This window comes from Diaphorobacter sp. B2A2W2 (assembly GCF_056730635.1).
On sequence record NZ_JBWZOR010000004.1, the window covers coordinates 112042 to 168567 of the forward strand.

Annotated in this window: 50 protein-coding genes (1 of these 50 only partly in view); 29 read left to right on the forward strand and 21 right to left on the reverse strand. The window is 67.7% G+C overall.

Features of this window, described 5'->3' with window-relative positions:
• Window positions 1-2184, reverse strand: partial view of an indolepyruvate ferredoxin oxidoreductase family protein gene (locus AC1PPL_RS09205; RefSeq protein ID WP_479973120.1) — the 5' portion only. The gene continues 1434 nt to the left of window position 1, outside the view; the window shows 2184 of its 3618 coding nt (coding positions 1-2184); it begins with the start codon at window positions 2182-2184; the stop codon falls past the left edge of the window.
• A gap of 176 nt (window positions 2185-2360) precedes the next feature.
• Between AC1PPL_RS09205 and AC1PPL_RS09210 the strand changes: the two genes are divergently transcribed.
• From AC1PPL_RS09210 to AC1PPL_RS09225, 4 genes are all read left to right on the forward strand, one after another.
• Window positions 2361-2867, forward strand: a complete 507-nt coding sequence (locus AC1PPL_RS09210; RefSeq protein ID WP_011807092.1) for an Lrp/AsnC family transcriptional regulator — start codon at window positions 2361-2363, stop codon at window positions 2865-2867.
• Window positions 2868-3167: 300 nt separating this feature from the next.
• Complete coding sequence (locus AC1PPL_RS09215) at window positions 3168-4025, forward strand: DUF6502 family protein (RefSeq protein ID WP_015914580.1); 858 nt, start codon at window positions 3168-3170, stop codon at window positions 4023-4025.
• A gap of 20 nt (window positions 4026-4045) precedes the next feature.
• Window positions 4046-5374, forward strand: coding sequence for a DUF5666 domain-containing protein (locus AC1PPL_RS09220; RefSeq protein WP_479973121.1), 1329 nt, complete (start codon window positions 4046-4048; stop codon window positions 5372-5374).
• 74 nt (window positions 5375-5448) lie between these two features.
• A complete protein-coding gene (locus tag AC1PPL_RS09225; protein WP_015914582.1) occupies window positions 5449-7158 on the forward strand; it encodes an MFS transporter in 1710 nt (569 codons plus the stop codon).
• A 104-nt stretch (window positions 7159-7262) separates the two neighbouring features.
• Here the strand turns inward: AC1PPL_RS09225 and mltA are convergent, their stop codons facing one another.
• Window positions 7263-8471, reverse strand: coding sequence for a murein transglycosylase A (gene mltA / locus AC1PPL_RS09230; RefSeq protein WP_011807096.1), 1209 nt, complete (start codon window positions 8469-8471; stop codon window positions 7263-7265).
• On the opposite strand from mltA, the gene AC1PPL_RS09235 reads away from it, so the two are divergent.
• Window positions 8404-8553: a hypothetical protein gene (locus tag AC1PPL_RS09235; RefSeq protein ID WP_187148588.1), complete on the forward strand. Its 150-nt coding sequence runs from the start codon at window positions 8404-8406 to the stop codon at window positions 8551-8553. The two genes, mltA and AC1PPL_RS09235, sit on opposite strands and share 68 nt — an antisense overlap.
• A 190-nt stretch (window positions 8554-8743) precedes the next feature.
• Window positions 8744-9394 (forward strand): YiaD family glycine zipper/OmpA-like lipoprotein, encoded by a 651-nt coding sequence (locus AC1PPL_RS09240; RefSeq protein WP_011807097.1) that lies wholly within the window; start codon window positions 8744-8746, stop codon window positions 9392-9394.
• A gap of 90 nt (window positions 9395-9484) precedes the next feature.
• Here AC1PPL_RS09240 and AC1PPL_RS09245 read toward each other — a convergent pair whose 3' ends face one another.
• From AC1PPL_RS09245 to AC1PPL_RS09260, 4 genes are read right to left on the reverse strand one after another with little or no spacing between them, the layout of a single operon-like run.
• On the reverse strand, window positions 9485-10135 hold the full coding sequence (locus tag AC1PPL_RS09245) for a response regulator transcription factor (RefSeq protein WP_011807098.1): 651 nt from the start codon (window positions 10133-10135) through the stop codon (window positions 9485-9487).
• Window positions 10135-12285 (reverse strand): two-component system sensor histidine kinase NtrB, encoded by a 2151-nt coding sequence (locus AC1PPL_RS09250; protein ID WP_479973122.1) that lies wholly within the window; start codon window positions 12283-12285, stop codon window positions 10135-10137. The genes AC1PPL_RS09245 and AC1PPL_RS09250 overlap by 1 nt, the downstream gene beginning before the upstream one ends.
• Window positions 12285-13100, reverse strand: coding sequence for a carbon-nitrogen hydrolase family protein (locus AC1PPL_RS09255; RefSeq protein WP_287927015.1), 816 nt, complete (start codon window positions 13098-13100; stop codon window positions 12285-12287). The genes AC1PPL_RS09250 and AC1PPL_RS09255 overlap by 1 nt, the downstream gene beginning before the upstream one ends.
• On the reverse strand, window positions 13097-17215 hold the full coding sequence (locus tag AC1PPL_RS09260) for a YhdP family protein (RefSeq protein WP_479973123.1): 4119 nt from the start codon (window positions 17213-17215) through the stop codon (window positions 13097-13099). Before AC1PPL_RS09260 ends, AC1PPL_RS09255 begins: the two co-directional genes overlap by 4 nt.
• A gap of 122 nt (window positions 17216-17337) precedes the next feature.
• Between AC1PPL_RS09260 and glnE the strand changes: the two genes are divergently transcribed.
• The 6 genes from glnE to AC1PPL_RS09290 all read left to right on the forward strand — a co-directional run bounded on the left by glnE (window position 17338) and on the right by AC1PPL_RS09290 (window position 27547).
• Window positions 17338-20076 (forward strand): bifunctional [glutamate--ammonia ligase]-adenylyl-L-tyrosine phosphorylase/[glutamate--ammonia-ligase] adenylyltransferase, encoded by a 2739-nt coding sequence (gene glnE, locus AC1PPL_RS09265; protein ID WP_424297154.1) that lies wholly within the window; start codon window positions 17338-17340, stop codon window positions 20074-20076.
• Window positions 20077-20234: 158 nt separating this feature from the next.
• Window positions 20235-21002, forward strand: coding sequence for a CerR family C-terminal domain-containing protein (locus tag AC1PPL_RS09270; protein WP_479973124.1), 768 nt, complete (start codon window positions 20235-20237; stop codon window positions 21000-21002).
• Window positions 20999-22453, forward strand: a complete 1455-nt coding sequence (locus AC1PPL_RS09275) for an efflux transporter outer membrane subunit (RefSeq protein ID WP_479973125.1) — start codon at window positions 20999-21001, stop codon at window positions 22451-22453. Before AC1PPL_RS09270 ends, AC1PPL_RS09275 begins: the two co-directional genes overlap by 4 nt.
• 16 nt (window positions 22454-22469) lie before the next feature.
• Window positions 22470-23642, forward strand: coding sequence for an efflux RND transporter periplasmic adaptor subunit (locus tag AC1PPL_RS09280; RefSeq protein WP_312792620.1), 1173 nt, complete (start codon window positions 22470-22472; stop codon window positions 23640-23642).
• 9 nt (window positions 23643-23651) lie between these two features.
• Window positions 23652-26747, forward strand: coding sequence for an efflux RND transporter permease subunit (locus AC1PPL_RS09285; RefSeq protein WP_479973126.1), 3096 nt, complete (start codon window positions 23652-23654; stop codon window positions 26745-26747).
• A gap of 212 nt (window positions 26748-26959) precedes the next feature.
• Window positions 26960-27547, forward strand: a complete 588-nt coding sequence (locus AC1PPL_RS09290; protein WP_041836126.1) for a glutathione peroxidase — start codon at window positions 26960-26962, stop codon at window positions 27545-27547.
• 293 nt (window positions 27548-27840) lie between these two features.
• Here the strand turns inward: AC1PPL_RS09290 and AC1PPL_RS09295 are convergent, their stop codons facing one another.
• Entirely contained in the window at window positions 27841-28455 is a 615-nt protein-coding gene (locus AC1PPL_RS09295; RefSeq protein ID WP_287965125.1) for a glutathione S-transferase family protein, read from the reverse strand.
• 117 nt (window positions 28456-28572) lie between these two features.
• Here AC1PPL_RS09295 and purB point away from each other — a divergent pair, with 117 nt between their 5' ends.
• Both purB and AC1PPL_RS09305 read left to right on the forward strand, forming a co-directional pair.
• Complete coding sequence (gene purB / locus AC1PPL_RS09300; protein WP_011807109.1) at window positions 28573-29952, forward strand: adenylosuccinate lyase; 1380 nt, start codon at window positions 28573-28575, stop codon at window positions 29950-29952.
• A gap of 76 nt (window positions 29953-30028) precedes the next feature.
• Window positions 30029-30589 carry a YaeQ family protein gene (locus tag AC1PPL_RS09305; protein ID WP_011807110.1) on the forward strand — a complete coding sequence of 187 codons (561 nt, stop codon included), beginning with the start codon at window positions 30029-30031 and terminating at the stop codon, window positions 30587-30589.
• Between the two features lie 72 nt (window positions 30590-30661).
• On the opposite strand, the gene AC1PPL_RS09310 is transcribed toward AC1PPL_RS09305, so the two are convergent.
• Window positions 30662-30967: a putative signal transducing protein gene (locus AC1PPL_RS09310; protein ID WP_011807111.1), complete on the reverse strand. Its 306-nt coding sequence runs from the start codon at window positions 30965-30967 to the stop codon at window positions 30662-30664.
• Between the two features lie 40 nt (window positions 30968-31007).
• A complete protein-coding gene (locus AC1PPL_RS09315) occupies window positions 31008-31451 on the reverse strand; it encodes a DUF3717 domain-containing protein (protein WP_287740334.1) in 444 nt (147 codons plus the stop codon).
• Between the two features lie 523 nt (window positions 31452-31974).
• Between AC1PPL_RS09315 and AC1PPL_RS09320 the strand changes: the two genes are divergently transcribed.
• The 3 genes from AC1PPL_RS09320 (at window position 31975) to AC1PPL_RS09330 (ending at window position 33728) form a co-directional block, all read left to right on the forward strand.
• On the forward strand, window positions 31975-32706 hold the full coding sequence (locus AC1PPL_RS09320; RefSeq protein ID WP_011807113.1) for a TerC family protein: 732 nt from the start codon (window positions 31975-31977) through the stop codon (window positions 32704-32706).
• 48 nt (window positions 32707-32754) lie between these two features.
• Window positions 32755-33228 carry a hypothetical protein gene (locus AC1PPL_RS09325; protein WP_287740335.1) on the forward strand — a complete coding sequence of 158 codons (474 nt, stop codon included), beginning with the start codon at window positions 32755-32757 and terminating at the stop codon, window positions 33226-33228.
• Window positions 33229-33371: 143 nt separating this feature from the next.
• Window positions 33372-33728, forward strand: coding sequence for a phage holin family protein (locus AC1PPL_RS09330; RefSeq protein WP_041836445.1), 357 nt, complete (start codon window positions 33372-33374; stop codon window positions 33726-33728).
• On the opposite strand, the gene AC1PPL_RS09335 is transcribed toward AC1PPL_RS09330, so the two are convergent.
• A complete protein-coding gene (locus tag AC1PPL_RS09335; protein ID WP_252101461.1) occupies window positions 33696-35261 on the reverse strand; it encodes a M48 family metalloprotease in 1566 nt (521 codons plus the stop codon). The genes AC1PPL_RS09330 and AC1PPL_RS09335 overlap by 33 nt on opposite strands.
• A 111-nt stretch (window positions 35262-35372) precedes the next feature.
• Between AC1PPL_RS09335 and moaC the strand changes: the two genes are divergently transcribed.
• Entirely contained in the window at window positions 35373-35858 is a 486-nt protein-coding gene (moaC, locus tag AC1PPL_RS09340; protein WP_479973127.1) for a cyclic pyranopterin monophosphate synthase MoaC, read from the forward strand.
• A 171-nt stretch (window positions 35859-36029) separates the two neighbouring features.
• Here moaC and AC1PPL_RS09345 read toward each other — a convergent pair whose 3' ends face one another.
• The 8 genes from AC1PPL_RS09345 to sucC all read right to left on the reverse strand — a co-directional run bounded on the left by AC1PPL_RS09345 (window position 36030) and on the right by sucC (window position 43213).
• The gene (locus tag AC1PPL_RS09345; protein WP_479973128.1) at window positions 36030-36821 is read right to left on the reverse strand and encodes a pilus assembly protein; all 792 of its coding nucleotides are present in this window, start codon (window positions 36819-36821) and stop codon (window positions 36030-36032) included.
• Between the two features lie 19 nt (window positions 36822-36840).
• Window positions 36841-37407: a pilin gene (locus AC1PPL_RS09350; protein WP_479973129.1), complete on the reverse strand. Its 567-nt coding sequence runs from the start codon at window positions 37405-37407 to the stop codon at window positions 36841-36843.
• Window positions 37408-37528: 121 nt separating this feature from the next.
• Window positions 37529-38119, reverse strand: a complete 591-nt coding sequence (locus AC1PPL_RS09355) for a pilin (protein ID WP_479973130.1) — start codon at window positions 38117-38119, stop codon at window positions 37529-37531.
• A gap of 343 nt (window positions 38120-38462) precedes the next feature.
• Window positions 38463-39098, reverse strand: coding sequence for an FHA domain-containing protein (locus tag AC1PPL_RS09360; RefSeq protein WP_287951835.1), 636 nt, complete (start codon window positions 39096-39098; stop codon window positions 38463-38465).
• A gap of 104 nt (window positions 39099-39202) precedes the next feature.
• Window positions 39203-40018: a Stp1/IreP family PP2C-type Ser/Thr phosphatase gene (locus AC1PPL_RS09365; protein WP_479973131.1), complete on the reverse strand. Its 816-nt coding sequence runs from the start codon at window positions 40016-40018 to the stop codon at window positions 39203-39205.
• Window positions 40019-40300: 282 nt separating this feature from the next.
• Window positions 40301-40984, reverse strand: a complete 684-nt coding sequence (locus AC1PPL_RS09370) for a TerC family protein (protein WP_312564301.1) — start codon at window positions 40982-40984, stop codon at window positions 40301-40303.
• Window positions 40985-41139: 155 nt separating this feature from the next.
• Entirely contained in the window at window positions 41140-42033 is an 894-nt protein-coding gene (sucD, locus tag AC1PPL_RS09375; protein ID WP_312564303.1) for a succinate--CoA ligase subunit alpha, read from the reverse strand.
• A gap of 19 nt (window positions 42034-42052) precedes the next feature.
• Window positions 42053-43213: an ADP-forming succinate--CoA ligase subunit beta gene (gene sucC / locus AC1PPL_RS09380; RefSeq protein ID WP_011807128.1), complete on the reverse strand. Its 1161-nt coding sequence runs from the start codon at window positions 43211-43213 to the stop codon at window positions 42053-42055.
• A 176-nt stretch (window positions 43214-43389) separates the two neighbouring features.
• On the opposite strand from sucC, the gene argC reads away from it, so the two are divergent.
• Window positions 43390-44322: an N-acetyl-gamma-glutamyl-phosphate reductase gene (gene argC, locus AC1PPL_RS09385; protein ID WP_479973132.1), complete on the forward strand. Its 933-nt coding sequence runs from the start codon at window positions 43390-43392 to the stop codon at window positions 44320-44322.
• A 210-nt stretch (window positions 44323-44532) separates the two neighbouring features.
• Here argC and dprA read toward each other — a convergent pair whose 3' ends face one another.
• Entirely contained in the window at window positions 44533-45693 is a 1161-nt protein-coding gene (dprA, locus tag AC1PPL_RS09390) for a DNA-processing protein DprA (RefSeq protein ID WP_479973133.1), read from the reverse strand.
• 52 nt (window positions 45694-45745) lie between these two features.
• Window positions 45746-47005: a LysM peptidoglycan-binding domain-containing protein gene (locus tag AC1PPL_RS09395; protein WP_479973134.1), complete on the reverse strand. Its 1260-nt coding sequence runs from the start codon at window positions 47003-47005 to the stop codon at window positions 45746-45748.
• 202 nt (window positions 47006-47207) lie between these two features.
• Between AC1PPL_RS09395 and def the strand changes: the two genes are divergently transcribed.
• The 6 genes from def (at window position 47208) to AC1PPL_RS09425 (ending at window position 51598) form a co-directional block, all read left to right on the forward strand.
• Window positions 47208-47720: a peptide deformylase gene (gene def, locus AC1PPL_RS09400; protein WP_011807132.1), complete on the forward strand. Its 513-nt coding sequence runs from the start codon at window positions 47208-47210 to the stop codon at window positions 47718-47720.
• On the forward strand, window positions 47717-48232 hold the full coding sequence (locus AC1PPL_RS09405) for a hypothetical protein (RefSeq protein WP_479973135.1): 516 nt from the start codon (window positions 47717-47719) through the stop codon (window positions 48230-48232). Before def ends, AC1PPL_RS09405 begins: the two co-directional genes overlap by 4 nt.
• A 33-nt stretch (window positions 48233-48265) precedes the next feature.
• The gene (gene fmt / locus AC1PPL_RS09410) at window positions 48266-49237 is read left to right on the forward strand and encodes a methionyl-tRNA formyltransferase (RefSeq protein WP_479973136.1); all 972 of its coding nucleotides are present in this window, start codon (window positions 48266-48268) and stop codon (window positions 49235-49237) included.
• Window positions 49234-49983, forward strand: coding sequence for an AzlC family ABC transporter permease (locus AC1PPL_RS09415; protein ID WP_172208969.1), 750 nt, complete (start codon window positions 49234-49236; stop codon window positions 49981-49983). Before fmt ends, AC1PPL_RS09415 begins: the two co-directional genes overlap by 4 nt.
• Complete coding sequence (locus tag AC1PPL_RS09420; protein ID WP_047349385.1) at window positions 49980-50315, forward strand: AzlD domain-containing protein; 336 nt, start codon at window positions 49980-49982, stop codon at window positions 50313-50315. Before AC1PPL_RS09415 ends, AC1PPL_RS09420 begins: the two co-directional genes overlap by 4 nt.
• Before the next feature lie 89 nt (window positions 50316-50404).
• Complete coding sequence (locus tag AC1PPL_RS09425; protein WP_479973137.1) at window positions 50405-51598, forward strand: phosphoglycerate kinase; 1194 nt, start codon at window positions 50405-50407, stop codon at window positions 51596-51598.
• 67 nt (window positions 51599-51665) lie between these two features.
• On the opposite strand, the gene AC1PPL_RS09430 is transcribed toward AC1PPL_RS09425, so the two are convergent.
• On the reverse strand, window positions 51666-52565 hold the full coding sequence (locus AC1PPL_RS09430; RefSeq protein ID WP_479973138.1) for a DMT family transporter: 900 nt from the start codon (window positions 52563-52565) through the stop codon (window positions 51666-51668).
• Between the two features lie 107 nt (window positions 52566-52672).
• On the opposite strand from AC1PPL_RS09430, the gene pyrF reads away from it, so the two are divergent.
• From pyrF to AC1PPL_RS09450, 4 genes are all read left to right on the forward strand, one after another.
• The gene (gene pyrF, locus AC1PPL_RS09435) at window positions 52673-53497 is read left to right on the forward strand and encodes an orotidine-5'-phosphate decarboxylase (protein ID WP_479973139.1); all 825 of its coding nucleotides are present in this window, start codon (window positions 52673-52675) and stop codon (window positions 53495-53497) included.
• A gap of 17 nt (window positions 53498-53514) precedes the next feature.
• The gene (locus tag AC1PPL_RS09440) at window positions 53515-54411 is read left to right on the forward strand and encodes a LysR family transcriptional regulator (RefSeq protein WP_088888065.1); all 897 of its coding nucleotides are present in this window, start codon (window positions 53515-53517) and stop codon (window positions 54409-54411) included.
• A 121-nt stretch (window positions 54412-54532) separates the two neighbouring features.
• On the forward strand, window positions 54533-55525 hold the full coding sequence (locus tag AC1PPL_RS09445; RefSeq protein ID WP_041836128.1) for a Bug family tripartite tricarboxylate transporter substrate binding protein: 993 nt from the start codon (window positions 54533-54535) through the stop codon (window positions 55523-55525).
• Window positions 55522-56496, forward strand: coding sequence for a M14 family metallopeptidase (locus AC1PPL_RS09450; RefSeq protein ID WP_479973140.1), 975 nt, complete (start codon window positions 55522-55524; stop codon window positions 56494-56496). The genes AC1PPL_RS09445 and AC1PPL_RS09450 overlap by 4 nt, the downstream gene beginning before the upstream one ends.
• Window positions 56497-56526: the final 30 nt, after the last annotated feature.

Consider the following 56526-nt stretch of genomic DNA (forward strand, 5'->3'; position numbering starts at 1 on the left):
CGGGCAGAAGCCCTTCACGCAGGAATAGTCCTTGTTGCAGGTGCTCTGGTTGATGCGGCGCTTGCGGCCGAACTCGGTCTCCACCGGCTCCACCGACAGGCAGTTGGACTGCACCGAGCAATCGCCGCAGCCCTCGCACACCAACTCGTTGATGACCACGGTCTTGGCGGGTGTGGCCAGCAGGCCGCGCTTCCTGCGGCGGCGCTTCTCGGTCGCGCAGGTCTGGTCATAGATGATGGCCGTGCAGCCTGCGATCTCGCGGAACTCACGCTGGATGCGGTCCAGCTCGTCGCGGTGGAAGACCTCAATGCCCGGCGGCAGGTCGTTGAGCAGCTCGGGGTGGCCGGCGCGCGCGGCGTTGGCCGGGTGCGTGCGGCCGTGGTACTTCTCGGGCTCGTCCGTCACCACCACCAGCCGGACCACGCCCTCGGCGCGCAGGCTGTGGGCGATCTGCGCCACCGAATGCCCCTCGGGGCGCTCGCCCACCTGCTGGCCGCCGGTCATGGCCACGGCGTCGTTGTAGAGGATCTTGTAGGTGATGTTTGCGCCCGAGGCGATGCTCTGGCGGATCGCCAGCAGGCCGCTGTGGAAGTAGGTGCCGTCGCCCAGGTTGGCGAACACGTGCTTGTCCTTGGTGAACGGCGCCTGACCCACCCAGGTCACGCCCTCGCCGCCCATCTGCGTGAAGGTGCTCGTGGCGCGGTCGGGCATCCAGTTGGCCATGTAGTGGCAACCAATGCCGGCCACGGCGCGCGAGCCCTCGGGCACGCGGGTGCTGGTGTTGTGCGGGCAGCCGCTGCAGAACCACGGCATGCGCTCGGTGTCGGTCTTCACCTCCAGCAGGCCGCGCTCGCGCGCCTCCACCACGGAGATGCGCGCGTCCATGCGCGCCACGATGTCCTCGGGCACGCCCAGCTTCTTCAGGCGTTTGGCGATCGCCTTGGCGATGATGGCCGGCGTCAGGTCGGCCTTGGGCCGCAGCAGCCAGTTCTGGCTGGGATTGGGCATGCTCCATTCGCCGCCGGAGTTGTCACCCTCGATCTCGTCGAACTTGCCCAGCACGTTGGGACGCACGTCGGCGCGCCAGTTGTAGAGCTCTTCCTTGATCTGGTATTCGATGACCTGGCGTTTTTCCTCCACCACCAGGATCTCCTGCAGGCCCTGGGCGAAGTCGCGCGTGATGGTGGCTTCGAGCGGCCACACCACGTTGACCTTGTGCACGCGGATGCCCAGCTGACGGCAGGTGTCGTCGTCCAGGCCCAGGTCCACCAGTGCCTGGCGCGTGTCGTTGTACGCCTTGCCGCTGGCGATGATGCCGAAGCGGTCCTGCGGGCCCTGGATCACGTTGTAGTTGAGCTTGTTGGCGCGGATGTACGCCAGTGCCGCGTACCACTTGTAGTCCATGAGGCGCGCCTCCTGCTCCAGCGGCGCATCGGGCCAGCGGATGTGCAGGCCGCCGGGCGGCATGGTGAAGTCCTCGGGCATGACGATCTTCACGCGGTCGGGGTCCACAGAGATGCTGCTGGACGACTCCACCACCTCCTGGATGGTCTTGAGTCCGGACCACAGGCCCGAGAAGCGGCTCAGGGCAAAGGCGTGCAGCCCCATGTCCAGAATGTCCTGCACGCTGCTGGGGAAGAACACCGGCAGGCCGCAGGCCTTGAAGATGTGGTCGCTCTGATGCGCCGCCGTGCTGCTCTTGCTGATGTGGTCGTCGCCCGCCACCGCGATCACGCCGCCATGCCGCGCCGTGCCGGCCATGTTGGCATGCTTGAACACGTCGGAGCAACGGTCCACGCCCGGGCCCTTGCCGTACCAGATGCCGAAGACACCGTCGTACTTCTTGGACTGGGGGTAGATGTCCAGTTGCTGCGTGCCCCAGACGGCGGTGGCGGCCAGCTCCTCGTTCACGCCGGGCTGGAAGACCACGTGGTGCTCCGCCAGGTGCTTGCGGGCGCCCCACAGGGCCTGGTCGTAGCCGCCCAGGGGCGAGCCACGGTAGCCGCTCACGAAGCCCGCGGTATTCAGGCCCACGGCTGCATCGCGCTGGCGCTGCAGCATGGGCAGGCGCACGAGGGCCTGCACCCCACTCATGAAGGCGCGGCCGTGGCCCAGTGTGTATTTGTCCTCAAGGGTGACCGTCTCCAGCGCGCGGCGGACGTGTTCGGGCAGCGGGGCATTCATGTCTTGTCTCCGTGGGTTCTGTGATCCGCCGCCTCTGTTGGGCGCGGCGTGCGGGACGGTGCCGTGTGGGCGCCACCCGATCTGCGCAGTGTATGCGCGAGACACCGATATGTGTTTGCTTTATTTGCCGCGTTTACCCTGATGCGCGAAAGCTTCTTTCTTAAAACAATCCAAAAATGGAAACCTTGGACAAATACGACATCGCCATCCTGCGCGAGCTGCAGGCCGAGGCGCGCCTGACCAACGCCGAGCTGGCGCAACGCGTAGGCCTGTCCGCTGCACCGTGCTGGCGGCGCGTACGCGCCCTGGAGGAAGCGGGCTACATCCGCGGCTATCACGCGGAAATCGACCGCCACAAGATCGGCCTGGGCGTGCTGGCGTTCGTGCGCCTGGACGCCGAGCGCAACACCGGCGACCTGACGCTGGCCATGGAGCAGGCCATCGCCCAGATCCCCGAGGTGGTCTCGTGCCACTACATCAGCGGCACCGGTACCTTCGAGCTGCAGGTGGTGGCGCGCGACCTGGACAGCTTCTCGCAGTTCGCACGCACCGTGCTGCTGAACCTGCCCAACGTGAAGGACATGCACACCAGCTTCTCGCTGGGCGAGGTCAAGGCAGGCGGCGCGCTGCCGTTGGCGCACCTGGGCCCGGTGCGGCCCGTGGTGCGTGGCGCCGCAGCGTAGGACCACTCCTAATTCGGTAGCTTGCACCGCTTTCCCCATAAGGGTTTGACCGCATTTTCATTGCAACTGCTGCCCGGGCGCCACGATGCCAGCAACCCGCTGAAGCGGCCGCGCATCGGGGCGGCTTCGTTCCAGCGAGGTCAAACTCCAGCGCGTTCAGGGAACATGACGCCAACGGCCATCGCGCCTGGCGGTCCTTCTCCTGGTGTCAGGCAGATGGCACACTCGCATTTTTTAGGCACCGCTGGCTGCATAAGCAGTCACACTTGAGCGACGAGCCTCTCGCCCTTTCACCTTCCCATGCAAGACCGCCTGAAATGGACGCAGTCCGCGCTGGTACGAATCCTTCGCCCCGCGGTCAGGCTGGCGTTGGCGATGGGACTGAAGCACGCCCAACTCGAAGAAATCCTGAGGGACCTGCTGCTGGAGGAAGCGCGCCATCTCTGGCGCAGCCAAGGCATTCCCGACCCCAACCTGAGCCAGATCTCGGTCACCACCGGTCTCAATCGCAAGGACGTGACCGCCAGAGTGCGCCAAGTACGCGATCCTTTGCCTGCCACCGAAGGGTCGTCGGCCGCCAAGGCTTTCACGGCCTGGTTGCAGCTTGCCGCCGAGGAGCCCAGCCGGCGCCGCCTTCCTATTGTGGACACCGGCCATGGCCCCTCCTTTGAACTGGTGGCGCGTCTCGCCACCCGCGGCGATGTGCACCACAGAACCCTGCTGGAGGAGCTTCAGCGCCTGAATCTGGTCAGGGGGCTGACGGGCGACGGCGAAGGCGAGGTGGAACTGGTGGGCGACGGCTTCATCCCGGCCACCAGCCTGCGGGACATGCTGGCCTTCACCGGGGACAATGTGCGGGACCATCTGCTGGCCGCCGTCAGCAATACCTTGGGGCAGCAGCCCCGGATGCTGGAACGCTCCGTCTATGCCTCGGGCTTGACCGTGTCGGAGTGCGAACGCATCCACCAGTTGGCACGGGAACATTGGGATTCCGTGCATTACCGCCTGGTACGGGAAATGACCCAAGCCCATGCCTCTGCGGCAGGCATGGGCACGGCACGCATGCGCGTAGGGGTGTATGTCTACCATGAGGACGAGCCGCCGGACGTGAAACCGACCACCCGTGCAGGCTCTGCAAAGCGCAGGAAGAAAACATGAGGACTGGGATATACGCGCTGATGACCACGCTGGGGCTGGTGCTCGCAGCCTGTGGAGGCGGCGACGGCGTGGGCTCGGGCGGCACCGGCATCGCCATGTCTTCCGTGGCCATTGGCAGCGTCGACAGCCTCGGCGAATCACCCAGCGGGTCGTACATGGTTGTGAACGGCGTGCGCTTCGATATCAGCCACGCCCAGGTGGAAGTGGAGGGCGTCTCGCAGGAAGACGCCAATGGTCAGCAAAGCCTGAAGAGCGGCCAGAGCAGCCTGAAACCTGGCATGACCGTGCAAGTGAACGGCACCCTCGATACCGGATTCAGCACGGGTACGGCCGCGCATGTACTGTCGATACCGGAGCTACGGGGGGCGGTGGATGCCGTGGACGCGGCGCTGGGGCGCATCGAGGTAATGGGTGCGCGGGTATATGTCGATGACGAGACCGTGCTCGACGGACTGTCCGGCTTGGCCGCCTTGCAAGTCGGCCAGATCGTGCAGGTACATGCGTTGCCCACCAGCAGTGGGCTGATGCGCGCGACCCGGCTGCAGCTGACCACCGCCACGCTCCCCTCGGTACAGCCCGTGCTGTGGGGCAGCGTGCAGGCCCTCGATACGGTGGCACGCCGGTTCCAGTTGGGCACGATGCAGATCCAGTATGCACAGGCTGCCTTTTTGAACGGTCTGGAGGCGGGCATGCTGGACAACGGCATGCCGCTGTATGTGCATGCAGCCCAGCCCCCGGCCGGCAACGTGCTCGTGGCCCGCGTGCTGCGGCCAGCGCACAGCCTCTCACGCCAGGCAGACGCGCCCGTCGTGCTGGAAGGTGTGGTGACGAACTTCGCCTCTGCACAATCCTTTGCGCTGCAAGGCACGGATATCGATGCCTCGGGCGCGCAAATAACCGGGGGGCGGGCTGATGACATCCGCAACGGCGCAACGCTGGAAGTGGCGGGCCGGATGTCTGCCAACGGCGTGCTGGTCGCGCAGCGGATACGCGTGCGGCAAAGGGCTGTAGTTGACCCTCCATCCGCGTTGCCTCCTCCCGCAAACACCAACGGCAACGGGAACGGGAACGCCGGAGGCAATGGCAACGGGAATGCCGGAGGCAATGGCAACGGGAATGCCGGAGGCAATGGCAACGGGAATGCCGGAGGCAATGGCAACGGGAATGCCGGAGGTAATGGCAATGGGAACGCCGGAGGCAACGGCAACGGGAACGCCGGAGGCAACGGCAACGGGAACGCCGGAGGCAACGGCAACGGGAACGTCGGAGGCAATGGCAACGGGAACGCCGGAGGCAATGGCAACGGGAACGCCGGAGGCAATGGCAACGGCAATTCCAACAGAGGCTGAACACCGTTTCGCACCCGCCGGGATTGCGGCCCCGGCGCAGCAAGCGCGCCGCATTCCCGTCACAATGGCCGCACATGCCGCCCCAGCCCCTCCATGACAGCGGACCGCTGAGTTCACCACCCACACCGCCAGGCCCCGACGCGGCCTCCGCCGCCGCCCACACCGCCGAGGCCGCCGCCACAGCCGAGTTGCAGCACAGCGCGGCGCAGCGTGCGCCGCAGTCGCCCTTCGCGCCGCTGTCGGTGCCGGTGTTCCGCATGCTGTGGCTCACCTGGCTGGCGGCCAACACCTGCATGTGGATGAACGACGTGGCCACGGCCTGGCTGATGACCACGCTGACCGATTCGCCTGCGCTGGTGGCGCTGGTGCAGACGGCCTCGACGCTGCCCGTGTTCCTGCTGGGCCTGCCCAGCGGCGCGCTGGCCGACATCCTGGACCGGCGGCGCTACTTCATGGTCACGCAGTTTTGGGTGGCGGCCGTGGCGGTGGTGCTGTGCGTGGCCATCCTCTGGGGTGGGCTCAACCCCTACCTGCTGCTGGCGCTGACCTTCGCCAACGGCATCGGGCTGGCGATGCGCTGGCCGGTGTTTGCGGCCATCGTGCCGGAACTGGTGAACCGCCAACAGTTGCCCGCGGCGCTGGCGCTCAATGGCGTGGCCATGAACGCCTCGCGCATCATCGGCCCGCTGGTGGCCGGTGCCATCATCGCCAGCGCGGGCAGCGCCTGGGTGTTCGTGCTGAATGCCGTGCTGTCGCTGGTGGCGGGTTTCACCATCATGCGCTGGCGGCGCCAGCCCATGCCCAACCCGCTGGGGCGCGAGCGCCTGACCAGTGCCATGCGCGTGGGTCTGCAGTTCGTGCGCGAGTCGCCCCCGATGCGCGCCGTGCTGTGGCGCATCTCCATCTTCTTCCTGCATGCCACGGCGCTGCTGGCGCTGCTGCCGTTGGTGGCGCGCGACCTGCAGGGCGGCGGCGCAGGCACCTTCACGCTGCTGCTGGCCTCCATGGGCGCGGGCGCCGTGAGCGCTGCCATGTTCCTGCCACGCCTGCGCCAGATGATGTCGCTGGACCAGCTGGTGGCGCGCGGCACGCTGCTGCAGGCGCTGGCCACGGCCGTGGTCGCCATTGCGCCCAACGTGTACGTGGCGGTGCCGGCCATGCTGGTGGGCGGGGCGGCGTGGATCACCACCGCCAATTCGCTCACGGTGGCCGCACAGCTGGCGCTGCCCAACTGGGTGCGCGCGCGCGGCATGTCCATCTACCAGATGTCCATCATGGGCGCCACGGCCGTGGGCGCGGCGCTGTGGGGGCAGGTCGCCGCACTCTCCAGCGTGCACATGAGCCTGGCATTGGCGGCACTCACCGGGGTGCTGGTGATGGCGCTGGTACAGCGCCTGGTGAGCAACCGCCATGGCGAGGAGGACCTGAGCGCCTCGCGCGCCTTCCAGGCACCGCGGGCCGACAGCCCGCCCGCCGCCGGCCTGCGGCTGGTGGTCAGCATCGAATACTTCATCAACCCCGCGCGGGCGGCAGAATTCCGCGCCGTGATGCAGGAAAGCCGCCGCGCGCGCCTGCGCCAGGGCGCCTTGAGCTGGGAGCTGCAGCACGACATCGCCGACCCGCGCCGCTACGTGGAGCGCGTGGTGGACGAATCCTGGACGGAGCACCTGCGGCGCTTTGACCGCGTCACCGCCTCCGACGTGGCGCTGCGCGACCGGCGCTTTGCCTTCCACGTGGGCGACGCGCCGCCCGTGGTGTCGCGCTACGTGGTCGAGGGCGAATGAATCACTACCATATTGATAGCTTGCAGCGCTTTCCTTACGGGCATTTCAGCATCAATTTATATTGAAACCGCCATAAATCAAGCGCGAATAGCTTCCAAATAGCACTACCGCGGCCACAACGCCCACAGGCGCAGGCCCTGCTTCAGGCGCCCGGCAATCTCGCCCGCCTCGGGGCCCCAGCCGGTGAAGTAATCCGCGCGCACCGCGCCCAGGATGGCGCTGCCCGTGTCCTGCGCCAGCACCAGGCGCGACAACTGCGCCGTAGGGCCGCTGGAGGCCAGCCACACCGGCGTTCCGTAGGGGATGCTCTGGCGGTCCACGGCGATCGAGCGCCCCGGCGTGAGCGGCACGCCCTGCGCGCCCTTGGGCCCGAAGGCGGCGTCCAGCGCGTCCAGCGGCTCCTCGCGGAAGAACACGTAGCGCGGGTTGGACCACAGCATCTCGTTCACGCGCTGCGGATTGGCCCGCACCCAGGCGGTGATGCCGGGCCAGGTGGCGTCGCGCACCAGGCCCTGGTCCAGCAGCCACTTGCCCACGCTCTTGTACGGCTGGTCGTTGGTGCCCGCGAAGGCCAGGCGCACCAGGCGCACGCTGCCGTCCGCCTCCTGCACGCGCAGCCGGCCCGAGCCCTGGATGTGCAGCACCATGGCTTCCACCGGGTCGCGCACCCAGGCGATGGCGCGGCCGGCCAGCGCCGCCTGGGCCTGCGGCAGGGTGTCGATCTGCTGGCGCGTGTACCAGGGCTTGCGCGCCGCCAGATCGGCCGGGGGTGCATACAAAGGCACGCTGAAGCCGTTGCCCGGTTGGCGCGCGGCGTCCAGATAAGGCTCAAAGTAGCCCGTGAGCAGGCCGTCGGCCGCTCCGTCCAGCGACTCGACGCGGTAGGGCTGCAGGCGCTGCATCATCCAGCCGCGCTGCTCCTCGGGCGACGCGATGCTCAGGCGGCGCACATCGCCGCACAGCGGCGCGAACGCCGGCGCGGGGCGCTCGCAGCTGCGCAGCCAGGCGTTCCAGGCCTCGTGCAGCGCATCGCCCTCAAAGCCCGGCAACTCGCCCCAGCCCACCGGCACCCAGCGGCTCTTGGACTGCGTGAGCGTGCCCGGCACAGGCACCGGTACAGTGGGCGCGGCGGGCGGCTGCACGGACGGCACGCTGGGCGCCACGGGCGCCGGAGGACGGGTGGAGCACGCGGCCAGCGTTCCTACAATCAGCGCCGATACCACCAGGCGCAGGAGACGAAGATTCATGGGGCTGATTTTGCTTGAAGCATTGCTTGCACTGGTGCTCCTCGTGGGCATTGTCTGGTGGACCATGTTCAGCGGCCGCAAGGGCGGCGAGCCGCCAGCGGCCCCCAGCGAGCCCCCCTCACGGGACGACGCCCCGCCCAACGGCTGAGGTCGTTCTCGGGTTGTGGCCTGGCATCTGCGCGGCCCATCGAACGCAGGCCGATCGGCCTCAGGCCGCGCACGCGCGTTGCGCCGCGTCCTACAGACGCGGCACCGCTGGATTGCTACGCTGCTCGCACTGGCCCAGCCGCCCGCTGGAGGGCTGCGAGCCGACCGAGCAACAACAAAGGAGTTCTCTCATGCGCAAACCTCTCCTCATCGGCAGTCTCGCGGTGGTCATGCTGGCCACGGGCTGTGCCAACATGACCGACACCCAGCGCCGCACCGCCACCGGCGCCGGCGTGGGTGCGCTGGGCGGCGCAGCCATCGGCGCCATGACGGGCGGCCATGCGGCGCAGGGCGCCGTGATCGGCGCGGGCGTGGGCGCCCTGGGCACCTACATCTGGTCCCAGCACATGGAGCGCCAAAAGCAGGACATGCAGGCTGCCACCCAGGGCACCGGTGTGACGGTGACGCAGACGCCGGACAACCAGCTCAAGCTGGACATCCCGAGCGATATCTCGTTCGCCACCAACCGCTCGGACATCCAGCCCAACTTCCGCCCCATTCTGGACCGCTTTGCCGAGGGCCTGCGCAACAATCCGAACACCGAGGTGCGCATCGTCGGCCACACCGACTCCACCGGCAGCGATGCGATCAACAACCCGCTGTCGCTGGACCGCGCCGAGAGCACGCGCAACTACCTTACGGCGCGTGGCGTGAACGGCAACCGCATCCACGTGGAAGGCCGTGGCTCGCGTGAACCTGTGGCCTCCAACGACACCTCCGACGGGCGCGCCCGCAACCGCCGCGTGGAGATCTATGTGGGTGAGCGCCAGGGCCGCGGCTGATCTGCGGCGGGCCGTCGGCGCGGCAATCCTGCCCGCGCCGACGATGTGAAGACGAAGACGACGCGTGTCCGCAAGGGCCCGCGTCTTTTTTTACGCTGGTGGCGCGGCGCGCAGCAGGTTGGCAAGCTCCACCGCCGACTTGACCTGCATCTTGTCGAACACGCGCGCGCGGTGCACCTCCACCGTGCGCACGCTGATGTCGAGCTGATCGGCGATGAGCTTGTTGGGCAGGCCTTCGACCACCAACCGCATCACATCGCGCTCGCGGTCGGTCAGGTCGGCCAGCCGGTCCTGCAGTTCGTGGCGCGCGCGGCAGGCCTCGATGTGCCGGGCCGACAGCTCCAGCGCTGCTTGTATGCGGTCCACGAGCTGATTGTCGGAAAACGGCTTCTCGCAGAAGTCGAACGCGCCACGCTTGACCGTGGCCACGGCGGTGGGCACGTCGGCGTGGCCCGTGAGGAAGATCACCGGCATGCCCGCGGTGTCGCCGCGCTCCACCATCTTGTCGAACAGCGCCAGGCCGCTCATGCCGCCCGGCATGCGGACGTCCAGCAGCAGGCAGCAGGGCTGGCGCTGCATGAGGCCGCTGGCGGTGCGCTCGGCCAGCATGGTCTCGAACGCTTCGGCGCTGGCGAACGCCTCGCTGAGCACACGGCGCGAGCGCAGCAGCCAAGCCAGCGCCTCGCGCACCTCGGCGTCGTCGTCCACGATGTACACAGTGGCGTTGGAGGCGGGTTCCATCAGGGGTCGGCTTTCTGAAATGCGGGCAGGGTGAAAGTGAATACCGTACCACGCGGCTCACGCGCCGCATGGTCCAGAAAGCCCCCATGCTGCTCCACCACGGTGCGGCACAGGCTCAGCCCCAGGCCCATGCCCTCGACGCGCGTGGTGTAGAACGGCGTGAACAGGCGCTCGGCCACGTCCTCCGGAATGCCCATGCCCATGTCGGCCACCGAGAACTCCAGCCAGCTGTTGGACGCATTGGAGGCCGCGCGCCGCACCCGCAGATCGAGGATGCGCGGATGGATCTGCGGGTCGTCCATGGACTGCATGGCGTTGCGCGTGAGGTTCAACAGCACCTGCTCGACCATGGTGCGGTCGCACAGCGCGGGCGGCAGGCCGTCCTCGATCGACAGCACCACGCGCACGCCCAGCTTGCGCGCCTGCAGCCGGATGATGGGCAGCACCGCATCGAACAGGTCCTGCGCGGTGACCGGCTCGCGGGTCTGGTCGCGGCGCCGCACGAAGTCGTGCACGCTCTTGATCACGCGGCCCGCGCGCTCGGCCTGCGCTGCAATGCGCTGCACGCCCACGCGCACGTCCTGCAGGTCCTGGGGCGACGGCAACTCGGCGCCCGGCGCCGGCTCCAGCAGGTTCAGCGAGCCGTTGGCATAGCTGGAGATGGCCGCCAGCGGCTGGTTCAGTTCATGGCTCAGCAGCGATGCCATCTCCCCCACGGTGGCCAGGCGTGCCGTGGCCTGCAGGCGCTCCTGCGAGGTGCGCGACAGCTCCTCCACGCGCCGCTGCTCGCTCACGTCGAGAAACGAGCCCATCCACCCCGTGTGCAGGCCCTGTGCGTTGATCAACGGCGCTTCGTAGATCATGACGGGAAAGCGCGTGCCGTCCCTGCGCATGAAGGTGGATTCGTACCCTTCGCGCGGCGGGTCGAGCCGGCCCGACATGCGCACCACCTGCCGCTCCGCATATTCCTGCGCATGCTCGGGCGGCCAGTAGGGCAGCGGCGACGTCTGGCCCACCAGCTCGGAAGCGGGAAAGCCCACCATGTCGCAGAACGCCGGGTTCACATAGGTGATGCGGCCGTTGAGATCCCGCGCGCGCAGGCCCGTGACCAGCGAATCCTCCATCGCCTTGCGAAAGGCCAGCGCGTCGCCCAGGTCGCGCTCGGCGCGCAGGCGGCGCCGGTTGTCGCGCACCAGCACCACCAGCACCGACACCAGCGCGATCGACATGGCCGTGACCAGAGCCGTGAGGACGTTGGGAAACACGCTGGGCGCGGCGTGCCAGCCGTCCATGCGCAGCACCAGGGTGTTGCCCGGCAGGTCGAACAGCTGCTGCGCCGTGAACATGCGCGAGCCGCGGCGCAGCGCGCCCACCAGCGCCAGCCGCGTGCCGTCGGCCTCGGTGAACGAAACCTCCTGCGTGCGCTGCAGGCTGGGCGCCACCAAATCCTGCAGCACGGTCTGCAGCGCGTAGGTCGCCACCAGGAAGCCGCGCACGCGTCCATCCTGGATCAACGGCAGGCAGACCTCCATCATCTCGGCGCCCATGCCGTCGGGCAGGGGCTGGAAATAGCTGCTGGAGTACGACGGGCCGGTGATGCGCCGGGCGTTGGTACAGGCCAGCATGGTCTCCGAATGCGTGCCGCTGCGCGTGGTGGCGTCCCACGGCAGAGGGCGATAGGGCGACTCCGCATGTGCGCGCAGCAGCAGCTGCGTGTCGCGCCATTCGATGCGCACCAGCTCGCGGCGCGTGCTCAGCAGCTCGGCCGCGCGCGCCTCCCACGCGGCCAGGTCGGGGTCGCCCGCCTGCAGCGCCTGCAGGTTCTGCAGGTTGTGCGCGAAGGCGTTGCGGATGTCGGCTACGGCGTCGGCGGTGTCGCGTTCCAGGCGGCTCTGCACCTGGCTGGCCTCGTAGCGGCCAGCCAGCCATACCTGGGTGACCAGCATGCCCGCCACCAGCGCCACCAGCAGCGTCCACAGGGACCAGCGCCGCCACGCACCCACCCAGCGGCGCCACCGGCGGGGTACCTTGTCCTGGGGCCCGCCTTCGGGCGCCGAAGGGGGCAGCAGCGACTGCGGGCCCTGCTGCCGGCCCGCAGCACCTCTGTCCCGTCCGCCCGCCGATCCGCCGTGCTCCACGGTGCCGCCCATCAGAGCACGCAATGCTCAAGCGCCGGCAGCTGGCGGCGTACCTGGCGCAGATGCGCCGCATCCAGCGTACCCAGGACCACGCCCGCGCCCTCGGGCTGCTGGTCCAGCACGCTGCCCCAGGGGTCCACCAGCATGCTGTGGCCCCAGGTGCGCCGGCCGTTCTCGTGCGTTCCGCCCTGCGCCGGCGCCAGCACATAGGCCAGGTTCTCCACGGCGCGCGCACGCAGCAGCACCTCCCAGTGGGCCCGGCCGGTGGTGTAGGTGAAGGCGCTGGGCACCAGCAGCAGGTCGGCACCCGCGCGCGCGTGCTGGCGGTACAGCTCGGGGAAGCGCAGGTCGTAGCACACCGACAACCCCACGCGCCACACGTTGCCATCCCGCGCCGGCAGGGCAAAGCGCACGCTCTCGCGCCCCGCCTGGATCACGCGCGCCTCATCGAAGCATTCAGTGCCATTGTCGAAGCGGAACAGGTGGATCTTGTCGTAACGCGCCACGCAGTCGCCCGCGGGCGAGAACACCAGCGTGGTGTTGTGCACGCGCTCTTCGCTGTCGCACACCAGCGGCAGCGTGCCGCCCACCACCCACAGGCCCAGCTCGCGCGCCGCTTGCGCCAGAAACCGCTGGACCACGCCGTCGCCCATGGTTTCGCGCAGCGCCAGCTTGTCCGCATCGGCCAGGCCCATGGCGCAGAAATACTCGGGCAGCACCGCCAGCTCCGCGCCCGCCTGCGCGGCCTGCTCCAGCAGATCGCGCGCCTGCGCCAGGTTGGCCTGCAGCGCGACGCCCGAGACCATTTGCAAGGCTGCGACTTTCATGGTTTGTCTCCTGATGCCGGTGGAACGGTAGGGCTCGCTGCGCCTTCCGGCGCAGCGCTCTTGCGGCGCTGGATGCGCTCCACACGCGGTTCTGACCAGGTGCCGTCAATGCGGAATTCCTGCGTGGCGGCCTGGATCAGCGGGCCGCGCAGGAAAACCTGCGCGAGGAAACTGCCCAGGCCGATAACGGGGTTGATCGCCGTGGCCACGAGGGAAGCCGTCATGGCGTTGATTTCGGGCACGACCACCACGTGCAGGTCCTGCGTCTCGCGTTCGATGTCGGCGCTGCCTTCCATGAGCACGGCGGCATTCACGCCCTTCATCTGCAGATTGTTGGTGGTGGCCACACCGTTTTCGATGCGCATGTCGCCACGCACGAAGTCGAATGCGAAGCCTTCGCTGAACACGTCGCGGAAGTCCAACGCGAAGCGCCGCGGCAGGGATTGCAGGCTCAACACGCTCAGCAGCTTGGCCAGTCCCGGGTCGGCCTGGAGGAACTGGCCTGCCTCCACGTTCACGTTCATCTGGCCGCTCATGGTGCGGTAGTCGGGTGACAACGGCGAGCCCAGCCAACCCACCTGGCCCCCGATGCGTCCCTTGCCGTGGCGCACCACGCCGTCCATGCCAAAGCGTGCCAGCAAGGCGCCGGAATCGCGGATGTCCAGCTCGAAGTCCATCACCGTGCGCCGTTGCGCCTGCGCCCCGCTGCCCACCAGCGCCCAGTGGCCCTGCGAGGTCAGCACGGCCTCGGGGGCGGTCAGATTGAACTTGGACAGGCGCCACTCGCGCTGGCCGCCCTCCGTGCCGCGGTTGCGCGCCTCGATCTCGATGCGCCCCAGGCGCCGTCCGCGCAACTCGAAATCCTCCACCACGATGTCCAGCGCCGGCAGCGTGCCCGGTTCGCGCGCATCGAGCAGCGCGTTGACCTGCGTCTCGGCCATCTGCGGAATGGCCAGCCGCGCCAGCCGGGCGTGCAGCAGCCCCTGGGCCGCATCAGCACGCGGCGCGGACGCGCCGGCAGGGCGGTACTCCAGGTACCCGTCCAGCTCATCGGCATCCACGTTGGCACGCCACACGGCGCCCTGCCGCGACGCCCCCACCACCACGTCGTGCAGCGTGCGCCCATGCAGCGTGAGCGTGGCGGCACGCACGGCCAGGCTGGTGGGCAGGTAATCGGTGGTCAGCGCCTCCCCGGAGGGCGCGGGTGTCGGCACTACTGCCTGTGCCTGTGCCGACGGTGCCGAGGGTTCCTGCAACAGCGCCGTCCACGCATCCACGTCCAGCGCACCCAACACGGCGTGTGCCGCGACACCCTGGGCGGGAGGCGCGGGCATCTGCGCCGGCGGCACGCCGATGGCGAGCGCGCCGCGCAGCACGCGCGCCTGCGGCCCGTCCAGTGCGCGCTGGTAGTTGAGCCTGCCCACGTCGCCCAACTCCAGCGTCAATTCGTCCTGCAAGGGTGCGGTATCCGAGGCTGCGGCCTCGGGCGTCAAGCGGTTCTCGAAGCGCACGGGTAACGGGGCCTGCGCTGCCTTGCCCAGCGGCGCGGGCGCCGTCAGCGAAAGACCGACGAGGTCGCTGGCCACCTGCAGTTCGGCCACTCCCCGCCGCACCCCCACGGCCACCGTGTAGGCGGCGCTGCCACTGGCGCCGCGCACCAGCCGCGACACCAGGCCCAGCTGCTGTGCATCGCGCAGACCCTCGGCAGTGGCTGTGCCGCGCGCACGCACGCGCACCGAGGACTCCCCTTCCCCCGCCTGCGCCGCATTCATGCCGCCTTCCAGCCGTACCTCGCCCCCCAGGGCGCGTCCCTGCACGCCGACCAGCGTGAAACCGCTCTGGCTGAACTGCACCACGCCCCGGGCCGCGCTCACCAGGGGCGCCTCGGGCACAAAGTGCACGTCGTTGCCCGCCAGGGTGACGCTGCCGCGCACGGTGGACTGGTCGATACGGCTGATGGGCAGCGTCAGGCCCAGCTGCAGTTCGGCCACGCCGGTGGCGGCGGCCCGGTCCAGCGCCCCCTGCGTAAGCCGGGAGATGGGCGAGGCGCTCACCAGCGCCAGCATGTCGGGCAGCGGGCCGCGCACGTCGGCCCCAACTATCACTTCGGTGTGCTGCAGGTCCGCGATCTTCGCGTTCACTTTCTGCACCCGCAGCGCGGGATACCCGGCAAAGCGCCCCGTGGCGTTGCGCACTTCCATGCCCGCGCGGTCAAACACCAGCTCCCCCGACAGCGCCGTGAGAGCCGGCCAGGGCCGGTCGCCCGCGTGCAGCAGCGCCGGTGGCACGTAGCCGTACGTCACGTCCTTGACACGCGCTGCGATGTGGAATTCGCCCTCGCGCGGAACATGGCCATAGGGAAAGTCGTGCAGGTTGCCCTTCACGCGGAACTGCACCTGGCTGGCGGTCCCCGCAAGAATGGCGTCGCGCACATAGTGCCGCGACTCCGCTGGCACGGTGAGCGGCAGGTAGCGATGCACGCGCGTGCCATCGGCCCGCGACAGCGTGCCCGAAAGGTCCAGCACTCCCGGAAAGCGCGCGCGCGCAGGCGACGCCGCAGGGTCGCCCGTGTGCCAGCTCAGCCGCGCCTCGCCCTGGGCGTCCGCATTGGCAAAGCGCAGCTGGCTGGTCTGGACCGCGATGCGCTCGCCCTCGATCTGCCAGCGCACCCCCGCTTCCAGCCGCTGCACGGGCACCACGGGCTCCTCAAACACGCCGGGCAGGCGCAGCGTCCCGTCGGCCATGGCCAACTCGGCCTGCCCACCCGCCTGGGTGAGATCGAAAGACACCTGCGCACCACTGAGGCCGGCGACGGTAGGCACGGCGTCGTCCGCCGCCAGCGCCAACCCTGCGACCTTGCCGCGAACCTGGTACTTCTGCGGCTGCGCCAGCGGCCCTTGCCATTCGGCCCGCAACTGCTCCACCAGACCGCGCGGCGCATAGTCGCGCACCGCGCCGTGCACGGTGTCGCCCAGGGGCAGCCGGCTCGCGATCTGCGCCAGGGCGGCAAGGTCCAGCCGGTCTGCCTGCAGTTCGCCACGCTCTCGGCCTGCCTGGCCCTGTCCGCTGTGGCGCAGCGCCAGATTGCCGCCGGGCCAGCGCAGGCCATCGTCGGCCACGAACTGCAGATTCTGGGTGGACAGCTCAAAACCGTCGTCCAGCCAGCGACCGCCCACCCGCCCCGTCACCGTGCGCAGCGCCAGTGGGCGCAGGTTCTTGCCCAGGGTAGCGTTGACCTCGTCGAGTGCCATGTCCACCGTGCCGCCGCCGATCTGGCCGCGCTGCACATCCACCCACGCGCGCACGGCGCCCCGGCCCTGCGCGACCTGCAGCCCCTCCAGATCGGCGTGCCGGTGCAGGCGCGACACGTCCACGCGCGGGAAGTGGGCGAACAGCTCACCGCTCCAGCGCTGCCAGTCGCCGCTGTGTGTGGACAGCAGCGGCTGGCGGAACTGGCCGCGCAAGGTAAATGGTGCGCCCCATTCGGCGGGCGGCGTGGCGTCCAGGCGCACCTGGTGGCGGCGCGCGCTGTTGCGCAGCACCACGCTCACCTCGGTGAGCGCCAGCGGCTCGGCGCTACGCTGCTCGTCGGTCCAGCGCAGCGTGCCGCCGCGGATCGCCACCTCGGCCTGGGAGAACAGCCAGTCGGCCGCCGCACTGTCGCCCTCGGCGCTGTCGCGGAAGGCCAGGCCCGCGATAACGATGCGCCCGTCGCGCTCACGGCGCATGTCCAGCTCGGGGCCTTCGATATAGATCTGCTCGAACCCAAAGCGCAGCAGCGAGCGCGGCGACAGCGCCACCACCACGCGCGGCAGGCGCAGCGCCTCGCGCCCCTGGGCGTCCAGCAGGGCCACGTCCTTCAGCTCCACCGAGGGGATCAGCCCTTCGCTGCGCGCGCTGATGGAATGGATGCGCACAGGTACCCCCAGTGCGCGTTGGGCCTGCTGTTCCAGCTGCGGACGGAAGTCGCCGATACGCGGCACAATCCAGCCATGCAGCCCCCCCCAGGCGGCCGCCAGCAGCAACCAGAAGGTCACCAAGGCGACCAATCCCCATCGCGCACAGCCCGCCACGAGTTTGAGAAGGCGGGAGGGATGGGGAGGAGACTCTGTCATGGCGGGCGAAACGATGGCAGGAATTATGACCCGCACATCCCCTGAGGGTTCAGCACCCCACGGTGTCGTTATGTACGGCCGCGCCCCGGCGTGGCCCGCGAGCGCACCGAGCAGCCCTTGCCATGCAGATGCCTTCGACTGATCCCGTGACCGCCGGCAGCCCGCCGTCGGAATACTCGCGCTTCCACCAGCGCCTGCACCGCCGCTACCAGGCCGAGCTGGCGCTGCTGCCCCCGGGCGTGCCCACCCGCGAGACCATGGCCCAGGCCTGCGACGCCCTGCTGGCGCGCGGCCACGACCTGGGCGCGGCGCTGCGCATCCTGCGCCAACTGGTGATGGAGCGGCTGATCACGCTGGACTGCGACCAGGCCGCACCGCTGTCCGACATCACCCTGGCCGTGACCCGGCTGGCAGAGTTGGCACTGGACCGTGCCTGCCGGCACGCCCGCGCCGAGCTGGACACCCGCCACGGCGCGCCGCTGGGGCCCCAGGGCCAGCCCGTGCAGCTGTGGATCGTAGGCATGGGCAAGCTCGGCGCGCGCGAGCTGAACGTCTCCAGCGACATCGACCTGATCTACGTCTACGAACACGAGGGCGAAACCGCCGGCCAGCCCGACGGGCGCGGCAAGCTCTCCAACCACGAATACTTTGCCCGCGCGGTCAAGGCCATCTACAGCCTGGTGGGCGACACCACCGAGCACGGATTCGTGTTCCGCGTGGACCTGGCCCTGCGCCCGCACGGCAACTCGGGGCCACCGGCCGTGTCGCTGGCGTCGCTGGAGGAATACCTGCTGGTGCATGGCCGCGAATGGGAACGCTTTGCCTGGCTCAAGAGCCGCGTGGTGGCGCCGCTGGACTGCCTGGGCATGCCGAACGTGCAGGCGCTGCGCGGCGTGGTGCTGCCCTTCGTCTTCCGCCGCTACCTGGACTACAGCGTGTTCGACGCACTGCGTTCGCTGCACCGCCAGATCCGCGACCATGCCGCCAAGCGCAGCGCCGGCCACCCCGAGCGCGCCAACGACGTGAAGCTTTCGCGCGGCGGCATCCGCGAGATCGAGTTCACCGTGCAACTGCTGCAGGTGGTGCGCGGCGGCCAGTTCCCCGAACTGCGCTGCCGTCCCACGCTGGAGGCCCTGGAACGCCTGGCGCGCGCCGGCCTCATGCCGCAGGAGACGGCCGAGCAGCTGGCGGCCGCCTATACCTTCCTGCGCCGCGTGGAGCACCGCATCCAGTACCTGGACGACCAGCAGACCCATGTGCTGCCCACGCGCGACGATGATCTGGCCTGGATCGCACGCACCCTGGGCCTGAACTGCTGCGACTTCCTGCGCGCGCTGGACGCGCACCGCGAACTGGTGGCCCAGGAGTTCGACATCCTGCTCGGCGGCACGGGCCACAAGCAATGCAGCAATGGCGGATGCGGCGGCCCGCGCGCCGCAGCGGCTGCGTCGCCCGCCCCCGACCTGGAGGCGCTGCTGGAGCAACTGCCCGCCAAGGTGCGCGAGCGCGTGGCCGAGTGGCGCACCCATCCGCGCGTGCAGGGCCTGCGCGATGAGGCGCGCGCGCGGCTGTTTCGCATCGTGCAACGCACCGGGCGCTGGCTGGCCGAGGGCCAGGTCAACGAGGACGCCGCCGTGCGCCTGGTGGGCTGGCTGGAGCCACTGCTGCGCCGCGAGAGCTACCTGGCGCTGCTGCTGGAGCGCCCCTCGGTGCACGAGCATCTGCTGCACCTGCTGGGCGCGGCCAGGTGGCCCGCGCGCTACATGCTGCAGCACCCCGGGGTGATCGACGAGCTGGCGGGCGACGCCCTGCTGTCCGAGCGCTTCGTGCCCGCCGACTTCGAACGCGAACTGGGGCTGCGCCTGGCCGCGCTGCAGTCCACGGGCGAAGACGACGACGAGAACCTGCTCGACCTGCTGCGCCGTGCCCACCATGCCGAGACCTTCCGCACGCTGGCGCGCGACGTGGAGCGGCGCATCACCGTGGAGCAGGTGGCGGACGACCTGTCCGCGCTGGCCGACAGCGTGCTGCGCGTCACGGCCGAGTGGTGCTGGGGCCGGCTGCGCAACCGCCACCGTGAGCAGCCGCAGTTCGCCGTCATTGGCTACGGCAAGCTGGGGGGCAAGGAACTGGGCTACGGCAGCGACCTGGACATCGTCTTCGTGTTCGACGACGACGACGAGCGTGCCCCCGAGGTCTACGCCGCCTTCGTGCGCAAGCTCATCAACTGGCTCACCGTGAAAACCGGCGAGGGCGACCTGTTCGAGATCGACACCGCCCTGCGGCCCAACGGCAATTCGGGCCTGCTGGTGACCAGCTTTCAGGCCTATGCCGACTACCAGCAGCAGCGCGGCAGCAACACCGCCTGGACCTGGGAGCACCAGGCCATGACACGCGCGCGTTTCGTGATGGGCAGCGAAGGCCTGCACGCACGCTTCGACGCCGTGCGCCAGGCCGTGATCACCGCGCCGCGGGATGCCGCCGCGCTGCGCAGCGAGATCGTCGCCATGCGCGAGCGCGTGCGCAGCGCCCACCCGGCGCCTGCGGACCAGTTCGACGTGAAGCACAGCCCCGGCGGCATGGTGGATGCCGAGTTCGCCGTGCAGTACCTGGTGCTGGCGCACTCCGCGGCGCACCCCGAGCTGCAGGGCAACGTGGGCAACATCGCGCTGCTGCAGCGCGCCGAGGCCGCCGGCCTGTTGCCTGCAGGCGTAGGCCGCGCCGCCGCCGACGCCTACCGCACGCTGCGCCACGTGCAGCACCGCGCGCGGCTCAACGAAGAGCCCACCCGCGTGCCGCCCGAGACGCTAGCCGCCGAGCAAGGCGCCGTGCGCGCGCTGTGGCGCGCCGTGTTCGGCTGAGTGGGCTACGGCAGTTAGCTATATTTTTCATAGCTATTATCGCTTATCCATAAAGCGCTAGAGGCAGTTTTGATACATGGAATTTCCATTCGTGCGCAGATGTAGCGTCCCGTAAAAATCAAACAAACGTTTGATTCATCGTGGTCTAATGCGCCGCGATGACGACGTCCGCCCCCCTCTCGCCCCCCCGCCCCGGCGCCACCGGCGACAGCCCGCCGCCGGCGCGCACCCGGCTGCTGATGGCGGCGCTCAAACTGTTTTCCGAACAGGGCTACGCCAAGACCTCGATCCGCGCGATCGCCGCCGAGGCCCAGGTCAACGTGGCCTCGGTGAGCTACTACTTCGGCGACAAGGCCGCGCTGTACGCGGCGCTGTTTTCCGCGCCCTTCGGCTCGCTGCAATCGCTGGTGCCCGACTTCATGCGCCCCGGCCTGTCCCTGCGCGCCGCGCTGCACTGCTTCTACCAGGGCGCGCTGGGGCCGCTGCACGACGGCGAGATGGCACGCCAGGTGGTGCGGCTGCACATCCGTGAAATGCTGGAGCCCACGGCGCAGTGGCAGATCGAGCTGGAAAAAGACGTGCGCGCACCCAACGAGGCCATGGCCGCGCTGCTGTGCCGGCACCTGGGGCTGCCGCAGGCCGACGACGACCTGCACCGCCTCACGCTCACCGTCACCGGACTGGCCTTTCAGCTGTGGAGCCACCAGGAAGTGGTGTGCGCCATGCAGCCACAGCTGCTCGCATCCCCGGCGGCCGTGGACCAGTGGGCGGAACGCCTGGCCGACTACGCCATGGCCATGGTGGCCACCGAGCGGCGCCGGCGTACGCGCGCTCAGCCTGCCACCCCTTCGGCCCCGGCCTCGCCCTCTCCTTCGACCTCTTCCCCCCCCCGCCGGCGCACAGCCCGCAGGTCTACCGCACCATGAAGCGCCCCGTCCTCCAGCGCCTTGCGCTTTCCACCCTGCCCCTGGCACTGGCCGCCTGCGCCGTGCAACGCCCGCCCGCGGCCGTGCAGGCACCCGCACCCGCCGCCTGGCACGCACCGCTGCCCCACCAAGGCAGCGTGGCCAATCTGGCCGGCTGGTGGCAGCGCCACAGCGACCCGCTGCTGGGCGCGCTGATCGTGGACGCACAGGCCCTCAGTCCCACGGTGGCCGAGGCCGGCGCCCGTCTGGCACAGGCCCGCGCGCAGCAGACGGCCGCACGCGCGGCGCTGCTGCCCAGCCTGGACGCGCAGGCCAGCGCCAGCCGCGGCTTCAACGAGCAGGTGCGCGGCGTGGCCACCACCGCGCAGGCGGGGCTGCAGGCCGGCTGGGAGATCGACCTGTTCGGCCGCAACGCCGCCGTGGCGGACGCCGCGCGCGAGCGCCTGGCCGGTGCGCAGGCGCAGTGGCACGAGGCCCGCGTTTCCGTGGCGGCCGAGACGGCTCTGCAGTACAGCAATTGGCACCACTGCGCGCGCCAGTTGCAAGTGGCGCAGGCGGATGCACGCTCGCGCGGTGAAACGGCCCGCCTCACGCGCGAAAGCGAACGCGCGGGCTTCACCGCCCCCGCCACTGCCGCGCTGGCCACGGCCAGCCAGGCCGACAGCGCGGTGCGCGCCGAGCAGCAGCGCCTGCAGTGCGAGGTGATCGTCAAGACACTGGTGGCCCTCACCGGGCGCGACGAGCCCCTGCTGCGCACGCAGCTGGCTGCCGCGCCGCCGCTGCACCCGCCCGAGCAGCTGTTCAGCATCGACGGCCTGCCCGCGCAGACGCTGGCGCAGCGGCCCGACGTGTACGCCGCCGAGCGCGAGGTGGCGGCCGCCAGTGCCGAGGTGGGCGACGCCCAGGCGCAGCGCTACCCGCGCCTCACGCTCAGCGGCACCATTGGCCGCGGGTTGGTGCGCACCGCGGGGGTGCAAGCCACCAGCAACACCTGGTCCATCGGCCCGCTGGCCGTCACGCTGCCGCTGTTCGACGGCGGTCGCCGCGCCGCTCAGGTGGATGCCGCCCGTGCGCGCTACGACAGCGCCGCGCAGGCCTACCGCGCGCAGGTGCGCCAGGCCGTGAGCGAGGTGGAGCAGGCCCTGGCGCGGCTGGACAGCACCGCGCGCCGCAGCACCGACGCCCGGCGCGCCGCCGAGGACTACCGCCGCTCCTTCATCGCCACGCAGGAACGCTGGCGCGCTGGCCTGGCGAGCCTGGTGGAACTGGAGGATGCCCGCCGCACCGCCCTCGCCTCGGACACCGCCGTGGTCGCGCTGGAGCAAGAGCGCATGGCCGCCTGGGTGGCGCTGTACCGCGCGGCCGGCGGCGGCTGGACGCCCGAGGTCGACGCGCCAGCGGCCCAGACCTCCACGCAGGCGACCACCACCCCCCCTTCTTCTTCGCACTAAATCCTTTTCGACCGCCATGCCGCGCCTGACACCGACCCGCACCCTGATCGCCCTGGCTTTGCTGGGGCTTGCCGCGACCACCGCCGTCCTGCTGGGCAGCGGCCCCACCCATGCCGAGGACTCCGCACAGGCCGAGGGGCCGCGCCCCGCCCTCACCGTGGCCACCACCCAGCCGCAGCGCGGCAACGTGACCCAGCGGCTGCCGGCCAACGGCAACGTGGCCGCGTGGCAGGAGGCCAGCATTGGCGCCGAGGTGAGCGGCCTGCGGCTGACCGACGTGCGCGTGAACGTGGGCGACACGGTGCGCGCCGGCCAGGTGCTGGCCACCTTCGCGCCCGAGACCATCGAGGCCGACGTGGCCCAGGCCCGCGCCAGCCTGCTGGAGGCCCGCGCCGCCCAGGCCGAGGCGCAGGCCAACGCCGACCGCGCCAACACCCTGAGCGCCTCGGGTGCGCTGAGCCAGCAGCAGATCCAGCAATACGCCACCGGCGCGCAGACCGCGCAGGCCCGCGTGGCGGCGGCACAGGCGGCGCTCAACGCCCAGCAGCTGCGCCTGAAACACACCCAGGTATTGGCGCCCGACAGCGGCGTGATCTCCGCGCGCACGGCCACCGTGGGCGCGGTGGTGGGTGCGGGCACCGAGCTGTTTCGCATGGTGCGCAAGGGCCGGCTGGAGTGGCGCGCGGAGGTCACCTCCAGCGAGCTGCCCCGCATCCGTCCCGGTGCCAAGGCGGTGGTGACGGCCGCCAGCGGCGCGCAGGTGGAAGGCACGGTGCGCATGCTGGCCCCGACGGTGGACCCGCAGACGCGCAATGCGCTGGTGTACGTGGACCTGCCGGCGCACCCCGAGATAAGGGCGGGCATGTTCGCGCGCGGCGAGTTCCTGCTGGGCGAGCGCGACGCGCTGCTGGTGCCCCTGTCGGCCGTGGTGGTGCGCGACGGCTTCTCGCACGTGTTCGAGGTAGGCACGGACTCGCGCGTGGCCATGCACCGCGTGCAGACCGGTGCGCGCAGCGGCGAGCGCGTGGCCATCACCTCGGGCCTGGCGCCCCAGGCGCGCATCGTGGCGCGCGGCGGCGCCTTCCTGAACGACGGCGACCTGGTGCGCGTGCAGGCTGCGCCTGCCGAAGATTCAGCACCAAAAGAGGCTGCAGCGCCCGTCCCTCAAGCGCAAGCAGCTAGCAAATAAGGAGCGACCATGAACCTCTCCGCCTGGTCGATCCGCAACCCCATCCCGGCGGCCATGCTGTTCGTGCTGCTCACGCTGGCCGGACTGCTGGCCTTCCGGTCCATGAAGGTGCAGAACTTTCCCGACATGGACCTGCCCGTGGTCATGGTCACGGCCTCCCTGCCCGGCGCGGCGCCGGGGCAGCTGGAGAGCGACGTGGCGCGCAAGATCGAGAACGCCATCGCCACCACCCAGGGGCTCAAGCACATCACCTCCACGCTGACCGACGGCACAGCCACCATCGCGGCCGAGTTCCAGCTCGAAAAACCCGTGCAGGAGGCGGTGGACGACGTGCGCTCGGCCGTCTCGCGCGTGCGCTCCGATCTGCCCGCGGACCTGCGCGACCCCATCATCACCAAGCTGGAACTGTCCAGCCAGCCCATCCTGGCGTTCGCCATCGCCTCGAACCAGCTGGACGACGAGGCGCTGTCCTGGTTCGTGGACGACACCCTCACGCGCCGGCTGCTGGCCGTGCCCGGCGTGGGCGCGGTCAACCGCGTGGGCGGCGTGGCGCGCGAGGTGCGCGTGGCGCTGGACCCGCTCAAGCTGCAGGCGCTGGGCGCCACCGCGGCCGAAGTCTCGCGCCAGCTGCGCCAGGTGCAGGTGGAAAGCGCTGGCGGCCGCGCCGAGCTGGGCGGGGCCGAGCAGCCGCTACGCACGCTGGCCACGGTGCAGACGGCGCAGGAGATCGCGGCGCTGGAGATCGCGTTGTCCGGCGGCCGCCATGTCCGCCTGGACCAGGTGGCCACCGTGACCGACACCGTGGCCGAGCCACGCACCGCCGCGCTGCTGGGCGACAAACCGGTCATCGGCTTCGAGGTCTCGCGCAGCCGCGGCGCCAGCGAGGTGGAGGTGGGCGCGGGCGTGCAGCGCGCGCTGGACCAGTTAATGGCCGAGCACCCGCACCTGCAGCTCACGCGCACGGTGGATTTCGTGGACATCGCACAGGACGAGTACGACAGCTCGATGAAGCTGCTGTACGAGGGCGCCATCCTCGCGGTGGTGGTGGTGTGGCTGTTCCTGCGCGACTGGCGCGCCACCATCGTGTCCGCCGTGGCGCTGCCGCTGTCGGTGATACCCGCCTTCATCGGCATGCACCTGCTGGGCTTTTCCATCAACATCATCACGCTGCTGGCGCTGTCGCTGGTGGTGGGCATCCTGGTGGACGATGCCATCGTGGAGGTGGAGAACATCGTGCGCCACCTGCGCATGGGCAAAACGCCGTACCAGGCGGCCATGGAGGCCGCCGACGAGATCGGCCTGGCCGTGATCGCCACCACCTTCACGCTGATCGCCGTGTTCCTGCCCACCGCGTTCATGAGCGGCATCGCCGGGCGGTTCTTCAAACAGTTCGGCTGGACGGCGGCGCTGGCGGTGTTCGCCTCGCTCGTCGTGGCGCGCCTGCTCACGCCGATGATGGCCGCCTACATCATGAAGCCCATGGTGGGCCACGAGAAGGAGCCCCGCTGGCTGGCCGCGTACATGCGTGCCTCGCACTGGTGCCTGAAGCATCGCGTCCTCACGCTGCTGGGCGCGCTGCTGTTCTTCGTCGGTTCCCTGGCGCTGATCCCGCTGCTGCCCTCGGGTTTCATCCCGGCGGACGACAACGCCCAGACCCAGGTCACGCTGGAGCTGCCGCCCGGCGCGAAGCTGGCCGACACGCGCGCCGTGGTGGCCCTGGCCACCGAGCGCGCCATGGGCGTGGGCCATGTGGAGAGCATCTACACCACGATCGGCGGCGGCTCGGCCGGGGCCGACCCCTTCGCCGGCGCGGGTGCGGGCGACCCGCGCAAGGCCACGCTCACGCTGCGCATGACGCCGCGGGGCGAGCGCCCGCGCAAGCAGGAGATCGAGCAGCGCCTGCGCGCCGCCATGCAAGAGCTGCCCGGCGTGCGCGTGAAGGTAGGCCTGGGCGGCTCCAACGACAAGTACATCCTGGCGCTGGCCAGCGAAGACCCGCAGGCGCTCGCGGCCGCCGCCCGCGCGGTGGAGCGGGACATCCGCACCATCGCGGGCATCGGCGGCGTGAGCTCCACGGCCAGCCTGGTGCGCCCGGAGATCGCCGTGCGCCCCGACTTCGCCCGCGCCGCCGACCTGGGGGTCACCAGCAGCGCCATCGCAGAGACGCTGCGCGTGGCCACCGTGGGCGACTACGACCAGTACCTGCCCAAGCTCAACCTGGCGCAGCGGCAGGTGCCCATCGTCGTGCGCCTGGAGGATGCTGCGCGCGAAGACCTGTCGGTGCTGGAGCGCCTCACGGTGCCCGGCGCGCACGGCCCGGTGCGCCTGGGCGAGGTGGCCGAGCTGTCGCTGGCCGGCGGCCCCGCGGTCATCAGCCGCTACGACCGCTCGCGCAACGTGAACTTCGAGATCGAGTTGGGCGAGCGCGGCCTGGGCGAGGTGACCGAGGCCGTGCGCCAGCTGCCCGCCGTACGGGGCCTGCCTGCCAGCGTGCGCCTGATCGACGTGGGCGACGCCGAGATGATGGGCGAGCTGTTCGCCAGCTTCGGCCTGGCCATGCTCACCGGCGTGGTGTGCATCTATATCGTGCTGGTGCTACTGTTCAAGGACTTCCTGCAGCCGGTCACCATCCTCGCGGCGCTGCCGCTGTCGCTGGGCGGGGCGTTCGTCGCGCTGCTGCTGGCCGGCAAGAGCTTCTCCATGCCGTCGCTCATCGGGCTCATCATGCTCATGGGCATCGCCACGAAGAACTCCATCCTGCTCGTGGAATACGCCATCGTGGCGCGGCGCCACGGCATGAGCCGCATGGACGCGCTGCTGGACGCCTGCCACAAGCGCGCGCGCCCCATCATCATGACCACGCTGGCCATGGGCGCCGGCATGATGCCCATTGCCCTGGCGCTGGGCGGCGCGGACATGAGCTTCCGCTCCCCCATGGCCGTGGCCGTGATCGGCGGCCTCATCACCTCCACGGTGCTCAGCCTGCTGGTGGTGCCGGCGGTGTTCACCTATGTGGACGACTTCGAGCAATGGCTGCGCCACCGGGTACTGCGTCGTCCCCATGCGCGCGAGGCGCAGGCAGGCGAGGCGCGGGCCCCCAGCTAGGGTCTAGCGTGTTTAGGGCTCCAGCGCTTTGACAGCAAGCGCTGGAAGCTATATTTTCAATAGCAATTATCCGGCATCGAGGGCGGTCAGATCGCAACAAGGTGAAACCCATGCTTTCAGCATGGTCGATAGCCAAAAACTTTTTCGCCGCCTGCAGACATGGTGCAATGGCGGCGTGTACGGGCTTTTGCCCTCCCCGCCATCCCTGCACCATGCCACGCCTGACCTTGCCGCTGCTCCTATGCGCCACGCTGCTGGGCCCCGCCGCCCAGGCGGCGGATGTTGCGGCGACTCCCGCAGTAGACGCCCAGGCCTGCCCCGCCCTGCTGCAGCACACCGTGCCGCGCCTGCAGGACGAGGCGCCGCAGGCCTTGTGCCAATACGCCGGCAAGGTGCTGCTGGTGGTCAACACGGCCAGCTACTGCGGCTTCACCGGCCAATACCAAGGCCTGGAAGAGCTGTACGCGCGCTACCGCGACCAAGGGCTGGTGGTGCTGGGCTTTCCGTCGAACGACTTTGCACAAGAAACCGGCAGTAACACCGAGATCGCCCAGTTCTGCGAAAACACGTTTGGCGTGCGCTTCCCGATGTTTGCCAAGAGCCACGTGAAGGGCGGCGAAGCCCTGCCGCTGTACCGCCAGCTCGCCGCAGCGTCCGCGGGGCAGACGCCACGGTGGAACTTCCACAAGTACCTGGTCAGCCGTTCGGGCAAGGTGGTGGGAAGCTACGGAAGTTCGGTGGAACCCCACAGCAAAGCGCTGATCCAGGCCATCGAGCAGCAACTGGCGGCGCCGCGTTGAGTCTTGGTGAAATTTTTTTGAATTTTTTTATGGGTGAGATCTGGAACTTTTTACCACCACCCCCACTCTAGGAGCTAACCGTGGCCGCGAGTCCATCGCGGCGTGATCCGATAACCGTTTTTAACGTTGCGAAGCCTTCCAGGCCCGGCCTGGTTGCAACCCTGGGGCGCTTCTCCTCCCTCCCTCTCTTCATTCGTTTCGGGGCGCTTCGCAACTTTTTTTATTCCGCAGCAAAAAGCGCGCACTTCCTCACGGAAGGCGCGCTTTTTCTTTAGGCCCAGTGGGTCGGCGGTTCAGCGCGGCTGGGTGTCGATGAAACTCTGGCGCTGCATCAGCTTGTCCATCAGGCGGGCCAGGTTGGGGTGGTCCGCGCGCCAGGCGATGTCAGGAAAGCGGAACTCCAGCCACCCGAGCGCGCTGCCGACGGCAATGTCCGACAGCGTAAGGTGGATGCCGCTGCAATAAGGCTTGTCGCCCAGCCCCTTGCTCATGGACTGCAGGCTGGCGCGCGCCTTGGCGAGCTGCCGGTCGATCCACGCCTGGCTGCGCTCACCGTCCTGACGGCCGGCCCAGGTGGCCTCCAGGCGCGCGAGGATGGCGGCGTCCAGCAGGCCGTCGGCCAGCGCCTCCCAGGTCTTGACCTCGGCGCGCTCGCGCCCCAGGGCGGGAATGAGCTTGCCCACGGGGGACAGCGTGTCCAGGTACTCCACGATCACGCGCGAATCGAACACCGCCTCACCGCCCTCCATGATCAGGCAGGGCACCTTGCCCAGCGGGTTGGACGCGCTGATGGCCGTGTCGTCGGCCCACACGTTCTCCTCGACGAACTGGTAATCCAGCTTTTTCTCGGCCAGCACCACGCGCACCTTGCGCACGTAGGGGCTCGTATTCGATCCGATCAGTTTCATGGTGGTGTGCAGCGCCTGGGGGGATGGGGTTGGTCGGGTGAGCGCGATTCTAGGGGCGGGCGCGCCGGCCGGCCGCGGCCCTTCGGCATTCCAGGCGCCCACCTACAATGACGGCCCATGAGCCTGTCCACCATCACCGCCCTGTCGCCCCTTGACGGCCGCTACGCCGCCAAACTCTCCGCCCTGCGTCCCATCATGAGCGAGCACGGTTACATGCACCGCCGCGTGCAGGTGGAGGTGGCCTGGTTCATCGCGCTGTCGGACGCGGGATTCGCGGAGTTCAAGCCGCTGTCCACCGGCGCGCGCGCCTACCTGCTGGGCCTGGTGAAGAACTTCTCCGAGGCCGACGCGAGCGCCATCAAGGACATCGAGAAGACCACCAACCACGACGTGAAGGCGGTCGAATACTGGATCAAGTCCAAGTTCGAGGCCCGCCCCGAACTGGAGAAGGCTGCCGAGTTCGTGCACTTCGCCTGCACCAGCGAGGACATCAACAACACCAGCCATGCGCTGCAGATCCGCTCGGGCCGCGACCAGGTCATCCTGCCGGGCCTGGACCGCATCGTGCTCAAGCTGCGCGAGATGGCCCACCAGTTTGCCGACGTGCCCATGCTCAGCCGCACCCACGGCCAGACCGCCAGCCCCACCACGGTGGGCAAGGAGCTGGCCAACGTGGTCGTGCGCCTGCAGGCGGCCTGCGAGCGCATCGCGGCGGTGAAGATCCTGGGCAAGATGAACGGCGCCGTGGGCAACTACAACGCCCACCTGTCGGCCTGGCCCGACTTCGACTGGGAAGCCTTCAGCCGCAAGGTCGTGGAGACGCCCGAGCCGCTGGGCCTGGGCCTCACCTTCCAGCCCTACAGCATCCAGATCGAACCGCACGACTACATGGCCGAGCTGTTCGACGCCATCGCCCGCGCCAACACCATCCTGGTGGACCTCTCGCGCGACATCTGGGGCTACGTGAGCCTGGGCTACTTCAAGCAAAAGCTCAAGGCGGGCGAGATCGGCTCGTCCACCATGCCCCACAAAGTCAATCCCATCGACTTCGAGAACGCCGAGGGCAACCTGGGCCTGGCCAATGCGCTGCTCAGGCACCTGTCCGAAAAGCTGCCCATCAGCCGCTGGCAGCGCGACCTCACCGACAGTACCGTGCTGCGCAACATCGGCGTGGCGCTGGGCTACGCCGCGCTGGCCTATACCTCGCTGATGACCGGCCTGAACAAGCTGGAGCTGAACGAAGAAGCCCTGGCCGACGACCTCAACACCAGCTGGGAAGTGCTGGCCGAGCCCATCCAGACCGTGATGCGCCGCTACGGCGTGCAGGGCGCGTACGAGAAGCTCAAGGAAGTCACGCGCGGCAAGACCGTGACGGCCGAGGCGCTGCACGCGCTGATCAACGGCCTGGAGATCCCCCAAGCCGACAAGGACCGCCTGCTGGCCATGACGCCGGGCAGCTATACCGGCAAGGCGGCCGAGCTGGCGCGCCGCGTCTGATCCAGCCGGTTTGAGCCTTTTTGCCTGCCCGCGCTTGCCAGTCAAGCGCGGGCAGCTCTCATTTTGAAAGCATCCCATGGCCCTCAAGTCCACCATCTTCAAGGCGAACCTGCAAATCGCGGACATCGACCACGGCTACTACGCCGACCATGCACTCACCCTGGCGCGCCACCCCAGCGAAACCGACGAGCGCATGATGGTGCGGCTGGCCGCCTTGGCGCTGCAGGCCCATGAACTGCAGGACACCTGCCAGGGCGATGGCACGCTGGCGTTCGGCGCGGGCCTGTCCGATCCGGAGGATCCGGACGTATCGCTGACCGACTTCACGGGTCGCAAGCGGTTGTGGATCGAGGTCGGGCAGCCCGAGGACAAGCCGCTGACCAAGGCCTGCAGCAAATCCGATGCGGTCATCGTTTATTGTTTTCACCACGCAGCCGAGGTGTGGTGGAAGGGCATCGAGAACAAGCTCACGCGGCTGGACAAGCTGCAGGTCTGGCGCCTGCCCGCCGACGCCGCCCAGCAGCTGGCGACACTGGCCGAGCGCAGCATGCAGCTGCAGGCGACGGTGCAGGAAGGCGGCCTCACGCTGAGCAGCACCCTGGGCAGCGTGCATGTGGAACCGCTGCGCTGGAAGTAACATGGCGTTTTGAGCAAAAACACCTCTAGCGCCCGACCAACAAGCGCCACCAGCTCCTGAACAAATAGCAATCTACTGCGGCATCAAGGCGCCGCAATTCCAGCACTGCTCGAAGCCGCCCTCGATCGCCTCGCCGCACGCGTGGCAGCGCCACTGGCGCTGCGGCAGATGCTGGAACTCCCGCAACAGCGCACGGGCGCGTTCTGCATGTTCGGGGTACGTCAGCCAGATCTCGGGCAGGCACTCCCCTGGCGGCAGGTGGCCCGCCGCCGCGCCCAGATGCTGGCGCTGCACGCTGGCGGGCATGCCGGCCTCGCACAGCAGGTCGCGCCACAGCGTGGCCATGGCGATATCGGGGGCCTGGGTCAAACGCAGCATGCGGCCACCTTAGCCGGCGCGCGCCCCGCCGTAAAGCCGGTCAACCAGCGCCGGGAGCGCCGCCGGCGCAATCGGCGGGGCGCTCAGCCGCACGTTCGGCATAGCGCGTGAAGCGCAGCGCCGCGCCCTCACGGGTGATGCGCCGCCACACGGCGCGCTTGTCCATCGGGCTCATCGCCAACCAGTGCTGCACCTCGGCAAAGCTGCGCCCGCAGCCCTTGCACCATTCATCCCCCTGGCTGGTGGAGCAGATGGCGATGCACGGTGTGTCGGGTGTGGTCTCGTACCAGGCCAGCCACGCCGCCAGCGCCGCGGCGGGCATCTGCTGCGGCGCCACGTCCTCGGCCCGCGCAAACACCATGCGGCCATACACCTCGGCCAGCGCCTCGATTTCCGGCGCCAGTCCCACGCCATCGGGCGATGGGGCGCGGGCGCGCCAATGGTTGATGGCAGCTTCGATATCGGCGATGTGGATGCAGGACATGGCAGGTAAGGGCGCGCCGATGATACCGCCCGCCCCGGTGTGTTCCATGCGCATGGCGGCGGGGCCGCCAGGGCCATTCGCTATGTTTTAAATAGCATGACAGACATATTCCGTCGCGCATCTGGCAACATTTTCTTCAAACCGCCTTGCGCAAAAAACGCCTGCCGCTTGCGCACCGCCCTCGTGCCATGTTCCAATCGCAGGTTCGAAGGGGAGTAGCTCCTGACCTCCAAGTCCTGACGGCCATCGGCCTCGGGGTGCGGAGGCTCTCGGTCTGTCGTCAGTACGAAGCGCACCGCTTCCGGCAGCCCGGGCCCGGCATGCGCCACGCATCGCACGCGGGCTGAGCAAGACCTTTGATGGCCCTGCGGGGCTGATCAAGGCCGTCCTTACCTCTTCGCGCGTCGCAACCCACGCGGGTGGACGAGTCCCTGGTCACCGTGCAGTGTCTCTCTTGCGGAGCCGCCCACCGCCACCTACAGTGGCTGCGGGCCTCCTTTCGGTTACTGATAACGAGGACTTTATGGAATTTCTGACTTCACCCGAGTTCTGGGTTGCACTGGGGCAGATCATCATCATCGACATCCTGCTCGGTGGTGACAACGCCGTGGTGATCGCCCTGGCCTGCCGCAAGCTGCCGCCCGCGCAGCGCACCAAGGGCATCATCTGGGGCACGGCGGGCGCCATCATCCTGCGCGTGGTCCTGATCGCCTTCGCGATGACGCTGCTGAACCTGCCCTTCCTGAAAGTGGTGGGCGCCATCCTGTTGGTATGGATCGGCGTGAAGCTGCTGGCCCCCGACGAGGACGGCCACGGCAGCGTGGCCGAGAGCGACAAGCTGCTGGCCGCCATCAAGACTATCATCGTGGCCGACCTGGTGATGAGCGTGGACAACGTGATCGCCATTGCCGGCGCCGCGCAGAACGCGGGCGACCACTCGCTGCTGCTGGTGGTGCTGGGCCTGCTGATCTCCATCCCGATCATCGTGTGGGGCAGCCAGCTGGTCATCAAGCTCATGGAGCGCTTCCCGGTCATCATCACCGCCGGCGGCATGCTGCTGGGCTGGATCGCCGGCGGCATGCTGGTCTCCGACCCCGCGCTGGCCAACCCCGACAAGTGGCAGTGGATGTTCAAGCTGGAGCAGTCCGACACTCTGAAGTACGCCGCCAGCGTGGCCGGCGCCCTGCTGGTGCTGGTGGTCGGCAAGGCCATCGTCGCGCAGCGCGGCAAGACGGCCCCTGCACAGCACGGCTGAAACAGGCCTTCCTGCACACGCACCCATAGGCCCGACAGGAGATCCGCCATGGACAAGGTCATCGTGTATGTGGACGACGCAGGCTACGCGCGGCAAGTCCTGGAGCCGCTGGCGACCCCCGCCACTGCGGGCACGATCCACTGGGTGCTGGTGGCCTGCGCACCGCGCATGACGCACCGCATCAGCAAATGGGTGAGCCATAGCGCACGCGAGAACTGGCGCGCCAAATGGGCGGACAAGCTGTTTGCCCAGCTGCAGCCCTGGCTGCGGGCGGAGGGTGCACCCATCAGCACGGTACTGGCCAAGGGGCCGCTGCCCGAGCTGCTGGCGCAGCTGCAGGCCGAGCATGGCGCGTGCAGGGTGGTAGACGCCCGTCGCCCCAAGCTGGAACAGGAGGCGAACCTCCTGGCCGACGCAGCGCCCGCCGCCGCGCCGGTCATCGTGCGCAAACCGCCACGGCGCTGGACGGTGCCCGGCTCGCTCGCCAGCCTGGGCCTGCTGTTCATGCTGGCCGCCGACTGATCGGCACGGCCGGACTCGGCAAAACCACGGTTCAGCCCAGCCGGCCCATCGCGTGCAAGCGCAGATGAGCCGGCTTTTTTTTACACGCGCTCATGCCGCATGCGGCGCGGCGCATTCACCGGCCCGGTGCTATGCTGCGCGCCATGCGACTACTGCTCAAATGGCTGCTGAGCGCGGCCGCCCTGCTTTGCGTGGCCTACCTCTACAGCGGCGTGGAGGTGCGCAGCTTCGGCGCTGCGCTGATCGCGGCCTTTGTGATTGGCCTGTTCAACGTGGTGCTGCGCCCGGTCCTCGTGGTGCTGACGCTGCCGGTGACCATCGTCACCATCGGGCTGTTCCTCTTCGTGATCAACGCGCTCATGTTCTGGGCCGCCGCCTCGGTGCTGGGCGACGGTTTCCAGGTACACGGCTTTACCGCCGCGCTGATCGGTTCGCTGATCTACTCTCTGCTGGGCATGCTGATCGAATCAGCGCTCGGCGGCCTGTTCCTTAAGAAGTGACTCCACCGCACGCAGCCGCGTGTCGATGATCGACGCTTCGATGTAATCCCCCGCCGCGCTGCTGCGCCGCGCAAGGTCCTGCCCCGCCTTGAAACGATCCACCGCGGCCGCGTAGTCATAGCGTGCGGCGTGTGCCTCGGCCTCGGCGCGCACGGCGCGCAGGGGCTGCCCCTGCTGTTGCCATACCTGCGCCAGCGCCTGCCAGACGGTCGCGTCCCGAGGATGCGTGGCCACCCAGGTCTGCAAGGGCCCCGCCATCTCGCCTGCCGCGCCCGTGCGCAGCAGGGCCTGGGTGCGCAGCAGCATCTCTGGCCGTGCGGGCGCGGGCGCGCTGGGCACACCGCTGCCTTCCGTGACGACGCTGCCCTGCAGGTACGTCAGCGCCGCGGGCGCGTCGCCCGCAGCCAGCTCCAACTCAGCACCCAGCAGGCGCGCCTGGCGCAACGCGGCAGCATCGGTACCTGCGCTGGACTGCAGCGCACGCAACGCCTTGCGCGCAGCCGCCATGTCGCCCAACTGCACCGCGCTGAGGGTGGCCGCATACCAGGCCGCCACCCGCTGCGGTGCGGGCCGTGCGGCAAAGCCGGCGTCCTGCGGCTCGGCAACCCACTGTCGCCAAGCGTCGACACCGGGGCGCATCAGCACGCGCGCGCGCGCAGCCATCATCAGGTGCTCCAGCGTAGCCCGCGCGGGCTGCGCCGCACCCGGCGGAATGCGGCTGTGCATGTCCGCAATGCGCTGCGTAGTCAAGGGGTGGCTGCGCAGGTAGGGCCAACTGCCGTTGTCGTTGATGCGGTTGGCCTGCTGCAGCTTGTCGAACATGCCCACGAAACCCTGCGGCGCAAAGCCAGCGGGCGCCATCAGGCCGTAGCCCACACGGTCGGCCTCGCGCTCCATGTCACGCGAGAAGTTCAGCTGGCTCTGCACGGCCAGCGCCTGCCCGCCCACCATCAGGGCCTGGGCCGCATCGGGGCTGCGGCTCGCAGCCAGCGCGCCGAGGATCAGCGCACCCAGCATCAGCGGCGTCTGCCGCCCCTGCTGCGCGATCAGGCGTGAAATATGGCGCTGGGTGACATGGCTGAGTTCGTGTGCCAGGACCGACGCGAGCTCGTCGCGCGTGCTCACCACGCCGATCAGCCCGAGGTGCACGCCGAAGTAGCCGCCCGGCAGGGCAAATGCGTTCACCGTACGGTCTCGACCCAGCAAGATCTCCCAGGCAAAGCGTTCCTCGAGTTCGGGCGACAACTCCCCCCGCGCCTTGGCAGCCTGCACCAGTGGCTGGAACAGGCCCTGCACATACTCATTGAGCACCGCGTCATCGATGTAATCCGGGTCGCGGTACAGCTCGCGGATGATGCGGTCGCCCAGCTTGCGCTCGGCACTGGTCGTCATCTCGAGGCCATCTCCCAATGTGGGCAGCGATGGCTGTGCCACCACAGCCGGTGCTTGCAGAGAGCCAAATGCTATAAAAAAAGAAGCTGTCAGCGCTTTCCAGCTGGGCGCTGGGAGCCAATTTTGTAGAGAACCTTGCACAAAACTCCTCCACCCGCGGGAACGGGCCGGCCATCAATCGCGGCCATCTGCACATGGCCGTATGATGCCCCGGCCATTGGAATGTTTCGCACCCGGTTGTAAACCCCCCTTATGACAACGTCCCCCTCCCCCCTCACCCACTTCGACGCCCAAGGCCAAGCCCACATGGTGGACGTCGGCGCCAAACCGGCCACGCACCGCGTGGCCATTGCCACGGGCCGCATCGAGATGCAGCCCGCCACACTGGCGCTGGTCGAGTCGGGCACCGCCAAGAAGGGCGACGTGCTCGGCGTAGCGCGCATCGCCGGCATCATGGCAGCCAAGAAGACCAGCGAGCTGATCCCGCTATGCCACCCCTTGGCCCTCACCCGCGTGGCCGTGGAGTTCGAACTGCTGCCTTCCGACAGCGCTGTGCAATGCACGGCTACGGTGGAAACCGTGGGGCCTACCGGGGTGGAGATGGAGGCCCTGACCGCCGTGCAGGTAGCGCTGCTCACCGTTTATGACATGTGCAAGGCGGCGGACAAGCGGATGGTGATGACGGGGGTCAGGGTGCTGGAGAAGCATGGCGGGAAATCGGGTAGCTTTGTGAAGTGAGATAAACCAGATCCCGCCCCATCGTCAATTGGGTACCGGCCGCCCACTTGCTAGTCGGATTTGACTCCGTGCCCTAGCTCACCAGAGCCAAGCTGGTAGGTTCGCTTTCTGGCCTAGGTGACGACGCAGTTTCCGCTAAGTGCGTGTCGTCCACTTTGTGGCAAAAAATCTTTACTCGTGCACCTCGAAGCCATCTCCTGGCAAAAAACCCAAAACGTGCGCGGATTTGTCCAACACCGCCACCCATTCCTGCTTGTGCAATACGGGTAAAAATAATGCTTCGTCCACTGTCAGTCCATGCTTACTCAGCAAGTGCTTGGCATCATCCTCAGTGGCTGGATAGTTGACAATAAACGCTTTCAACGGTTTGGCACGCGCCAAGGCCTTGGCTTGGTATGCTGTGTCGTAGGGTACGTAGAAGTTGGGTCGCTGTGAGTAATCCCGCCCACCGAACGTCGATTCAAGCATCACATCTTGGCGTTCTTGCGCATCTCTGGGATCCCGGATACCGACTGTCACGGGCCCCTTTAGCCAATGCGGACGTAATGACGCAGCAAGCTGGTCAATGGCTTGGTGTACATCCGCGTCGCCGTAGTCACCTGATGTAATGACGCGGAAACGATCCACCTCGTGTACCAGAAATAATGGGCGCGCCTGGTGGACTATATAGACGCCATAGGTCAACGCTGCCAGTTGAATGAAGACCACCAGCGACATGTCGGTCAGCAATTCCCGGCGCGGTTTTCTGGGATTGAACAACACCATTGTCAGCATGGGACCGCAGACCACATCGACGCTCACCAAAATGAGGAACAGAGTAAGCCCTCCTGAGAGCAGGCCATACGGGTGGGGATACCAAACAAGAAAAACGAGTACGGCTGCAAACGCGGCCACGAATATCGAGGCCAGGAAATGAAACAACGCAGCCCTGGCGGCGGCTCGAATACGCAGAGAGAACGACATGATGAAATGGGAGAATCTGTCAGCGGCACTCAGCGGGCAGGTATTTGGCAGGTAGGGTGCCAAGCGTCACATTGGTCATACCGCGCGTTGCAGCAGTTATTGATGTATTCCCCGCGCAGGCCCAATCGATAGACTCATTGGAGGCGGCAGTAGGCGCAGCATTGTTCACATTAGGGGATAAGGTGAAAGTTAACCCATTGAGCCCCGAGGGGATGCCATTGCCAGAGTTGGCCGCCACCGTTACGAAGATAGGCCAAGCCCCGTCAGAGGCATAGGGCGTACAAGCAGCGCCAACTGCTCCGGCGACGCCCACGCAGATATTAGCTACGTATTTTGACTGTTTACCCAACACAGGACTGAGATTTATAGCCGTAGCCGCAGCATCCAACCCTGCAGCACGGTTCTGCGTATAGCCTTCAGCGAGATGATTCTTGGCCACAGATCCAGCCACCAATGCCTCCGAAAATTTTGCACGGATGGCGTAGTCTTGGTATGCAGGTATGGCTATGGCGGCCAGAATGCCGATGATGGCCACGACAATCATCAGTTCGATCAAAGTAAAGCCTTTAATGGAGCGTACAGCCATAGGGTAGCCTCATCCCAAACACGGAGCGCCAAAAGTAGGGAAAAAAAGAGGGTGCCGCGGGGCACCCTCTTACATAGCTCATGTCAAGCCCTACTGATCTGCAAGGCTTAGCATGAATTACTTAACGGCACTCAGCCGGTGCGTACTTTGCGGGCAGAGGCGTACCAGGCACCACTGGTGCGTTGGCAGCGGTGAATCGCGCAGTAGCGGTTACGACCGTAGAACTGCCGCAGGCCCAATCAACAGCCCCAGCCGACGTTGCCGTAGGGCTGGCAAGCGCGCCACCATTATTCACCAAAGGCCGGAAAGAAATCACGTTGTCATTAAGGCCCGTAGGAATGCCGTTATTTGCCGTGGCCAGGATAGCTACGTTGATTTGCCAAGGCGCACCGCCGCCGTGGGCAGCGCAAAGCGCACCGCCTGCCGGAGGCTGATCAACGCAAATATTGCCAACATACTTGGACTGCTTCTCCTGAAACGCAGTGGTATTAATACCGGCCGCAGCTGCGTCCAATGCAGTAATACCGCCTGTTTGAAATGCCTCACTGATCACAGCTTTGGCGGAGGTGGCAGCAATCACGCCTTCGGATACCTTAGCGCGGATGCTGTAGTCTTGGTAGGCAGGCAAAGCCACGGCAGCCAGAATACCGATGATCGCCACCACGATCATCAATTCGATCAGAGTGAAACCTTGTTGCAGGGTACGCTTCATAAATCCTCCTCAGAATTAGGTAATAGCCCCCGCAGAGGAATCCTGCGGGTTGGGAAAACTTGAGCAGCTTCTGTGCCAACATCAGAATGCAACCAAACGTTGCAGCGCGCGACATTTTTCACCCGTTTCCCAGACTCCGCAAAGGAAAAGTCTAACCAATCGGTCACACGTCGACACATTTGTCACCCCAAGGTGTTCTACGTGGAGAACTACGCAGTTCGGTTTGTTAGAAGCAGCATGGCATTCTGCGACCCGCGGCAGCACCCTTTCTCCCATCAGGCGCTAACGGCTTTTAAAAGCGAAGAGCTAATGATCGCCACACTAGCGTTGCCCTCTGCACGCTCTAGCCCTGCACAAACTCCATCTCAGTGCTGGCCAGAGCGATGCGGTCACCATTCTTGAGAGTTATGGGGTCCACTCCAATGCGCGTACCGTTCAGGAACGGAAAGTCCCCACCCTCCACATGAGCCAGCACAAAGCCACTGTGCCGCTTGGTGATGGATGCCACGGCCACGCCAGGCTTGCCAATGGTGGTAACCACTTTTGTCAGAGCCACCTCACGGCCGGCGGCGGGGCCGTTCATCACCCGTACGGCGGCGCTCAGCACGACTGGCGCAGGGGCCGCAGGCTTGCCCAGCGGCGGCAACATGCCGGGCTTGAAGACCATCGTCTTCTCATAGTCATGACCAGGCTCTTCGTGCAGGAAGCGGATCTTGTACTTCCCCAATTCCACCGTGTCGCCGTTGCGCAAAGGCTGTCGCTTGATGGCCTTGCCATTGACATAAGTGCCGTTGGTGCTGCCCAGATCCTCCACTTCTACATCGTCCCCATTCATGAGGAAGACCGCATGTTCACCACTGACGGCAAGGTTGTCGATGACCACGTCGTTGTAGGGGCGGCGGCCTACCGTTGTGCGTTCCTTGGTGAAGGTAACTTCCTTGATGACAACTCCATCGATCGACACGACCATTCTGGGCATGATCACTTTTCCTTATCCAAACAACTTAGCTAGTAGAGGGAAGTAGCAATTTCCGGGCACAGGCAAATGAAGCCCTGGCGGTCGGGCTGAGCTTGGCGGAAAGGTCACGAGGTGCGCAGCAGGCGCGCCATGAGGCCGCCGCGTTTTTTGGAGTCCTGAGCGAGTTGCGTTTGCGCCAGCACTACGCTGATGTTGTCCCGCCCTCCCATGGCGTTGGCCATGGCCACCATGCGCGCTGCTTTATCTTGTAGCGCAATGGGCATCCGCGCCAGTTCGGCCAAATCTTCGTCACTCAACATATCCGTCAGGCCGTCGGAGCAAAGAATGAACAAGTCACCGGGCTCGACAGGAAATTCGTTGATTTCTATGTGCACGGACACATCCACCCCCAGCGCCCGTGTCACCAGGTTGCGCTGCCCCGAAACGGCTGCTTGTGCCGGCGTGAGCAGTCCCAGGTCGATCTGCTCCTGCAACCACGAGTGGTCGCGCGTGATCTGCCGCAAGAGGCCCTCGCGCCACCGGTAGCAGCGCGAATCACCGATGTGGCCGAGAATGAGCCGGTCGTCACGGAACACGCCGACGACCAGCGTGGTACCCATTCCAAGGTACTGCGGGTTGGACATCGAGGCGCCGAGGATCGCGTGGTTCGCGTTGTCCACACAGGCCTCTAGTGCATGCCGTACATCCGAAGGTGATGCCGCGGAGCCGTCGCCTTGCAGCCAGCGGACCATCTCGGTGCCGATGTAGGTGATCGCCATCCCGGCAGCCACCTCGCCCGCGTTGTAGCCCCCCATGCCGTCGGCCAGGATGACCATCTGCGCCGTCTCATGGATGGCCACAGCGTCTTCGTTGTTGGAGCGCACCCGCCCCGTGTCCGTCAACGCGCAGAATTCGTAGCTCAGCATCGGCAGAGGTTTCATAAGAGACTCCCGCGATACGCCTCACGCGAAAGCGCTTTACATGCGGTTGAGGAGGGCATCGCTCCATATCCCTCACAACCAGCATTGCGGGACTGCGCATCATAGTCGAGGCGCACGGGGCGACAGGTCCGTCATGATGTTGAACGCGTGCAAGCCAGGCCCGTTGACGTGTGTTGCAAAAGAGGCCCTACGCAGCCCTTCTTGGCTGCCATTTTTGCTACTTCATGGACATGTCCGTCAGGTCGCGGCACATTCCCGTCGCACTAACGCGCGCCAGCCTTTTCAGGCCTGCCGAGGTTCGCCGCGGGATTGCATCAGCTTGCCCACCATCACCACCAGCACGGCGCCCGCTATGGCGGCTACGTAGTGGAGCCACGGATGACCCATCGCGTAATCGTGAAGCAAGTTGTCGTTGACGATGGTCTCGCCTCCCACCCAACCGATCAACGCGGCCCCCAGCGTGACGATGACGGGAAAGCGTTCCATGAGCTTGATCATCAGGGTGGAGCCGAAGATCACCAGCGGTATGCTGATGGCCAACCCCAGGACGAGCAGCACCATGTTCCCCTGGGCCGTCGCGGCGACGGCGATGACGTTGTCCAGGCTCATCACCAGGTCGGCAATCAGGATGGTGCGGATGGCCGCGAACATGCCCCCTGCGGATTTGGATGCGCCGTCATCTTCCTCTTCGCCCGTGAGGAGTTGATAACCAATCCACAGCAGCAGACAGCCCCCGACGATCTGCAGGAAGGACAGCTCCAGCAGCTTGGCGGCCACTACCGTCAATACGATGCGCAACACCACTGCCGCGCCGGAGCCGAACATGACGGCCTTCTTCTGCTGCTGCGGAGGCAGCGAACGCGCCGCCAAGGCGATGACGACAGCGTTGTCGCCCGACAAAATGATGTTGATCCAGACGATCTTCACCAGGCCGATCCAGAAATCGGCATTGCTCAAGTACTCCATTGATGGCTCCAGTGTTATGAATCGAAAACGCCAGCCTGGGTTAACCAAGCTGGCGTTTCTTTTGTGTTGGAGCTGACAGTGTAGAGAGGGTAGACCCTCTCGCGCGTGCGTAATTTTGCGTAACCTGGCGCGCTACACCGCGCCACGCTCGCGGATTACAGCAGGCCCTTGAGCAGACGAGCCATCTCGGAAGGATTGCGGGTAATGGTGAAACCGCACTCTTCCATGATGGCCAGCTTGGCGTCGGCTGTATCGGCGCCGCCGGAGATCAGCGCGCCCGCATGGCCCATGCGCTTGCCCGGAGGAGCGGTCACGCCGGCGATGAAGCCCACGATGGGTTTCTTCATATTGGCCTTGCACCAGCGGGCAGCTTCTGCCTCGTCGGGGCCGCCGATCTCGCCGATCATGATCACGGCGTCGGTGTCAGGATCGTCGTTGAAAGCCTTCATCACGTCGATGTGCTTGAGGCCGTTGATCGGGTCGCCGCCGATGCCGACGGCGGACGACTGGCCGATGCCCAGTTCGGTCAACTGTGCCACGGCTTCGTAGGTCAGCGTGCCGGAACGGCTCACCACGCCCACACGGCCCTTCTTGTGGATGTGACCGGGCATGATGCCGATCTTGATCTCGTCCGGCGTGATCAGGCCAGGGCAGTTGGGGCCCAGCAGCAGCGTGCGCTTGCCGCCAGCGGCTTCCTTGGCCTTCATCTTGTTGCGCACTTCAAGCATGTCGCGCACGGGAATGCCTTCGGTGATGCAGATCGCCAGGTCCAGGTCGGCCTCGACGGCTTCCCAGATGGCGGCAGCCGCGCCTGCGGGCGGCACGTAGATCACGGAGACGGTAGCACCGGTTTCCTTGGCGGCTTCCTTGACCGACCCAAAGATTGGAATGTCAAAAATCTTCTCGCCGGCCTTCTTGGGGTTCACACCTGCCACGAAGCAGTTCTTGCCGTTGGCGTATTCCTGGCACTTTTCCGTGTGGAACTGACCGGTCTTGCCGGTGATGCCCTGGGTGATGACCTTGGTGTCTTTGTTGATGTAGATCGACATGTTTTATCTCCGGGCCTGCTTAACGGACGGCTTCGACAATCTTCGTGGCGGCTTCCGCCATGGTGTCGGCGCTGATGATGGGCAGGCCGGATTCGGCCAGCATCTTCTTGCCCAGCTCTTCGTTCGTGCCCTTCATGCGCACGACCAGCGGCACCTGCAGGTTCACGGCCTTGCAGGCGGTGATCACGCCGGTGGCGATGGTGTCGCACTTCATGATGCCGCCGAAGATGTTGACCAGAATGCCCTTGACCTTGGGGTTCTTGAGCATGATCTTGAAGGCTTCGGTGACCTTCTCGGGGGTGGCGCCGCCACCCACGTCCAGGAAGTTGGCCGGCTCGCCGCCAAACAGCTTGATGGTGTCCATAGTGGCCATGGCCAGGCCCGCGCCGTTCACCAGGCAGCCGATGTTGCCGTCCAGGGAGATGTAGGCCAGATCGAACTTGGAGGCCTCGACTTCCGCCGGATCTTCCTCGTCCAGGTCGCGCAGAGCCACGATTTCCGGGTGGCGGAACAGCGCGTTGGCGTCGAAGTTGAACTTCGCGTCCAAGGCCATCAGGTTGCCCTTGGAGTCGCAATTCAGCGGGTTGATCTCGACCAGGGACGCGTCGGTGTCCATGTAGCACTTGTAGAGCTTGGCGAACAGGTCCACCGCCTGGTCCACCGAAGCACCCGTCAGGCCGATGGCTGCGGCCACCTTCTTGGACTGCTCGGGCGTGATGCCGGTCAGGGGGTCGATCATCTCGGTGATGATCTTCTCGGGCGTGGAGTGGGCCACTTCCTCGATGTCCATGCCGCCTTCGCTGGAAGCGATCAGCGCCACTTTCTGCGTGCCGCGGTCGGTGACCAGGGACACATACAGTTCGTTCTTGATGTCGGCGCCATCTTCAATGTACAGGCGGCGCACCTTTTGCCCTTCAGGGCCAGTCTGGTGCGTGACCAGTTGCATGCCTAGGATCTCGCTGGCGCGTGCCTTCACGTCATCAATGGTCTTGGCCACCTTCACGCCACCGCCCTTGCCACGGCCACCGGCGTGGATCTGGGCCTTCACGACCCACACGGGGCCGCCGAGCTTTTGTGCGGCTTCCACGGCTTCTTGCACCGTGAAAGCGGGGATGCCACGCGGGACGGGCACGCCGAAACTGCGCAAGATTTCCTTGCCTTGGTATTCGTGAATCTTCATGAGGTCTCTCTCAGGGGAAGGATGGTGTTTGTACCCGTTCTGCCGAAGAGCGGAAATACAGCCGCATGCTCGGGAATGGCAGCCGGTAAATGTATCATGCTGCGACGCACCATTGATGTGGATATAACTTACGCCCCCGGCCCCACCCCTGGGCCGGCCCTTGCAGGAGCTACTCGATGTCCAAGGTCTTTATTGATGGCGAGGCAGGCACCACCGGCCTGCAGATTCGTGAGCGCCTGCAGGCCATGCCCCAGGTGGAGTTGGTCAGCATCGCCCCCGAACTGCGCAAGGACGCCGCCGCCAAGCGCGCACTGATCGCCGGTGTGGACCTGGTCGTGCTGTGCCTGCACGACGATGCCGCGCGCGAAACAGTCGCGCTGGTGGACGCCACCACTGCCGAGACCGGCCGCGCCATCAAGATCATTGATGCCTCTACCGCCCACCGCACGGCGCCGGGCTGGGTGTTCGGCTTTCCCGAACTGGCACCCGGCCAGTTGGAGGCCGTGCGCAGCGCCACGCGCGTATCCAACCCCGGCTGCTATGCCACCGGCGCCATCGCCCTGCTGCGCCCGCTGGTCGACGCCGGCCTGGTGCCCGCCGACCACCCGCTGGCGCTGCCGTCGGTGAGCGGCTACTCCGGCGGCGGCCGTACGATGATCGAGGCCTACGAGCAAGGCCAGGCGGCGCCCTTTGAGCTGTATGCGCTGGGCCTGTCGCACAAGCACCTGCCCGAGATCCTGAAGTACACCGGGCTCACGCGCCGCCCGATCTTCATCCCCTCGGTGGGCAACTTCCGCCAGGGCATGCTGGTGCAACTGCCGCTGCATCTGGATCTGCTACCCGGCCAGCCGAAGGCGGCGGACCTGCACGACGCACTGGCGGCCCATTACGCCAAGAGCAATACGCCCGAGCAGTGGGTGAAGGTGCTGCCGCCCACCGAGGACGGCAAGCTCGATGCCCTCGCGCTCAACGACACCAACCAGTTGGAACTGCGCGTGTTCGCCAATGAGAGCTACCGCCACGCCGTGCTGGTGGCGCGCCTGGACAACCTGGGTAAGGGCGCGAGCGGCGCCGCGGTGCAGAACCTGCGGTTGATGCTCGGGCTATAACATCAAAAAACATAGCTGCCTGCGCTTATTTCATCCAGCTTTCAACGGAAAAATCCTTTGAAATGGATGTATAGCAAGCGCGAACAGCTCATTTTTATATAGCAAACACATGCCCGTACCGCGCCGGCTGATCCGCCGAGCGGTCAAGGCCACGCGGCAAGCCCCCGCCCCGCAGGCGTGCGCCACGAAGCGCGCACTGCCGTCGCTGCTTTAGGCCTGCCCCGTGCGCTGGAACAGCCCGCCGGGCAGGCGCGCCACCCGTCCCTCCAGTTCCAGCTCCAGCAGCCGTACTTGCAGCGTGGCGGCATCCAGCCCCGTGCGCGCCACCAGCGCGTCCAGCCCCAGTGGATCGAACCCCAGCGCATCCAGCACACATTGATACGACGGCGCGAGGGGCTCCTCGGACGCGGGCTGTTCCGCGGGGATGGCGGCTGCCGGCGCATGCCAGCGCAGTTCTTCCAGCACATCCTGCGCCGACTCCACCAGCTTGGCGCCCTGGCGTATCAGCGCGTGGCAACCACGCGACTGGGGCGCGTGGATGGAGCCGGGTATGGCGAACACCTCGCGCCCCTGCTCGGCCGCGAGCCGCGCGGTGATCAGCGAGCCCGAGGCCAGCGCCGCCTCCACCACCAGAGTGCCCTGCGACAGGCCGGAGATGATGCGGTTGCGCTTGGGAAAATTGGCCGGCAACGGCGGCGTGCCCAGCGGGTATTCGCTGACCAGCAGGCCGTGGCGTGCGATGCGGTGGGCCAGCTCCTTGTTGGCACGCGGGTACACCCGGTCCAGCCCGGTGCCCACGATGGCAATGGTGGCGGGCGCGGCACCGTCGGGCGGATCGATCAGCGCGCCCTCGTGCGCCGCCGCGTCGATGCCCAACGCCAGGCCCGAAACGATGCACAAACCCGCCTCCCGCAGAGCGCGTGCGAACTGCCGCGCATGGTCCGCCCCCTGGGCCGTGGGGTTGCGGCTACCCACCATGGCCAGGCTGTGCGCCGGCGCGAACGGCGCGCCGCCCTGCACGAACTGCGGAGCACCCAGCAGGTACAGCAGCAGCGGCGGATCCTCGGTGGCCAGCAACGCAGGAGGATAGGCCTCGTCACCCAGCGTGACGAGGCCGTGCGCCGGCTGCGCGGGCGCCCGCCCGTCCAGCAGCCACTGCCACGTCCGCTCGGTCAGCACCTCCAGCTCCTCGGGCACGCGGGCGAGCGCGCGCGCCTGCGCCGTGGTGACGCAGGACTGCCAGGCCCTCTCGCCCTGCGCAAAGATGTTCTGGGGAAGGCCGAACGCGGCCAGCAGCCTGCGCGCGGCACCGTTGCCCACGCCAGGCGTGAGCGTCAGTCGCAGCCAGGCGGCCAGTTCGTCGCGTTGCATGCGCGGTGACAAGGCGGGGGAGCGGCCGCCCGCAGGTGGCGGCGCCCGGGGCTTACTCGGGGTTGACCAGACGGTCGCCCACACGCACCGCCTGCTGCGACTGCAGGATCAGGGCGTAGGACACGCGGTCGAACGTTAGGAACACCATCGCCACGCCATTGCTCTCGCTGGGGAGGCGCACCATGGCGCGCTGCTCGTCGGTCTTGTCCTTGAAGCGCTCGCCCTTGGTGAGCAGCTGCAGCACATGGCCGGCTTCCATGCCGTCGCGCGTACCGCGGTTGATGGTGATTACCTGGTTCTGGCCGGCGTTGGCCACGGCCGCGCTGCCGTAGATCGACACCACGCTGGCATCCACGGGGCCCTGCGGTGCCCGCGGGGTGTAGCTGTTGAAGCTGCGCTGCGGTGCGGGCAACAGGCGGTCGCCGGCGCGGATCTCTTCCTTCGCGCCCCTCAGGTCCACCGTGGCGGGAACGATGTCCACCGCTGTGCCGTGGGCTTGCCCCTCCAGCACTTCCCCCCGGCCCTCGCTGGAACTCTTGCCCCGCGCTACATCGCGCTGGGGCACGGGAGTGGTAGTTTCACTGCGCACCAGTTCGGCGCGGCCGACATACTGCGCTTCGTAGCCCAGCACCTCACCAGTGTGTGGATCCTTCAGCGGAATGGCGTTGCGGAACACACGGTACTGGCGCGGCACGCCAGGCGCCATCACGAGGGGACTGCCTTCAGGGCCGCGCACGTAGGCGCGGTCGCCGTTGGCCATGATCATGCGTTCGTCGCGCGTGGCCACGATGCGCGGGGCCTGCTGCAGTGTGAGCTCGTCCACCACCAGAGGCTCGACGAGGAAGGGTTCGATCAGGTGCGGCTTGAGCGTGGGCAGCGCCGTGCCGGCCAGGCTGTCATAGCGCGTGCGCGGCGACACGCGCACGGTCTCGGGCGCGCCTTTGCGGCTGGTGCTCAGGCGGGCATAGCCGTCCACCTTTTCCAGGTACAGCGTCTGGCCCGGGAAAATCAGGTGCGGGTTGGGAATGGACTGCAGATTCATGCCCCACAGTTCCGGCCAGCGCCAGGGGCGCTTCAAATACATGCCGGAAATACCCCACAGCGTGTCTCCGCGTTTCACCACGTAGGTATCGGGCGCATTGGCGGCCAATTCGGACAGGGGAACGCCGCGTGAGGCCACCTGCTGCGCGGTGGCGCGCTGCTCGGAGGTAATCGGGTAATTTTGGGCCTGCGCCGCCGGTGCCATGGCGGCACCCGCCAACAAAGCCAGTGCGCCGAGCGCCGTCACGCGCATACGGGCCTGAGCCGCCATATTGTTCCTCGTGTCATTCATTGGAAAAACGCCCCTCTCGCTGCGGTGCAGTTAATTGTTTTACAGAAGAAACTGCCGCGAATACATTACAAACCATTTGAGATTCTGTGCCCAAGCCCTTGATCGGGCAACGATTATTGTGATTGGGCCCCGCAATGGCGGGCAAAAGTGGCGAAAATAGCGACATATTGAGCGCTCTGCCATGGCAATTCTTCCGATTCTCTGTTACCCCGATCCTCGCCTGCACAAGGTAGCCCAGCCCGTGACGGCGGTGGATGAGCGCGTGCGCGCCATCGTGGACGATATGTTCGCCACCATGTACGACGCCCATGGCATCGGCCTGGCCGCCACGCAGGTCGATGTGCACGAGCGCATCGTGGTGATCGACGTCTCCGAAGAGCGCGACACGCCGCTGGTGCTGATCAACCCCGAGATCACCTGGGCCAGTGCCGAGAAACAGGTGGGCGACGAGGGCTGCCTGTCGGTGCCTGGCATCTACGATGGCGTGGAGCGCTCCACTGCCGTGCACGTGCGCGCGCTGGACCGCGACGGCCAGCCGCGCGTGATCGAGGCCGAGGGCCTGCTGGCCGTGTGCATCCAGCACGAGATGGACCACCTGCTGGGCAAGGTGTTTGTGGAATACCTGTCGCCCTTGAAGCGCAACCGCATCAAGACCAAGCTGTTGAAGCAGCAAAAGCAGGCCGAACGCGCATGACCCCGCTGCCGGCGCACGCAACCGCACCGCGCCGGCTCCGCTGGAGCGCACTGCTGCTGGCTGTTTTTTTGGCGGGCTGCGCCGTACCCGAATGGCAGAAAACAGGCACGCCGCGGGCGGACATCGAGCGCACCATGGGCGCACCCACGCTGACCGTAATGCTCCCGGAAGGCGGAGAACGGCTGGTCTGCAGCCGCCAGCCCGCAGGCCAACAGGTCTACCACCTCGACTTTGACGCCCGGCAACGCCTGGTGCGCGTGGAGCAGGTACTGACGCTGGAGCACTTCCATGCGCTGCGCAATGGCGTCGATACGCGCGCAGCCGTGCGACGCACCTTCGGCCCGCCTGCGCTGGTGGAGAAGGTGGCACGCTTCAATGGCGATATCTGGACCTACCGCTTTCGTGACAATGGAGAGCCCCGCCAGGCCCATGTGCACATCGACCCGACGGGCGTCGTGCGGCGCGTGATGTTCACGGACGAGCGGCTGAACGACAACGATCCCTTTCACTGAGCCCCACCCCGGGGCCGCTATTCCACGCGTTGTATGAGAGTCATTTTTGCCGGCACGCCCGAGTTTGCGCGCGTGGCCCTGGAGCGCCTGCTGGCCGCAGGCTTCACCGTGCCCCTGGTGCTGACCCAGCCCGACCGCCCCGCGGGTCGCGGCATGAAGCTGCAGGCTTCACCCGTCAAGCAGTGCGCGCTGCAGCACGGCATCGCCGTGGCGCAGCCGCTGAGCCTGCGCCTGGATGGCAAATACCCCGAGGACGCAGCAGCCGCCAAAGCCGCCATCGAGGCTGCGCAGGCCGATGTGATGGTGGTGGCCGCCTATGGGCTGATCCTGCCGCAGTGGGTGCTCAACACGCCCCGGCTCGGCTGCCTGAACATCCACGCCAGCCTGCTGCCGCGCTGGCGCGGCGCGGCGCCCATCCACCGCGCCATCGAGGCCGGCGACGCCGAGACCGGCGTGACCATCATGCAGATGGACGCGGGCCTGGATACCGGCGACATGCTGTTGCTGGAAAAGACCGCCATCAGCCCCGCCGATACCACCGCCACGCTGCACGACCGGCTGGCGCAGCTGGGCGGGCGGCTGATCGTGGAGGCGCTGGAGCTGGCCGCCTGCGGGGGCCTCAAACCCACACCGCAGCCGGCCGAGGGCGTGACCTACGCGCACAAGATCGACAAGGCGGAAAGCACCATCGACTGGAACCAGCCGGCGGAGGTGATCGCCCGGCGCGTGCGTGCCTTCGACCCCTTCCCCGGCGCGACCACCACGCTGGGGGCCGATGCCATCAAGGTATGGAGCTGCGAAATAGATAGCTGCTCGCGCACGCTGGATGCGGCCTGCGGCCAGATTTTGTCTATAGATGCCGACGGCATCGGCGTGGCCTGCGGCGCCGGCAGCCTGCTGCGCTTGACGGTGCTGCAACGCGCGGGCGGCAAGCGGCTGCCCGCCGCGGACTTCCTGCGCGGCTTCCCGCTGGCGCCAGGCATGGTGCTGGGCGCCGCCCCATGAGTCTGCCTTTCCTGCGCGCCCAGCTGCGCGACCCGGCCTTCCGCCAGGGCGCCAGTGACATGGCCGGCACCTGCCTGGGCATCGGCGCCTGGGGCCTGGTGACGGGCGTAGCCATGGCCAAGAGCGGCATGTCGCTGCCGATGGCGCTGTTCATGTCGCTGGCGGTGTATGCCGGCAGCGCACAGCTGGCCGTGCTGCCGCTGATGGTGGCGGGCGCACCGCTGTGGGTGGTGTGGCTCACGGCCACCTGTGTGAACCTGCGCTTCGTGATCTTCAGCAGCATGTGGCGCAGCTACTTCGCCCACCTGCCGCGCCGCCACCGGCTGGCGCTGGGCTACTTCAGCGGCGATGTGATCTTCGTGAGCTTCATGAAGCGTTTTCCCAAGCCCGTGCCTGCGCCCGAGCAGGTGCCCTATTTCTGGGGCGCGGCCTCGGCCAACTGGCTGGCCTGGCAGGTGCCGTCCATTGCAGGCATCGTGCTGGCCAACGCCATCCCGCTGTCCTGGGGGCTGGGCTTTGCGGGCGTGCTGGCGCTGCTGGGCATCCTGCTGTCCATGCTGAACGACCGCGCCACCTGGCTCGCCACGGCCGTGGCCTGCACGGCGGCAGTGGCCACCTTCGCGCTGCCGCTCAAGCTCAACATCCTGGTGGCGATCGCCGCAGCCGTCACCGCAGGGCTGGCCGCCGAAGCGGCCGAGCGTGCGCTGCGGCGTGCGCGTACCCGCGCGGTGGGAGGCGACACATGAACGGCGCCTGGATCGAGCCGGCCATCGCCATCCTGGGGCTGGCCGGCATCACCCTGCTCACGCGCGCGTTCTTCATGATCCCCGAGCGCGACCTGCCGATGCCCGACTGGCTGCGCCGCGGCCTGAAGTACGCGCCGCTGGCCGCGCTGGCCGGGGTCATCGCGCCCGAGCTGGTCATGACCCAGGGCGCGCTGATCCAGACGCTGCAGGACGCACGGCTGCCCGCCGTGGCCGCCGCCGCGGGCTACTACTTCTGGCGCCGCGGCATCCTGGGCACCATCGTCGTGGGCATGGCGGTGTACCTGCCGCTGCATATTGGACTGGGCTGGTAGAGAGTTACGGCGCGGTTACCCGGCGCCTACAATCCGCGCAGTTTTCATGACCGCACCGTGACCGCGCGGCGCACTCACCCACTGTTCCCATGCACATCCTTCGCTTTTCCGACCTTTGCGCCCAGGGCCAGGCCCGTGGCCAGCGCGTGTTCATCCGTGCCGACCTGAACGTGCCGCAAGACGACGCCGGCCGCATCACCGAGGACACGCGCATCCGTGCCTCCGTGCCCTGCATCCAGATGGCGCTGGAAGCCGGCGCCGCCGTGATGGTGACCAGCCACCTGGGCCGCCCCACCGAAGGCGAGTTCAAGCCCGAGGATTCGCTGGCCCCGGTGGCCCAGCGCCTGTCCGAACTGCTCGGGCGCGAGGTGCCGCTGGTGGCCGACTGGGTGGACGGCGTGCAGGTGCAGCCCGGCCAGGTCGTGCTGCTGGAAAACTGCCGCGTGAACAAGGGCGAGAAGAAAAACAACCCCGAGCTGGCGAAGAAGATGGCCCAGCTCTGCGACATCTACGTGAACGACGCCTTCGGCACCGCCCACCGCGCCGAGGGCACGACCTACGGCATCGCCGAGTACGCGAAGGTGGCCTGCGCCGGCCCGCTGCTGGCCGCCGAGATCGACGCCATCCAGACCGCGCTGGCCAACCCGAAGCGCCCGCTGGTCGCCATCGTGGCCGGCTCCAAGGTCTCGACCAAGCTGACTATCCTGCAAAGCCTGTCCAAGAACGTGGACGGCCTGGTGGTGGGCGGCGGCATTGCCAACACCTTCATGCTGGCGTCCGGCCTGCCCATCGGCAAGAGCCTGGCCGAGCCCGACCTGGTGAACGAAGCCAAGGCCGTGATCGCCGCCATGGCCGCGCGCGGCGCCGAGGTGCCGATCCCCACCGACGTGGTGGTCGCCAAGGCCTTCGCGGCCGACGCGCCCGCCACCGTGAAGAAGGCCAGCGAAGTGGCCGAGGACGACCTGATCCTGGACATCGGCCCCGAGACGGCGGCCCAACTGGCCGCGCAGCTCAAGGCCGCGGGCACCATCGTCTGGAACGGCCCCGTGGGCGTGTTCGAATTCGACCAGTTCGCGGGCGGCACCAAGGCCATCGCGCAGGCCATCGCCGAATCCAGCGCCTTCAGCATCGCCGGCGGCGGCGACACCCTGGCGGCGATTGCCAAGTACGGCATCGAGAAGGACGTGGGCTACATCTCCACCGGCGGTGGTGCGTTCCTGGAGGTGCTGGAGGGCAAGACCCTGCCAGCCTTCGAAATACTGCAAAAGCGCGCGGCAGGCTGATCCCGCCCCAGAACGCTATAAAAATCAGAGCTGCTAGCGCTTATTGCATAAGCGCTAGCAGCTCTTTTTAATTGAACTCCTGCGCCTGCACGGCGCGGGCAGGCCACAGCACGGTACCGATGGCCACGGCCATCAGGCCCACGGCGGTCCAGTCCTGCCAGTGCAGCACCTCGCCCAGCCACAGCGCGCCGCTGAACACGCCCAGCACCGGAATCATCATCACGCTGAGCGTGGAGGCCACGGGCGGCAGCGTGCGCACCAGGAAGAACCACGCCGTCTGCGCAAAGCCCAGCGCCAGCAGCCCGTTGTAGAGAATGGCGGCCCAGGCCTGGGCGTCGGGTGCCACCCAGCGCTCGCGCTCGAACGCCACCGCCAACACGGTGAGTACCACGCAGGTGATGGCCACCATCCAGAACGACAGCGTGAGCAGCGGCACCGGCACGGTCAGGCGCCGCAGCAGCTGCGTGCCCATGGCCCAGCTCGCGGCAGACACCAGCATCAACGTCACGCCCAGGGGCCTGCCGCCCAGCGCGCCGATCTCATGCCACAGCAGCAGCAACACGCCCACCAGCGCCGCGCCCACGCCCACCCACGCACGACCGGCCAGGCGGTCGCCGAACACCAGCGCGCCCAGCACGGCCGAGAAGATGGGCATGGTGTAGCCCAGGATGGCCGCGCGCCCGCTGGACAGCTGCGGGATCGCCAGGATCATGAGCACGTGCCACAGCACCATGTTGGTCAGCGCCAGCAGCGCCACGCGGCCCCAATGCGCGCGCGCAATAGTGAAGGGCAGCTTGCGCACCCCTATCACCGCGGCCAGGATGGGCAGGCCCAGCCACAGCGATGCCATGCGGAAGGTGAGCGGCGGAAAGTGCGCCACACCCATCTTCATCACCGGCCAGTTGAGGCCCCACACCAGGGTCAACAGGGCAAGAACGACGAGCTGGCGGCGGGAAAGAGCAGGCATGGGCGGCGATTGTGCCGGGCAGGCGCCGTCCTTGCCGAAGCCGCCCGCGAAAACACCAGGACGCCATGGCGCACGGCAGCGGCACGGTGTTGCCTAAAATCACGGACATGACTTTTCTTGACATGCTGCGCGACGCCACCACGCGCAACGACTCCCTGCTGTGCGTGGGCCTGGACCCCGAACCCACGCGCTTTCCCGAGTCCGTGCGTGGCGAGGCGCACAAGATCTACGACTTCTGCGCCGCCATCGTGGACGCCACGGCCGACCTGGTGTGCGCCTTCAAGCCGCAGATCGCCTACTTCGCCGCGCACCGTGCCGAGGAACAGTTGGAGCGCCTGATGCAGCACATGCGCTGCAACGCCCCGCATGTGCCCGTGATCCTGGACGCCAAGCGCGGCGACATCGGCTCCACGGCCGAGCAATACGCCAAAGAGGCCTTCGAGCGCTATGGCGCGGATGCCGTGACGCTCTCGCCCTTCATGGGCTTTGACTCCATCGAGCCCTATCTGGCTTACCACGGCAAGGGTGCTTTCCTGCTGTGCCGCACCTCCAACCCCGGTGGCGATGACCTGCAGGCCCAGCGCCTGGCCAGCGTCGAAGGCCAGCCGCTGCTGTACGAGCACGTGGCCCGCCAGGCGCAGGGCCCCTGGAACAAGAACGGCCAGCTCGGCCTGGTGGTGGGCGCCACGTACCCGCAAGAAATTGAGCGCGTGCGCGCGCTCGCACCCACGCTGCCGCTGTTGATCCCCGGCGTGGGCGCGCAGGGCGGCGACGCAGCCGCCACCGTGCGCGCCGGGCTGCGCGCCGACGGGCCAATCATCGTGAACTCCTCGCGCGCCGTGCTCTACGCATCCAGCGGTGCGGACTTTGCCGCGGCCGCACGCAGCGCAGCCCAGGCCACGCGCGCCGCGCTCAACGCCGCGCGCGCCTAGCCCAGCGTTTTCCGGCCATGCAACTCAAGTGGCTGGAGGACTTCATCGCCCTGGCGCATGAGCGCAGCTTCACCCGCGCGGCGGAACTGCGCCATGTGACGCACCCCGCGTTCGGGCGGCGCATCCGCGCGCTGGAGGCGTGGGCCGGCACGCCGCTCACGGAGCGCGACGGCGGCGGGCCCGTGCGGCTTACGCCCGCGGGGCAGGCCTTCCTGGAAACCGCACAGCAGATGGCGCAGAACCTGGCCCATTCGCACGAGGAGTTGCGCGCCATCGCGGGGCGGCAGGCGCGCACCGTCACCCTGGCCACCGGTCGTACCCTGGCACGCACCGTGGTGGCCGACTGGCTGGCCCGCATACAGCCCGTGTTGGCGGGCGGCGAGCTGCGCGTGCGCACCTGTGCGCTGGATGAGTCCGTGGCCATGATCGAGCGTGGCGAGGCCGACTTCACCCTGGCCTACCACCACACCTCGCTCGCCGTGCGCCTGGACGCACGGCAGTTCACCCACCTCACACTCGCCAGCGACCGCCTGGTGCCTGTCTCCCGCGCCCGCGCCGGCGGTGCGCCGCTGCACCACTTTGGCGGCACGGACGCGGTGCCCTACCTCGCCTACTCGCACACGCTGGCGCTCGGCCGACTGGTGGAAGACCGCCTGGCGCATGACCCGCTGGCGCCGCGCCTGGCGCGCGTGGTGGAATGCGACTCGGCCGACGCGCAGTACGAGTACGTGTTGCGCGGCCTCGGCGTGGCCTGGCTGCCCTGGTCCATGGTGCATGCCGACTGCCAGTCCGGGCGGTTGGCCCGCGCGGGCGACGAGCGCATGCAGGTGCGCTTCGACGTGCGCATGTACCGGCCCAAGCGCCGGCTCTCGCCCTGGGCCGAGGCGCTGTGGGCCACATTGGCGCGCCAGTGATCCCCGGATAAACCCGCGGGCCACGTGCCCACAATGCACGACCTGGTGCCACTTCGGCACGACGTAGCCACGGTGCGCTTTCCACAATGGCACCCACCTCGACCTGCCTATGGAAAACGCCATGCACACTTCCCGCACCCCCGCCCCGTTGCGCCGCGCGCTGCTGGCCAGCGCCGCGCTGCTCGCCGCTGCCAGCCCTGCCGCTTTCGCGCAAGCGCCCGCCTACCCCAGCAAGCCCATCACCATCGTCGTGGGCTATCCGCCCGGCGGCAGTACCGACCTGACCGGCCGCGCCGTGGGCGCGGAGCTGTCCAACCGCCTGGGCGTGCCCGTGGTGATCGAGAACCTGGGCGGCGCGGGCGGCGCCATTGGCGCGCAGAAGGTGGCCAGCAGCGCGCCCGACGGCTACACGCTGCTGGTCGGCGCCAGCAACGAGATCGCCATCAACAAGCTGGTGACCAAGAAGGTCAAGTACGACATCAAGGACTTCACCGCCATCGGCCTCGTGGCCTCGCAGCCCCTGGTGCTGGTGGCCAGCACCGGCACCGGCGTGAAGAACCTGGCCGAATTCACCGAACGCGTGCGCAAGAACCCTGGCAAGCTCAGCTATGGCAGCTCGGGCGTGGGCACCTCGCTGCACCTGGCCGGCGAGATGATCAAGGAACAGGGCCAGCTGTTCATGACGCACATCCCCTACCGCGGCGTGGCGCCGCTCACCAACGACCTGGTGGGCAACAACCTGGAGTTCGGCGTGTTCGTGCTCTCCAGCGGCCTGCCGCACATCAAGAGCGGCAAAGTGATCGCCCTGGGCACCACCGAGGCCAAGCGCTCGACCGTCGCGCCCGACATTCCGGCGCTGGCCGAATCGGCGCAGTACAAGAACGTGGACATCGGCACCTGGTTCGCCCTCATGGCGCCCGCCCACCTGCCCAAGCCCGTGGCCGAGCGGCTCAAGAAGGCGCTCAACGAGACGCTGGAGTCGCCGGACTTCCGCAAGCGAATGGAAGCCGCGGGCTCCACCGTGGCATCCCCCAGCCTGGACGTGGACAAGTTCCTCGCCGCAGAGGTCGCCAAGTACAAGAAGATCATCGAGTTCGCCAAGATCGAAGAATGATGAGCGCTCCCCTGCCTTTCACTTTGACCGCGCCCGACCTCGGCGCCTGGCGCGCCGGCAACACCGGCACCGAGGGCGTGTGGCGCTTCGACTCCGGCGCGCCGGGCCGCCACGTGATGATCAGCGCCCTCGTGCACGGCAACGAGCTGTGCGGCGCCTGGGCGCTCAAGGGCCTGCTGGAAGCCGGCCTGCGCCCCGCGCGCGGCACGCTCACGCTGGCGCTGTGCAATCTGGCCGCGTTCGACCGGTTCGACCCCCATCACCACGACGCCGCCCGCTTCGTGGACGAAGACCTCAACCGCCAGTGGGTGGATGCGCGCATGGACGCCGGCGACACGCTGGAGCGCCGGCGCGCGGCCGCGCTGCGCCCCTTCGTGGCCGAGGCCGACTGGCTGCTGGACCTGCACTCCATGCACGAGCCCTGCGCGCCGCTGCTGCTCACCGGCATGCAGCCGCGCAACCTGCACCTCGCGCGCACCCTGGCCGCGCCTGAGCACATCGTGGTGGACGCGGGTCACAAGGACGGCACCCGCATGCGCGACTATGGCCGCTTCGGCCAGCCCGATGCCGAGGGCGGCGACACGCGCTCGCTGCTCGTCGAATGCGGCTTCCACGGCGACCCGGCCAGCCGCGCCGTGGCGCAGGACCAGTGCGTGCGCTTCCTGCAAGCGGCCGGCGTGGTGGATTCCGCCACCCTGGCACGTGGGCTGCCCGGCTGGCGCCTGCCCGACGCGCCGCACCAGTGGGCGCTGGAGGTCACCGGCCCGGTGGTCGCCAGGAGCGAGCGCTTTCGTTTCACCCAGCCCTTCACGGGCCTGGAGGTGATCCCCCAGGCCGGCACCGTGATCGGCGACAACGATGGCGAGCCCGTCACCACGCCGTACGACGACTGCGTGCTGGTCATGCCCAGCACCCGCCAGGCGCGCGCCGGCGTGACCGTGGTGCGCTTCGCCACGCGGCGGCCTCTGTAGGCGGCACGGCCAGCGGCCGGTGCTTCGCCC

Coding starts and splice junctions, on each gene's coding strand:
- AC1PPL_RS09420 (WP_047349385.1), top strand. CDS start 49,980: ATGAACGGCGCCTGGATCGAGCCGGCCATCGCCATCCTGGGGCTGGCC.
- AC1PPL_RS09310 (WP_011807111.1), bottom strand. CDS start 30,967: ATGCTGCGTTTGACCCAGGCCCCCGATATCGCCATGGCCACGCTGTGG.
- AC1PPL_RS09430 (WP_479973138.1), bottom strand. CDS start 52,565: ATGCCTGCTCTTTCCCGCCGCCAGCTCGTCGTTCTTGCCCTGTTGACC.
- AC1PPL_RS09270 (WP_479973124.1), top strand. CDS start 20,235: ATGACGACGTCCGCCCCCCTCTCGCCCCCCCGCCCCGGCGCCACCGGC.
- AC1PPL_RS09220 (WP_479973121.1), top strand. CDS start 4,046: ATGACCACGCTGGGGCTGGTGCTCGCAGCCTGTGGAGGCGGCGACGGC.
- AC1PPL_RS09235 (WP_187148588.1), top strand. CDS start 8,404: ATGGGGCTGATTTTGCTTGAAGCATTGCTTGCACTGGTGCTCCTCGTG.
- AC1PPL_RS09450 (WP_479973140.1), top strand. CDS start 55,522: ATGATGAGCGCTCCCCTGCCTTTCACTTTGACCGCGCCCGACCTCGGC.
- AC1PPL_RS09280 (WP_312792620.1), top strand. CDS start 22,470: ATGCCGCGCCTGACACCGACCCGCACCCTGATCGCCCTGGCTTTGCTG.
- fmt (WP_479973136.1), top strand. CDS start 48,266: ATGAGAGTCATTTTTGCCGGCACGCCCGAGTTTGCGCGCGTGGCCCTG.
- AC1PPL_RS09395 (WP_479973134.1), bottom strand. CDS start 47,005: ATGGCGGCTCAGGCCCGTATGCGCGTGACGGCGCTCGGCGCACTGGCT.
- AC1PPL_RS09245 (WP_011807098.1), bottom strand. CDS start 10,135: ATGGAACCCGCCTCCAACGCCACTGTGTACATCGTGGACGACGACGCC.
- AC1PPL_RS09350 (WP_479973129.1), bottom strand. CDS start 37,407: ATGGCTGTACGCTCCATTAAAGGCTTTACTTTGATCGAACTGATGATT.
- AC1PPL_RS09215 (WP_015914580.1), top strand. CDS start 3,168: ATGCAAGACCGCCTGAAATGGACGCAGTCCGCGCTGGTACGAATCCTT.
- AC1PPL_RS09210 (WP_011807092.1), top strand. CDS start 2,361: ATGGAAACCTTGGACAAATACGACATCGCCATCCTGCGCGAGCTGCAG.
- AC1PPL_RS09365 (WP_479973131.1), bottom strand. CDS start 40,018: ATGAAACCTCTGCCGATGCTGAGCTACGAATTCTGCGCGTTGACGGAC.
- AC1PPL_RS09260 (WP_479973123.1), bottom strand. CDS start 17,215: ATGACAGAGTCTCCTCCCCATCCCTCCCGCCTTCTCAAACTCGTGGCG.
- AC1PPL_RS09240 (WP_011807097.1), top strand. CDS start 8,744: ATGCGCAAACCTCTCCTCATCGGCAGTCTCGCGGTGGTCATGCTGGCC.
- purB (WP_011807109.1), top strand. CDS start 28,573: ATGAGCCTGTCCACCATCACCGCCCTGTCGCCCCTTGACGGCCGCTAC.
- AC1PPL_RS09275 (WP_479973125.1), top strand. CDS start 20,999: ATGAAGCGCCCCGTCCTCCAGCGCCTTGCGCTTTCCACCCTGCCCCTG.
- AC1PPL_RS09255 (WP_287927015.1), bottom strand. CDS start 13,100: ATGAAAGTCGCAGCCTTGCAAATGGTCTCGGGCGTCGCGCTGCAGGCC.
- AC1PPL_RS09355 (WP_479973130.1), bottom strand. CDS start 38,119: ATGAAGCGTACCCTGCAACAAGGTTTCACTCTGATCGAATTGATGATC.
- AC1PPL_RS09330 (WP_041836445.1), top strand. CDS start 33,372: ATGCGACTACTGCTCAAATGGCTGCTGAGCGCGGCCGCCCTGCTTTGC.
- glnE (WP_424297154.1), top strand. CDS start 17,338: ATGCAGATGCCTTCGACTGATCCCGTGACCGCCGGCAGCCCGCCGTCG.
- AC1PPL_RS09415 (WP_172208969.1), top strand. CDS start 49,234: ATGAGTCTGCCTTTCCTGCGCGCCCAGCTGCGCGACCCGGCCTTCCGC.
- argC (WP_479973132.1), top strand. CDS start 43,390: ATGTCCAAGGTCTTTATTGATGGCGAGGCAGGCACCACCGGCCTGCAG.
- pyrF (WP_479973139.1), top strand. CDS start 52,673: ATGACTTTTCTTGACATGCTGCGCGACGCCACCACGCGCAACGACTCC.
- AC1PPL_RS09305 (WP_011807110.1), top strand. CDS start 30,029: ATGGCCCTCAAGTCCACCATCTTCAAGGCGAACCTGCAAATCGCGGAC.
- AC1PPL_RS09445 (WP_041836128.1), top strand. CDS start 54,533: ATGCACACTTCCCGCACCCCCGCCCCGTTGCGCCGCGCGCTGCTGGCC.
- AC1PPL_RS09440 (WP_088888065.1), top strand. CDS start 53,515: ATGCAACTCAAGTGGCTGGAGGACTTCATCGCCCTGGCGCATGAGCGC.
- AC1PPL_RS09295 (WP_287965125.1), bottom strand. CDS start 28,455: ATGAAACTGATCGGATCGAATACGAGCCCCTACGTGCGCAAGGTGCGC.
- sucD (WP_312564303.1), bottom strand. CDS start 42,033: ATGTCGATCTACATCAACAAAGACACCAAGGTCATCACCCAGGGCATC.
- dprA (WP_479973133.1), bottom strand. CDS start 45,693: ATGCAACGCGACGAACTGGCCGCCTGGCTGCGACTGACGCTCACGCCT.
- sucC (WP_011807128.1), bottom strand. CDS start 43,213: ATGAAGATTCACGAATACCAAGGCAAGGAAATCTTGCGCAGTTTCGGC.
- AC1PPL_RS09315 (WP_287740334.1), bottom strand. CDS start 31,451: ATGTCCTGCATCCACATCGCCGATATCGAAGCTGCCATCAACCATTGG.
- AC1PPL_RS09405 (WP_479973135.1), top strand. CDS start 47,717: ATGACCCCGCTGCCGGCGCACGCAACCGCACCGCGCCGGCTCCGCTGG.
- AC1PPL_RS09425 (WP_479973137.1), top strand. CDS start 50,405: ATGCACATCCTTCGCTTTTCCGACCTTTGCGCCCAGGGCCAGGCCCGT.
- def (WP_011807132.1), top strand. CDS start 47,208: ATGGCAATTCTTCCGATTCTCTGTTACCCCGATCCTCGCCTGCACAAG.
- AC1PPL_RS09345 (WP_479973128.1), bottom strand. CDS start 36,821: ATGTCGTTCTCTCTGCGTATTCGAGCCGCCGCCAGGGCTGCGTTGTTT.
- AC1PPL_RS09360 (WP_287951835.1), bottom strand. CDS start 39,098: ATGCCCAGAATGGTCGTGTCGATCGATGGAGTTGTCATCAAGGAAGTT.
- AC1PPL_RS09320 (WP_011807113.1), top strand. CDS start 31,975: ATGGAATTTCTGACTTCACCCGAGTTCTGGGTTGCACTGGGGCAGATC.
- AC1PPL_RS09285 (WP_479973126.1), top strand. CDS start 23,652: ATGAACCTCTCCGCCTGGTCGATCCGCAACCCCATCCCGGCGGCCATG.
- AC1PPL_RS09250 (WP_479973122.1), bottom strand. CDS start 12,285: ATGGGCGGCACCGTGGAGCACGGCGGATCGGCGGGCGGACGGGACAGA.
- AC1PPL_RS09370 (WP_312564301.1), bottom strand. CDS start 40,984: ATGGAGTACTTGAGCAATGCCGATTTCTGGATCGGCCTGGTGAAGATC.
- AC1PPL_RS09325 (WP_287740335.1), top strand. CDS start 32,755: ATGGACAAGGTCATCGTGTATGTGGACGACGCAGGCTACGCGCGGCAA.
- moaC (WP_479973127.1), top strand. CDS start 35,373: ATGACAACGTCCCCCTCCCCCCTCACCCACTTCGACGCCCAAGGCCAA.
- AC1PPL_RS09290 (WP_041836126.1), top strand. CDS start 26,960: ATGCCACGCCTGACCTTGCCGCTGCTCCTATGCGCCACGCTGCTGGGC.
- AC1PPL_RS09225 (WP_015914582.1), top strand. CDS start 5,449: ATGCCGCCCCAGCCCCTCCATGACAGCGGACCGCTGAGTTCACCACCC.
- mltA (WP_011807096.1), bottom strand. CDS start 8,471: ATGGTCCACCAGACAATGCCCACGAGGAGCACCAGTGCAAGCAATGCT.